This is a genomic window from Thermoanaerobaculum aquaticum (assembly GCF_000687145.1).
In the GTDB taxonomy this organism is placed as follows: Bacteria; Acidobacteriota; Thermoanaerobaculia; order Thermoanaerobaculales; family Thermoanaerobaculaceae; genus Thermoanaerobaculum; species Thermoanaerobaculum aquaticum.
This window is the reverse complement of the sequence record NZ_JMFG01000002.1, coordinates 1-57,137: the sequence shown is the minus strand read 5'-3', so window position 1 is coordinate 57,137 and position 57,137 is coordinate 1. Positions and strand designations below refer to the sequence as shown.

51 protein-coding genes and 1 other RNA gene (1 of these 52 running past the window's edge) are annotated in these 57,137 nt (G+C 63.9%); 31 read left to right on the top strand and 21 right to left on the bottom strand.

The features are described from left to right. The 4 genes in view from yidC to rpmH are tightly spaced (at most 3 nt apart) and all read right to left on the bottom strand, a layout consistent with a single transcriptional unit that may run on beyond the window. Positions 1-62 carry the 5' end (the start) of a membrane protein insertase YidC gene (gene yidC / locus EG19_RS00475; RefSeq protein ID WP_038046237.1) on the bottom strand. 1,459 nt of this gene lie to the left of the window's left edge, so only the first 62 of its 1,521 coding nucleotides appear in the window; the start codon lies at positions 60-62; its stop codon lies beyond the left edge, outside the window. A gap of 3 nt (positions 63-65) precedes the next feature. Further along, entirely contained in the window at positions 66-326 is a 261-nt protein-coding gene (yidD, locus tag EG19_RS00470) for a membrane protein insertion efficiency factor YidD (protein ID WP_038046236.1), read from the bottom strand. Continuing rightward, a complete protein-coding gene (rnpA, locus tag EG19_RS13950) occupies positions 284-634 on the bottom strand; it encodes a ribonuclease P protein component (RefSeq protein WP_081799794.1) in 351 nt (116 codons plus the stop codon). Before rnpA ends, yidD begins: the two co-directional genes overlap by 43 nt. A 3-nt stretch (positions 635-637) precedes the next feature. Continuing rightward, complete coding sequence (gene rpmH / locus EG19_RS13005; protein ID WP_081799793.1) at positions 638-772, bottom strand: 50S ribosomal protein L34; 135 nt, start codon at positions 770-772, stop codon at positions 638-640. Positions 773-889: 117 nt separating this feature from the next. Between rpmH and dnaA the strand changes: the two genes are divergently transcribed. The 9 genes from dnaA (at position 890) to EG19_RS00420 (ending at position 12,410) form a co-directional block, all read left to right on the top strand. Beyond that, a complete protein-coding gene (gene dnaA / locus EG19_RS00460) occupies positions 890-2,173 on the top strand; it encodes a chromosomal replication initiator protein DnaA (protein ID WP_038046234.1) in 1,284 nt (427 codons plus the stop codon). A gap of 188 nt (positions 2,174-2,361) precedes the next feature. Next, positions 2,362-3,480 (top strand): DNA polymerase III subunit beta, encoded by a 1,119-nt coding sequence (dnaN, locus tag EG19_RS00455; protein ID WP_038046232.1) that lies wholly within the window; start codon positions 2,362-2,364, stop codon positions 3,478-3,480. After that, entirely contained in the window at positions 3,438-4,589 is a 1,152-nt protein-coding gene (gene recF / locus EG19_RS00450) for a DNA replication/repair protein RecF (RefSeq protein ID WP_081799791.1), read from the top strand. Before dnaN ends, recF begins: the two co-directional genes overlap by 43 nt. Beyond that, on the top strand, positions 4,586-6,982 hold the full coding sequence (gyrB, locus tag EG19_RS00445) for a DNA topoisomerase (ATP-hydrolyzing) subunit B (RefSeq protein WP_038046226.1): 2,397 nt from the start codon (positions 4,586-4,588) through the stop codon (positions 6,980-6,982). Before recF ends, gyrB begins: the two co-directional genes overlap by 4 nt. A gap of 18 nt (positions 6,983-7,000) precedes the next feature. Next, complete coding sequence (gyrA, locus tag EG19_RS00440) at positions 7,001-9,478, top strand: DNA gyrase subunit A (protein ID WP_038046225.1); 2,478 nt, start codon at positions 7,001-7,003, stop codon at positions 9,476-9,478. Beyond that, entirely contained in the window at positions 9,462-10,112 is a 651-nt protein-coding gene (gene fsa / locus EG19_RS00435) for a fructose-6-phosphate aldolase (RefSeq protein ID WP_038046223.1), read from the top strand. Before gyrA ends, fsa begins: the two co-directional genes overlap by 17 nt. A gap of 73 nt (positions 10,113-10,185) precedes the next feature. Beyond that, a complete protein-coding gene (pdxS, locus tag EG19_RS00430) occupies positions 10,186-11,073 on the top strand; it encodes a pyridoxal 5'-phosphate synthase lyase subunit PdxS (RefSeq protein WP_038046222.1) in 888 nt (295 codons plus the stop codon). Further along, positions 11,074-11,655, top strand: a complete 582-nt coding sequence (gene pdxT / locus EG19_RS00425; protein WP_038046220.1) for a pyridoxal 5'-phosphate synthase glutaminase subunit PdxT — start codon at positions 11,074-11,076, stop codon at positions 11,653-11,655. It begins immediately after the preceding gene. Then, positions 11,652-12,410 carry an enoyl-CoA hydratase/isomerase family protein gene (locus tag EG19_RS00420; protein ID WP_038046218.1) on the top strand — a complete coding sequence of 253 codons (759 nt, stop codon included), beginning with the start codon at positions 11,652-11,654 and terminating at the stop codon, positions 12,408-12,410. Before pdxT ends, EG19_RS00420 begins: the two co-directional genes overlap by 4 nt. Here the strand turns inward: EG19_RS00420 and EG19_RS00415 are convergent. Further along, entirely contained in the window at positions 12,407-13,174 is a 768-nt protein-coding gene (locus EG19_RS00415) for a 3',5'-cyclic-nucleotide phosphodiesterase (RefSeq protein ID WP_038046215.1), read from the bottom strand. The genes EG19_RS00420 and EG19_RS00415 overlap by 4 nt on opposite strands. A 39-nt stretch (positions 13,175-13,213) precedes the next feature. Here EG19_RS00415 and EG19_RS00410 point away from each other — a divergent pair, with 39 nt between their 5' ends. The 10 genes from EG19_RS00410 to EG19_RS00370 all read left to right on the top strand — a co-directional run bounded on the left by EG19_RS00410 (position 13,214) and on the right by EG19_RS00370 (position 26,335). Beyond that, a complete protein-coding gene (locus tag EG19_RS00410; RefSeq protein WP_053334697.1) occupies positions 13,214-13,870 on the top strand; it encodes a lipoate--protein ligase family protein in 657 nt (218 codons plus the stop codon). A 14-nt stretch (positions 13,871-13,884) separates the two neighbouring features. After that, positions 13,885-15,258 carry an N-acetylmuramoyl-L-alanine amidase gene (locus EG19_RS13300; protein WP_152543826.1) on the top strand — a complete coding sequence of 458 codons (1,374 nt, stop codon included), beginning with the start codon at positions 13,885-13,887 and terminating at the stop codon, positions 15,256-15,258. Further along, entirely contained in the window at positions 15,255-15,779 is a 525-nt protein-coding gene (locus tag EG19_RS00400) for a GerMN domain-containing protein (protein WP_081799788.1), read from the top strand. The genes EG19_RS13300 and EG19_RS00400 overlap by 4 nt, the downstream gene beginning before the upstream one ends. Further along, positions 15,776-16,624, top strand: a complete 849-nt coding sequence (gene murI / locus EG19_RS00395) for a glutamate racemase (protein WP_053334696.1) — start codon at positions 15,776-15,778, stop codon at positions 16,622-16,624. The genes EG19_RS00400 and murI overlap by 4 nt, the downstream gene beginning before the upstream one ends. Next, the gene (rph, locus tag EG19_RS00390) at positions 16,614-17,366 is read left to right on the top strand and encodes a ribonuclease PH (protein WP_038046468.1); all 753 of its coding nucleotides are present in this window, start codon (positions 16,614-16,616) and stop codon (positions 17,364-17,366) included. The genes murI and rph overlap by 11 nt, the downstream gene beginning before the upstream one ends. A 72-nt stretch (positions 17,367-17,438) precedes the next feature. Then, positions 17,439-18,458 (top strand): patatin-like phospholipase family protein, encoded by a 1,020-nt coding sequence (locus tag EG19_RS00385; protein WP_038046211.1) that lies wholly within the window; start codon positions 17,439-17,441, stop codon positions 18,456-18,458. A 489-nt stretch (positions 18,459-18,947) separates the two neighbouring features. Further along, positions 18,948-22,094: a site-specific DNA-methyltransferase gene (locus EG19_RS12120; protein WP_081799787.1), complete on the top strand. Its 3,147-nt coding sequence runs from the start codon at positions 18,948-18,950 to the stop codon at positions 22,092-22,094. Beyond that, positions 22,081-22,959: a nucleotidyltransferase domain-containing protein gene (locus EG19_RS00375; protein WP_038046209.1), complete on the top strand. Its 879-nt coding sequence runs from the start codon at positions 22,081-22,083 to the stop codon at positions 22,957-22,959. Before EG19_RS12120 ends, EG19_RS00375 begins: the two co-directional genes overlap by 14 nt. Positions 22,960-22,965: 6 nt before the next feature. Continuing rightward, positions 22,966-23,562, top strand: a complete 597-nt coding sequence (locus EG19_RS14365; protein ID WP_081799786.1) for a Cap15 family cyclic dinucleotide receptor domain-containing protein — start codon at positions 22,966-22,968, stop codon at positions 23,560-23,562. Further along, complete coding sequence (locus tag EG19_RS00370; protein WP_038046207.1) at positions 23,552-26,335, top strand: BPTD_3080 family restriction endonuclease; 2,784 nt, start codon at positions 23,552-23,554, stop codon at positions 26,333-26,335. The genes EG19_RS14365 and EG19_RS00370 overlap by 11 nt, the downstream gene beginning before the upstream one ends. Positions 26,336-26,367: 32 nt before the next feature. Here the strand turns inward: EG19_RS00370 and EG19_RS00365 are convergent, their stop codons facing one another. The 3 genes from EG19_RS00365 to EG19_RS00355 all read right to left on the bottom strand — a co-directional run bounded on the left by EG19_RS00365 (position 26,368) and on the right by EG19_RS00355 (position 30,129). Further along, on the bottom strand, positions 26,368-27,615 hold the full coding sequence (locus EG19_RS00365) for an ATP-binding protein (RefSeq protein WP_038046204.1): 1,248 nt from the start codon (positions 27,613-27,615) through the stop codon (positions 26,368-26,370). A gap of 76 nt (positions 27,616-27,691) precedes the next feature. Then, positions 27,692-28,918, bottom strand: a complete 1,227-nt coding sequence (locus EG19_RS00360) for an aminotransferase class I/II-fold pyridoxal phosphate-dependent enzyme (protein WP_038046201.1) — start codon at positions 28,916-28,918, stop codon at positions 27,692-27,694. 203 nt (positions 28,919-29,121) lie between these two features. Next, the gene (locus EG19_RS00355) at positions 29,122-30,129 is read right to left on the bottom strand and encodes a hypothetical protein (RefSeq protein ID WP_038046199.1); all 1,008 of its coding nucleotides are present in this window, start codon (positions 30,127-30,129) and stop codon (positions 29,122-29,124) included. A gap of 84 nt (positions 30,130-30,213) precedes the next feature. Between EG19_RS00355 and polA the strand changes: the two genes are divergently transcribed. After that, positions 30,214-32,730, top strand: a complete 2,517-nt coding sequence (polA, locus tag EG19_RS00350; RefSeq protein ID WP_038046464.1) for a DNA polymerase I — start codon at positions 30,214-30,216, stop codon at positions 32,728-32,730. A gap of 9 nt (positions 32,731-32,739) precedes the next feature. After that, on the top strand, positions 32,740-33,579 hold the full coding sequence (locus EG19_RS00345; protein WP_038046197.1) for a hypothetical protein: 840 nt from the start codon (positions 32,740-32,742) through the stop codon (positions 33,577-33,579). On the opposite strand, the gene EG19_RS00340 is transcribed toward EG19_RS00345, so the two are convergent. Both EG19_RS00340 and selB read right to left on the bottom strand, forming a co-directional pair. Then, positions 33,548-34,909, bottom strand: coding sequence for an alginate export family protein (locus EG19_RS00340; protein ID WP_081799785.1), 1,362 nt, complete (start codon positions 34,907-34,909; stop codon positions 33,548-33,550). The genes EG19_RS00345 and EG19_RS00340 overlap by 32 nt on opposite strands. Positions 34,910-35,206: 297 nt before the next feature. Beyond that, on the bottom strand, positions 35,207-37,132 hold the full coding sequence (gene selB, locus EG19_RS00335) for a selenocysteine-specific translation elongation factor (RefSeq protein WP_053334692.1): 1,926 nt from the start codon (positions 37,130-37,132) through the stop codon (positions 35,207-35,209). Between the two features lie 102 nt (positions 37,133-37,234). Here selB and EG19_RS00330 point away from each other — a divergent pair, with 102 nt between their 5' ends. Further along, positions 37,235-37,783, top strand: a complete 549-nt coding sequence (locus EG19_RS00330; RefSeq protein ID WP_161685238.1) for a class IV adenylate cyclase — start codon at positions 37,235-37,237, stop codon at positions 37,781-37,783. Then, entirely contained in the window at positions 37,780-38,748 is a 969-nt protein-coding gene (locus EG19_RS12115) for a sugar phosphate nucleotidyltransferase (protein WP_053334690.1), read from the top strand. Before EG19_RS00330 ends, EG19_RS12115 begins: the two co-directional genes overlap by 4 nt. Here EG19_RS12115 and EG19_RS00320 read toward each other — a convergent pair. After that, entirely contained in the window at positions 38,702-39,289 is a 588-nt protein-coding gene (locus tag EG19_RS00320; protein WP_038046193.1) for a pilus assembly FimT family protein, read from the bottom strand. The genes EG19_RS12115 and EG19_RS00320 overlap by 47 nt on opposite strands. A 75-nt stretch (positions 39,290-39,364) precedes the next feature. After that, positions 39,365-39,709 carry a ComEA family DNA-binding protein gene (locus EG19_RS00315; RefSeq protein WP_053334689.1) on the bottom strand — a complete coding sequence of 115 codons (345 nt, stop codon included), beginning with the start codon at positions 39,707-39,709 and terminating at the stop codon, positions 39,365-39,367. A 256-nt stretch (positions 39,710-39,965) separates the two neighbouring features. On the opposite strand from EG19_RS00315, the gene EG19_RS13530 reads away from it, so the two are divergent. The 7 genes from EG19_RS13530 (at position 39,966) to panD (ending at position 44,752) form a co-directional block, all read left to right on the top strand. Further along, positions 39,966-40,460, top strand: a complete 495-nt coding sequence (locus EG19_RS13530) for a GNAT family N-acetyltransferase (protein ID WP_235208675.1) — start codon at positions 39,966-39,968, stop codon at positions 40,458-40,460. Beyond that, complete coding sequence (locus tag EG19_RS12105) at positions 40,457-41,071, top strand: UbiX family flavin prenyltransferase (RefSeq protein WP_053334687.1); 615 nt, start codon at positions 40,457-40,459, stop codon at positions 41,069-41,071. The genes EG19_RS13530 and EG19_RS12105 overlap by 4 nt, the downstream gene beginning before the upstream one ends. Next, the gene (locus EG19_RS00300; protein ID WP_038046190.1) at positions 41,068-41,931 is read left to right on the top strand and encodes a UbiA-like polyprenyltransferase; all 864 of its coding nucleotides are present in this window, start codon (positions 41,068-41,070) and stop codon (positions 41,929-41,931) included. The genes EG19_RS12105 and EG19_RS00300 overlap by 4 nt, the downstream gene beginning before the upstream one ends. Continuing rightward, positions 41,928-42,581: a deoxynucleoside kinase gene (locus EG19_RS00295; RefSeq protein WP_038046188.1), complete on the top strand. Its 654-nt coding sequence runs from the start codon at positions 41,928-41,930 to the stop codon at positions 42,579-42,581. Before EG19_RS00300 ends, EG19_RS00295 begins: the two co-directional genes overlap by 4 nt. A 101-nt stretch (positions 42,582-42,682) precedes the next feature. After that, the gene (panB, locus tag EG19_RS00290; RefSeq protein ID WP_038046186.1) at positions 42,683-43,516 is read left to right on the top strand and encodes a 3-methyl-2-oxobutanoate hydroxymethyltransferase; all 834 of its coding nucleotides are present in this window, start codon (positions 42,683-42,685) and stop codon (positions 43,514-43,516) included. Position 43,517: 1 nt separating this feature from the next. Then, a complete protein-coding gene (gene panC, locus EG19_RS00285; RefSeq protein ID WP_038046184.1) occupies positions 43,518-44,369 on the top strand; it encodes a pantoate--beta-alanine ligase in 852 nt (283 codons plus the stop codon). Then, on the top strand, positions 44,366-44,752 hold the full coding sequence (panD, locus tag EG19_RS00280; protein WP_235208674.1) for an aspartate 1-decarboxylase: 387 nt from the start codon (positions 44,366-44,368) through the stop codon (positions 44,750-44,752). The genes panC and panD overlap by 4 nt, the downstream gene beginning before the upstream one ends. Here the strand turns inward: panD and EG19_RS00275 are convergent. The 9 genes from EG19_RS00275 to cutA all read right to left on the bottom strand — a co-directional run bounded on the left by EG19_RS00275 (position 44,749) and on the right by cutA (position 56,533). Then, positions 44,749-45,660: a carboxypeptidase-like regulatory domain-containing protein gene (locus EG19_RS00275; protein WP_038046182.1), complete on the bottom strand. Its 912-nt coding sequence runs from the start codon at positions 45,658-45,660 to the stop codon at positions 44,749-44,751. The genes panD and EG19_RS00275 overlap by 4 nt on opposite strands. A gap of 156 nt (positions 45,661-45,816) precedes the next feature. Further along, entirely contained in the window at positions 45,817-48,192 is a 2,376-nt protein-coding gene (locus tag EG19_RS00270) for a Lon protease family protein (protein WP_038046180.1), read from the bottom strand. Between the two features lie 8 nt (positions 48,193-48,200). Further along, positions 48,201-49,547, bottom strand: a complete 1,347-nt coding sequence (locus EG19_RS00265) for a potassium transporter TrkG (RefSeq protein ID WP_038046178.1) — start codon at positions 49,545-49,547, stop codon at positions 48,201-48,203. Continuing rightward, positions 49,528-52,026 carry an MMPL family transporter gene (locus EG19_RS00260; protein ID WP_038046176.1) on the bottom strand — a complete coding sequence of 833 codons (2,499 nt, stop codon included), beginning with the start codon at positions 52,024-52,026 and terminating at the stop codon, positions 49,528-49,530. The genes EG19_RS00265 and EG19_RS00260 overlap by 20 nt, the downstream gene beginning before the upstream one ends. Continuing rightward, on the bottom strand, positions 52,023-52,565 hold the full coding sequence (gene pgsA, locus EG19_RS00255; protein ID WP_038046174.1) for a CDP-diacylglycerol--glycerol-3-phosphate 3-phosphatidyltransferase: 543 nt from the start codon (positions 52,563-52,565) through the stop codon (positions 52,023-52,025). Before pgsA ends, EG19_RS00260 begins: the two co-directional genes overlap by 4 nt. A gap of 115 nt (positions 52,566-52,680) precedes the next feature. Next, complete coding sequence (locus EG19_RS00250) at positions 52,681-53,664, bottom strand: MBL fold metallo-hydrolase (RefSeq protein ID WP_038046173.1); 984 nt, start codon at positions 53,662-53,664, stop codon at positions 52,681-52,683. 12 nt (positions 53,665-53,676) lie between these two features. After that, on the bottom strand, positions 53,677-55,452 hold the full coding sequence (locus EG19_RS00245; protein WP_038046172.1) for an AMP-dependent synthetase/ligase: 1,776 nt from the start codon (positions 55,450-55,452) through the stop codon (positions 53,677-53,679). After that, positions 55,449-56,081, bottom strand: coding sequence for a TetR/AcrR family transcriptional regulator (locus tag EG19_RS00240; protein WP_053334684.1), 633 nt, complete (start codon positions 56,079-56,081; stop codon positions 55,449-55,451). The genes EG19_RS00245 and EG19_RS00240 overlap by 4 nt, the downstream gene beginning before the upstream one ends. A 77-nt stretch (positions 56,082-56,158) precedes the next feature. Continuing rightward, positions 56,159-56,533 (bottom strand): divalent-cation tolerance protein CutA, encoded by a 375-nt coding sequence (gene cutA / locus EG19_RS00235; protein ID WP_053334683.1) that lies wholly within the window; start codon positions 56,531-56,533, stop codon positions 56,159-56,161. Between the two features lie 76 nt (positions 56,534-56,609). Between cutA and ssrA the strand changes: the two genes are divergently transcribed. Then, positions 56,610-56,962: a transfer-messenger RNA gene (gene ssrA, locus EG19_RS12995) on the top strand. Positions 56,963-57,137 lie beyond the last annotated feature (175 nt).

Here is a 57,137-nt window from a genome sequence, read left to right as displayed (position 1 = left end):
GAGTACCAGACCACCACTGCCACCACCGACAAAAGCACCGCTAAAAGCGCTCGACGCTCCATCCCTTACCCCCTCTTTTCCGGGCGGCCGGGCACCGGATCAAAGCCCCCCGGGTGCCACGGGTGGCACCGCCCCAACCGCCGCAAGCCCAACCCCAAGCCCCGCCAAAAACCCCACACTGCCATGGCCTCCGCCATGTACTCCGAACAGGTAGGGGTGAAACGACAGGCGGGCGGCAGGAGCGGCGAAACCCACCGCTTGTACCAGCGCAGCGCCCCAATGCCTAGGCGCGCGGCCCAACCCGGGCGATCCCCTTCTCCAGGCACCGTACGAACTCCGCCACCACCTCTGGCCAGGGCGCCTCCGCCAGCTCCTTTTTCACGTTCACCACCACGTCCAGCGGCAGATCTCCCACCAGCCCCTCGCCCCATTTGGCCACTGCCCGCACCCGGCGCCGGCAGCGGTTGCGAACCACCGCTCCCCCCACCCGCCGGGTGGCGGTGATCCCCAGCCGGGGTCCGGTTTCGCCTTCGCGCCAGCGCACGAACACCACCATCAGCCGTCCGTGAACCTTAACGCCCTCGCGATAGGCTTGGGTGAAATCCCGCCGCCGCTTGATTCCGCGAAATGCCAAAGCCTACGGCGTCAACCGCGCCCGCCCCTTGCGCCTGCGGGCCGCCAAAACCCGCCGCCCCGCCTTGGTGCGCATGCGCGCCCGGAATCCGTGGGTCTTTTTCCGCCGCCGGTTGTTCGGCTGAAACGTCCTCTTCATGGCACACCTCACGCTGGGCTTTTCGCCCTGAGCTTGCGAAGTCTACACGCCCCTTCCAGGCTGGTCAACTGCTGTGTTAGACTACGTGACCCGGTATTTTTTGGGATGGAACACACCATGTCCGACACCAACGCCCTCTGGCAAGCTGCCCTCTCCTACCTCAAGGACAAGGTTCCACCCGAAGAGCTGGAGTCCTGGTTCCTCCCCCTCACGCCTCTCCAGAGCAACGGCCACGAACTCCGTCTGCAAGCCCCTTCTTCCGTGTACACCCGCTACCTGTCGGAGCAGTACCTTCCCCTCCTGGAAGACGCTGTGGCCATGGCTTGCGGAAACCCCCTGCGGGTGGTTATCTCCGCTTCCCCCACCAAGGAAGCTGAAACCCTCCCGGCTTTTACCTTCAACCCCCGGTACACCTTCGACACCTTTGTGGAGGGGCCCTCCAACGCCTTTGCCCGCGCCGCCGCTGTGGCCGTGGCCACCAACCCCGGCAGCGGCTACAACCCGCTCTTCATTTACGCCGGCTCGGGCCTGGGCAAAACCCACCTCCTTCACGCCATCGGCAACCACCTCCGGCAAAACCGCCCCACCCTGCGGGTTTCCTACGTTCCCACGGAAAAGTTCGTCAACGACCTCATCCACTCCATCCGCCTGCAAAAGATGAACGACTTCCGCCAAACCTACCGGCAGGTGGACGTGCTGCTCCTGGACGACTGCCACATCCTGGCGGGAAAGGAGCGCTGCCAGGAGGAGTTCTTCCACACCTTCAACACCCTCCACGAAGCGCAAAAGCAAATCGTGCTCACCTCCGATACCCCACCCCACAACATCTCCGGCCTGGAGGAGCGGCTGCGCACCCGCTTTGCCTGGGGTCTGGTTGCCGACATCCAGCCCCCTGACCTGGAAACCCGTATCGCCATCATCCGCGGCAAAGCCCACGTGGAAGGCTACGACCTCCCCAACGACGTGGTTTCCTTCATTGCCGCCCGCAGCCGCGACAACATCCGCGAGCTGGAGGGCTACCTCCACCGCCTCTTCGTGTTCATGACCCTCACCAACCGCCCCCCCACTTTGGAAACGGTGCGGGAAGCCCTTTACCCCGTCCTCCCCAGCGAGCGCACCTCCACCCCCCAGGAGATCATCCGCTTTGTGGCCCACCATTACGGCATTAAGGTGGCCGACCTCAAAGGCCGGGACAACCGGCGCAGCGTGGCGTTCCCCCGGCAGGTGGCGATGTACCTGCTCCGCGAGGTCCTCAACCTCTCCTACCCGGAAATTGGCCGCCTCTTCGGCAAGCACCACAGCACCGTGCTCTACTCCGTGGAGCAAATTGCCGCCCAACGCCGGAAAAACCCCAACCTGGACGCCACCCTCGCTTCCTTTGTGGAACAGTTTCGCAGCTAGAGCCTTTTCACGTTTCCCTTTTCCCCCAGCCCCCTTTTTTCCTCCACACCCTTTTTCACAGCCCAGCTCCCCGCTAACCCCATCCCGCTCCTGTCCTTTTGCTTTGCGGTACTTTTTTCCGCACCCTCGACGGCTTCTACGAAAACGTGTAAGCTTCCCCTTGGATCGTAGCCGTAGGAGGGCGAACGATGGATGTAACCCTCAACCGCGCGCAGCTTGCCCAGGAGCTCCAGCTCCTGCAGGGCGTCTTAGAACGGCGCACCACCATTCCCATCCTCACCCACGTTTTGCTCACCGCCACCGGGGATCGCCTGGAGGTGGTGGCCACCGACCTGGACCTCACGGTGTTCACCGCCACCCCGGCCAGCGTTCGCCAGGAGGGACGGGTCACCGTGCATGGCCGGGTGTTTTTTGACCTTTTGCGGCAGCTGCCCTCGGATACCCTCCAGCTCACCGTCCAGGAAACTCGCCTCTTGCTGCAAAGCGGCAGCTTCCGTTCGGAGCTGGCCATCCTGGACCCCTCCCAGTACCCCACCCTCCCGGAGCTGCCCCAGGGCCAAGGCTACGCCCTGCCGCTGTCGCTCCTTCACGCCCTCATTGACCGTGCGGCTTTTGCGGTTTCCGCCGAGGAAGGTCACTTCCAGTACAACGCTGCCCTCCTCAACTTGGCCCCTGATGCTGTGGAAATGGTGGGCACCGACGGCCACCGCTTGGCCTTCGTGCGCTTCGCCCACGCCGGCGGCACACCGCCCTTTACCCGCCAGTTGCTGCCCCGCAAGCTCCTGCAGCAGCTGCGCCGCCTGGAAGATGGGCCGGAAAGCCCGGTGTACCTCTCCCTGGGAGAGCGGCACCTGGCCTTCCGCCTGGGTGACCGGGTGCTCATGTCCCGCCTTTTGGAGTCCCGCTTTCCCCAGTACGAAAAGGTGCTCATCCGCACCCACCCCCTCCGCGCCCGCCTTTCCCGCGCGGATTTCATTGCTTCCCTACGGCGGGTGGCGCTTTTGAGCTCCGATCGCAACCACGGGGTGTACCTGGACTTTCAACGGGACGCCCTCACCGTGGCTTCCGCCGGCTTTGAGCTTGGCCAGGCGGCGGAGGAGCTGGCCTGCCAGTACGAAGGCGAGCCCTTGAAGGTCTTCGTGAACGCGTCCTACCTTTTGGATTTTCTGTCCTCCTGCGAGGAGCAGCAGGTGGAAATGCAGCTGGCCCGCGCCGATGCCCCCATCGTCCTGAGCCCGGTGGCGGAGGACGGTAGCCCGGCGGAGTGCCTTTACGTCCTCATGCCCATCAAGTTTGCCGGCGCTTGATTCTCGCCTCCCTCTGGTGTCGAAACTTCCGCAGCTTCCCCGAGCTCTCCTGGGCCCCTCCCCAGGGTTTGGTGGTGCTGGCCGGCCCCAACGGAGCGGGCAAAACCAACCTTCTGGAAGCGGTGGCGGTGCTGGGCAACCTCACCTCCTTTCGCCCCGGCTCCCCCACCAGCTGGGTGCGCCACGGTGAGGCGGGCTTTACCCTCAAAGGGCAGCTCCAGGAAGGCGAAACCTCACTGGTGCTGGAGCAGCATGCCCGCCTGGGGCGTACCCTGCACCGCACCCTGCTGCGCGGGGGCCGCCAGGTGCGGCCGGCGGAGTACCTTTCGCTCTTTCCCGTGGCCACCCTTTCTGCCAGCGACACCGAGTTAATTTTTTCCGGGCCCGAGCACCGCCGGCGTCTGCTGGACCGCCTGGCCTTCCAGCTCAAGCCCCAGGTGCTGGACCTGCTCTTGCGTTACCGCCGGGCCCTGCGCCAGCGCAACGCCGCCTTGGCCCAGCATCAGCTGGCAAGCCTCGACGCCTTCGACCGGGAGCTGGCCCGCCTGGGAGCGCAACTCGTCGAGCTTCGGGTGGCCACCCTGCAGCTTCTGGCGCAGGCTCTGGAGGAGGAGCTTTCCCAGCTGGGATGGCTTGGTGGCAAGCCCGTTTTGCGCTATCATGCGCCTGAAGGCCCGGCGGCCCACGCCGGAGGCGGCGAGCAGTTCCTGCTTTTGCAACTGCGCCGCTTTCGCGGCCAGGAGCTGGCTCGGGGCCATACGCTGGTGGGTCCGCACCGCCACGACGTTTGCATCACCATTTCGGGACGGCCAGCCCGGGAGGTCTTATCGGCGGGCCAAGCCAAGCTCTTGGCCACGAGCCTGCGGTTGGCTTCGGTGGCGGTCACCGCCAGGAAGAGAAAGGTGGCACCCCTGGTGATTTTTGATGACGTGGACGCCGAGCTGGACCGGGAGGCCTTAAGCCGGCTGCTCTTGCGGCTTCCGGCGCTGAGCCCCCAGGTGGTGGTGTCCACCGCCCACCCCGAGGTGGTGCTCCCTTCCTGTCCCGAGGCCGCGGTGGTCCCCATGCGGGGAGGCACCTTGGCGGTTGACGAAAGGAGCCGTTGGTGAGCAACAACAGCTACACCGCTGAGAGCATCAAGGTCTTGCGCGGGCCCGAGGCCGTGCGCAAGCGACCGGGCATGTACATTGGCGATACCGATGACCTCTCCGGCCTCCACCACATGGTTTGGGAAGTGGTGGACAACGCCGTGGACGAGGCGCAAGCTGGCTTTGCCACCCGCATCGTGGTGCGCCTGCACACCGACAACTCGGTCACGGTGGAGGACAACGGTCGCGGCATTCCCGTGGACATCCACAAGGAAACCGGCCGGCCGGCCGCCGAGGTGATCATGTGCGAGCTGCACTCCGGCGGCAAGTTCGACAACAAGTCCTACAGGGTTTCCGGTGGCCTGCACGGGGTGGGTGTTTCGGTGGTGAACTTCCTCTCCGAGTGGCTGCGGCTGGAAATTCGCCGGGACGGGGCGGTTTGGGAGCAGGAGTACCGCCGGGGCGTGCCGGTGACCCCCCTGCAAAAGGTGGGCAAGTCGGCCAAAACCGGCACCACCGTTTCCTTCAAGCCGGACCCGGAGATCTTTTCCATCACCGAGTTTCATGCGGACCTCATGGTGCAGCGCCTGCGGGAGCTGGCCTTCCTCAACCCCGGTCTCGCCATCGTTTTCGTAGACGAGCGCACCGGCGCCGAGCACACCTTCCAGTTCAAAGGGGGGCTTTCGGCGTTCGTGGAGTTCTTAAACCGCGCCAAAAACGTCCTTCACCCCAAGCCCATCCTGCTTTCCGACGTCAACGCCGAAGGGGAAGAGGTGGCCATTGCCCTGCAGTGGCACGATGGCTATACCGAAAACGTGCTGGCCTTCACCAACACCGTGTACAACAGCGATGGGGGCGCCCACCTTTCGGGTTTCCGCGCCGCCTTAACCCGCACCATCAACGCCTACGCCCAGGCTAACAACCTCCTCAAGGGGCTCCCGGAGGGCTTGACCGGCGATGACGTGCGGGAGGGGCTCACCGCAGTGATCTCGGTGAAGATCAAGGACCCCAAGTTTTCATCGCAAACCAAGGACAAGCTGGTTTCTTCCCACGTCAAAGGGTGGGTGGAGTCGGTGGTGAACGCCCGGCTGGGTGAGTACTTCGAGGAAAACCCCAGCGTGGCCCGCCGCATTGTGGCCAAGTGCGTGGATGCCGCCCGCGCCCGGGAAGCGGCCAGGAAAGCCCGGGAGCTCACCCGTCGCAAAACCGCGCTGGAAAACAGCTCCCTTCCCGGCAAGCTGGCCGACTGCCAGGAAAAAGACCCGGCCCACGCCGAGCTTTTCCTGGTGGAGGGCGACTCCGCCGGTGGCTCCGCCAAGCAAGGCCGGGACCGGCGCTTCCAGGCCATCCTGCCGCTGCGGGGCAAGATCCTCAACGTGGAAAAGGCCCGCTTCGACAAGATGCTGGCCAACGAGGAAATCCGCACCATCATCCAGTGCCTGGGCACCGGCATTGGCAAGGAGGACTTTGACCTTGCCAAGCTGCGCTACCACAAGATCATCATCATGACCGATGCCGATGTGGACGGCGCCCACATCCGCACCCTCCTTTTGACCTTCTTTTTCCGCCATTTCCGGCCGCTCATTGAACGGGGCTTCCTCTACATTGCCCAGCCCCCGCTTTACAAGGTTTCGGTGAAAAAGGAGGAACGCTACCTCAAGGACGACGCCGAGCTTTCGGCCTTTCTCCTGGAGCGCCTTTCCACCTCCGCTCGCCTCACCTTGGCCAGCACCGGGCAGGTGCTGGAGGGGAAGGCGCTCAAGGACACCATCCGCAAGCTGGAGGCCTACCTGCAAAACCTGGAGCGCCTGGAAACCCGCGGCTTCCCCCGGGACCTGGTGCTGCTGTTCCTGCGCTTGGGCCTCCGCCACCGCCAGCAGCTGGCCGAGCAAGCAACCCTGGCCAGGCTGCAGGAGGAGCTGGCCGCCCTGGGGTTTGACGAGGTGGAGGTGGAGGAGGACGAGGAGCACCAGGTGCCGCTGCTGCGGGTGATGGTGCGGAAAAACGGCCTTACCCGTCAGGTGGAGCTGGGCTTTCCTTTGCTCCGCACCTACGAGTACGGCCAGCTGGCCAACCTCTTCCAGGAGCTTGCCGCTTTTGACTTGCCGCCCTTTTACCTGGAGCTGGACGGCCATAAGGAAACCCTGGAGTCGGTGGCCTCGCTGGTGGAGCGGGTGTACCAAGCCGCCCGGCAGGGGGTGACCATTCAGCGCTACAAGGGCTTGGGCGAGATGAACCCCGAGCAGCTGTGGGCCACCACCATGAACCCGGAAACCCGCAGGCTGCTGCAGGTGCGGGTGGAGGATGCGGCGGAAGCCGAGGAGCTGTTTACCGTGCTCATGGGGGACGCGGTGGAGCCCCGGCGGGACTTCATCGCCGCCAACGCCCTGGACGTGGTGAACCTGGATGTGTAAGCGAGGACCTAGGCCTTTATGAGCGACTCCCTCTTTTTCCGGGAAGAAAAGATCCCGGTGTCCATCGAGCAGGAGCTCAAGCGCTCCTATTTGGATTACGCCATGAGCGTGATCGTGGGGCGGGCCCTCCCCGACGTGCGGGACGGCTTGAAGCCCGTGCACCGCCGCATCCTTTACGGCATGTGGGAGCAGGGCAACACCGCCGGCAAGCCCTACAAGAAATCCGCCCGCATCGTGGGCGACGTCATGGGTAAGTACCACCCCCACGGCGACGCCGCCATTTACGACGCCCTGGTGCGCATGGCCCAGCCTTTTTCCATGCGCCACGTGCTGGTGGATGGACAGGGCAACTTCGGTTCCGTGGACGGCGACAACCCCGCGGCCATGCGCTACACCGAGGTGCGTCTTTCGCGCCTGGCCGAGGAAATGCTGGGCGAGGACCTGGAAAAGGAAACGGTGGACTGGCAGCCCAACTACGACGGTTCCCTCCAGGAACCCACGGTGCTGCCGGCCCGCTTCCCCAACCTGCTGGTGAACGGTTCCTCGGGCATTGCCGTGGGCATGGCCACCAACATCCCCCCCCACAACCTGGGGGAGGTCATTGACGCCTGCGTGGCGTTGGCCAAAAACCCCGAAGCCACCGTGGATGACCTGCTGCGTTACCTCCCCGGCCCCGATTTCCCCACTGCCGCCATCATCCGCGGCACCGATGGCATCCGCAAGGCGTACGCCACCGGCCAGGGGGCGGTGCAGGTGCAAGCGCGGGCGGTCATCGAGCACCACCCCAAGGGCGGCAAGACCGCCATCGTCATCACCGAGCTGCCGTTCCAGGTGAACAAGGCCAAGCTGGTGGAGCGCATTGCCGAGCTGGTGCAAAGCAAGGAAATTGACGGCATCAGCGACCTGCGGGACGAATCGGACCGCGACGGCATCCGGGTGGTGGTGGAGCTCAAGCGCGATGCGGTGCCGCAGGTGGTGTTGAACCAGCTGTACAAGCTCACCCCCATGCAGAGCTCCTTTGGCATCAACCTCCTGGCCATCGTGGAGGGGCAGCCCAAGGTCCTCACCCTCAAGCAGGCGCTGGAGCACTTCCTGGCCTTCCGCAAAGAGGTGGTGGTGCGCCGCACCCGCTTTGACCTGGCCAAGGCCAAGGAGCGGGCCCACATCTTGGAAGGCCTGGTGATTGCCCTGGATCACCTGGACGAGGTGATTGCCACCATCCGCAAGGCCCCGGATCCGCCCACCGCCAAGCTCCAGCTGTGCCAGCGCTTTGGCCTTTCCGAGCTGCAAGCCCAGGCCATCCTGGATTTGCGCCTGCAGCGGCTTACCGCCCTGGAGCGGGACAAGATCCTGGCCGAGTACCAGGAGGTTCTGGCGCTCATCGAGCGCCTCACCGCCATCCTGGGCTCGGAGCAACTGGTATTGGAAATCGTCATCGAGGAGCTTTTGGACATCAAGAAGCGCTTTGCCGAGCCCCGGCGCACGGAAATCCTCCCCGATGCCAGCGAGCTGCGGCTGGAAGACCTCATCGTGGAGGAAGACGTGGTGGTGACGGTGACCCGGGCCGGTTACATCAAGCGCTCGCCGGTTTCCGCCTACCGCGCCCAGCGGCGGGGCGGCCGCGGGCGACGGGGGGCCCTGGCCAAAGACGAGGACCCGGTGGAGCACCTGTTTGTGGCCTCCACCCACGACGTGCTGTTGGTCTTCACCTCCCGGGGCAAGGTGCACGCTCTCAAGGTGCACGAAATTCCCGATGCTTCCCCCGCTTCCCGGGGCAAAGCCATCGTCAACCTGCTGCCCATCCCCCAGGATGAGCGGGTGGCGGCGCTGGTGGCGGTGAAGTCCTTCACCGAGGACCGCTTCTTGCTCTTTGCCACCCGCGCCGGCAAGGTGAAGAAAACCGAGCTTTCCGCCTTTGCCAACATCCGCTCCGGCGGCATTGCCGCCATTGCCCTGGAGGAAGGGGACGACCTTCTGGCGGTGCGCCTCACCGATGGGCAAAGCCACGTGTTCTTGGGGACCCACCGCGGCATGGCCATTCGCTTCCACGAGCGGGAGGTGCGGCCCATGGGGCGGGTGGCTGCGGGCGTGCGGGGTATTGCCCTGCGGGATGGGGATTTCGTGGAGGAAATGGCCACCTTCCCCGAAAACGAAGGCGGGGACATCCTGGTGGTTTCCGAAAAAGGCTTTGGCAAGCGCACGCCGGTGGAGGAGTTCCGCCTGCAGGGGCGGGGTGGCACCGGCATCATCCTCATGCACCTCACCGAGCGCACGGGGGCGGTGGCTGGCATCCGCCACGTGCACGAGGACGACGATGTGCTGCTGGTCACCGCCCAGGGTATGCTCATCCGCACCCGCTCTGCGGAAATCCGGCGCACCGGCCGGGCGGCGCAAGGGGTGCGCCTGATTAACGTCAACGGTGACGATCGGGTGGTGGCAGTGGCCAAGCTGGCCGAGCGGGAGGAAAACGGAGGGGACGATGAAGCTGTTCATTGATACGGCCAACGTGAAGGAAATTGCCGAGGCGCTTTCCTGGGGCATCGTGGACGGCGTCACCACCAACCCCAGCCTGGTGGCCAAGGAGGGCCGCTCCTACCGGGAGATCCTGGAGGACATCTGCCGCCTCACCACCGGGCCGGTGTCCGCCGAGGTGATTGCCACCGACGCAGCCGGCATGGAGCGGGAAGGGCGGGAGCTCGCCGGCATTGCTGAAAACATCGTGGTGAAGCTGCCGCTCACCCCCGACGGCCTGAAGGTCTGCGCCCGCTTTGCCGAAGAGGGCATTGCCACCAACGTCACCCTCTGCTTTTCCCCCGCCCAGGCGCTGTTGGCGGCCAAAGCGGGAGCGACCTACGTAAGCCCGTTTGTGGGGCGGCTGGATGACGTGGGGCACGATGGTATGCAGGTGGTGCGGGACATTGTGGAGATTTACCAGAACTACGAGTTCCCCACGCAAGTGCTGGTGGCTTCGGTACGCCACGTGCAGCACGTGGTGGAAGCGGCGCTTTTGGGGGCCGATGTGGCTACGGTACCCTTCAAGGTGCTGCAGCAGCTCTACCACCACCCGCTCACCGATGCTGGCCTGGCCCGTTTCCTTTCCGATTACCATGGGGCGCAAAAGCTGCAATGAGCGCTTTGACAGCACCTTTGACCGCACGTAAAGTTGCCTTGCAAGGCGGCAAAGCTGCCGCAGGAGGTGGGTTATGAACTTCACCTCACCGGAGTTTCGGGTGAAGGTGGGCCTGGCGGAAATGCTCAAAGGCGGGGTGATCATGGACGTCACCGACGCCTCCCAGGCCCGGATTGCGGAAGACGCAGGGGCGGTGGCGGTGATGGCCCTGGAGCGGGTCCCCGCCGATATCCGCGCCGAGGGCGGCGTGGCGCGCATGGCTTCCATTGAGAAGATCGAGGAGATCATGCAAGCGGTGTCCATCCCGGTGATGGCCAAGTGCCGCATTGGCCACGCTGCCGAAGCCCGCATCCTGGAAGCCCTGCAGGTGGATTTCATTGACGAATCCGAGGTGTTGACCCCGGCGGACGAGGAAAACCACATTTGGAAGCACGACTTCAGGGTCCCCTTTGTGTGCGGGTGTCGCAACTTGGGGGAGGCGTTACGGCGCATTGCCGAAGGGGCCGCCATGATCCGCACCAAGGGGGAGGCGGGCTCCGGCAACATCGTGGAAGCGGTGCGCCACCTGCGGGCGGTGCAGCGGGAAATCCGCCGCCTGACCACCCTCACCCCGGAGGAGCTGGTGGCTGCCTCCAAGGAGCTGCAGGCGCCCCTGGAGCTGGTGCAGTGGGTGGCGCAAAACGGCAAGCTGCCGGTGCCCAACTTTGCCGCCGGCGGCGTGGCCACCCCCGCCGATGCGGCGCTGTGCATGATGCTGGGGGCGGAGTCGGTGTTCGTGGGTTCGGGGATCTTCAAGTCCGAAGACCCCGCCCGCCGGGCCGCTGCCATCGTCAAGGCCGTGGCCCAGTGGCAGGATCCGCAGGCGCTTTTGGAAGCCTCCCGCCATTTGGGGATGGGCATGCGGGGCCTGGACGTTTCTCGCCTCACCCCCGAGGAAATGCTTTCCCGTCGGGGGTGGTGAGTGGTTGGCATCCTCGCCCTCCAGGGGGACTTTGCCGCCCATCGCCAGGCTTTGGCGGAGCGCGGGGTTTCCACCCGGGAGGTACGAAAGCCCACCGATCTCCAAGGGCTTTCCGGCCTGGTTTTGCCCGGCGGGGAGTCCACCACCATGCTCAAGCTTATGGCCGAGTTTGGCCTTGAGACTCCCCTCAAACAGGCCATTGCCGGGGGGCTGCCGGTGCTGGCCACCTGCGCTGGGGTGATCCTCCTGGCCCGGGAGGTGCAAAACCCACCGCAACCGTCCCTGGGGTTGCTGGACGTGGCGGTGGTGCGCAACGCCTACGGCCGGCAGCTGGCCTCCACCGTTGCCGAGCTCACCGTTACAGCCCCCGAAGAGCTGCCCTCCCCAACCCTGGAGGGGGTCTTCATCCGCGCCCCCAAGCTGGTGCAAGTGGGGGAGGGGGTGAGGGTGCTGGCCAAACGCGGGGAGGACCCGGTGCTGGTGCGCCAGGGGGCTATCCTGGCGGCCACCTTCCATCCTGAGCTTTTGCCGAAAAACCCGGTTGTGGACCTCTTCCTGGAGCTTGCAAGGAGGCGCGGGTGAGCCAGTTGATCCATGTGGAGGACCAGGGTGGCGTCAGCGTTCTGACCATGGCCGCTGGCGCCAACGCTTTAGATGAAAACCTCATTGCCGCCATGCGCGCAGAGCTTGCGGCCCTCAAAGCGGCGGGGGCGCCGGCTTTGGTGCTGGCTTCCCAGCACCCCCGGGTTTTTTGCCCGGGGCTGGATTTGAAAAAGCTGGATGGAGCTGGCCGGGAGGTGCTGCGGTCGATGATGGAGGCGTTCCTTGCGCTGCTGCGGGAGCTGGTGAGCTACCCCGGGCCGGCCATTGCAGCGGTTTCCGGCCACGCCATTGCCGGTGGCTGCCTTCTGGCCATGGCCTGCGACCGCCGGGTCATGGCCCGCTCCGGTGCGCGCCTGGGGCTTTCCGAGGTGAACCTGGGCATCCCCGTACCGGCAGGGGCGGTGGCCATGCTTTTGGCCCTCTACCCCACCCGCTCGGTGGAGCAGCTGGTGCTGGAGGGGGACGGCTACGGCGGCGAGCGGGCGCTGGAGCTGGGGCTGGTGGAGCGGCTGGCAGAAGCCCCCGAGGTGCTTCCGGAAGCGGTGCGTTTGGCCCGCCACCTGGCGTCCCGTCCGCCTAGGGCCTTTCGCCTGGCCAAAAGCTACATGCGCGCCTCCCTGGCGGAAACCATGGCCCAGCGCGATGCCCAGGAGCTGGACGCCTTCCTGGACTGCTGGTTTGACCCGGATACCCAGGATCGGCTGGCGGTGCTGGTGGCGGAAATGTCCCGCTAAAAGCGGTAGGTCTTGCCCTGTTGCAGCTCTTCCACCGGGTGGGGGAAGGCGGTGGTGGCCAGCTCCCCCCGCAACTCCTCCAGGTGCCGGGGTTTCAGGTGGAAAAGGTACACCGGCACGTCCCTCTTGAGCTTGGCCAGCTCCTCGGCCAGGGTCGGGGGGGTCAGGTGAAGGGAAAGGTCGGCCACCCGTTGCAGGCGGGTGGGGAACGACACCTCCACGATCACCGCTTGCAGGTTGGGGCAGCGGTTGGCCCAGTCCCAGATTTCCTGCGTGGGACCGGTATCGGAGGTAAACAGAACCGCGCCACCGCCCCGTTCCTCCACCAAAAACCCGCAGGTGGGCACCGTGTGGTTCACGGGGATGGGGGTGAGCGTCAAGTGGTTCAGGGCAAAGGGCACCCGGGGCTTGATCTGCACCAGCTTTACCGCCGGCGAAAGCTGGGAGGGGATGCGGGTGAAGTCCGGCCACAGGTCGTTGTTGAAGAGGTGGCGCTTGACGGTTTCGTAAACCTCAGGGGTGAGCAGGATCTCCAGGGTTTTGCTGCCGTCGGCAAAGGCGTTTTCCACCAGAAAAGGGATGGAGGCCACGTGATCCAGGTGGGAGTGGGAAAGGGCAATGCGGGTGACCTTTTGCTGTTCCTCCAGGCTCAAGGCCTGGGTGAGGGAGCCGGCATCCAGGGCAAGCTCGCCGTCCACCAGAAAGGAGGTCATGCGGCAGGACGGGCTGGAGCCTCCGAAGCTCCCTAAGATCCGCCATTCCATGCGGGCATTATACGCTTCAAGCCTCTACACTTTTGGGCTATGGGCGAAGGGTGGGTGGTTTTGGGGAATCCTTCGGAGGAAATCGCCAGGCACGTGGCCTGGGACCTGCTGGCGCTGCCGGCGCCGCAGGTGCGGGCTTTGCCCGCAACGCAGGTGGCGGTGGTGCTTCCCCGCTCCCGGGAACCCCAGCGGGAGGTCTACCTCCAGGCCTGTGAGCGGGATCACGTGCCGGTGGTGCGGCGCCCCTCGGGCGGGGGAGCGGTGGTGCTTGGTCCCGGTGTGGTCACGGTTTCGGCCCTGGCACCCCTTTCCGGTCCCCGGAACACCGCACAGCTCTTCGTCCGCTTTTGCGGCCTTGTAAGCCGGGCCTTGCAGCGGCTGGGGGTGCCTCCCCTGGAGCTGCGCGGGGTTTCCGACCTTTGCCTGGGCGATCGCAAGCTGGTGGGCTCCTCCCCGCGCCTGCTCCTCAACAGCGTGCTGTTCCAAGCTTCGGTGCTGGTGGAGGCAGATCTTTCGCTTTTGGACCGCTACCTACCCTTTCCCTCCCGCGCCCCTGACTACCGCCAGGGCCGCCCCCACCGGGATTTCGTGACCACCCTGGCGCAGGTGGGCTTCCCCATCACGCCGGAAGCGGTGGCTACCGCCTTGGAGCACGAGTTCTGCGCCGCGCTTGCCAGCGACGGGGGAAGCGGGTAAGCTCACCACGGCCGATGAAGCGCTTACTGGTTTTGGGCTTAAGTTTGCTTTTGGGGAGCGGGATTGCGGCTTTCGCCGTGGAGGTGACCGCGGTTTCCGGCTCCAAGGTGGAGATCTTCAGCCGGGGCGATTTGGTGGACGTTCTTGCCCTGTTGCAGGTGGCCGGGGTGAAGGTGGGCTTTTCCGCCGCTTCCGGGAGCTACGTGGCCTCCACCGAAAGCCACGAGGTGCACTTTACCCCCGGTGGTTCCCTGGCGGTGGTGGATGGGGAGCTGGTGAGCCTCCCCGGACCCGTGCGCCAGCTGGAAAACCACGTGGTGGCCACGGTGGAAACCGCCGCCGCCATCCTCAAGCCCCTGGGCTTCCGTCTGGTGGGTAACGCCCGGGCATTGTCGCTCCTGGTGGCCGGACAGGTGCCGGTGCTGGAGGCCTCGGTGCTGGCCAGCGGCGAAGCGGCCACGCTTCTGCTTTCCGGGTTGCCGGAAAAACCGCGGGTGGTCCCGGAGGCTGACGGCTTTCGGGTGGTCTTTTCCCAGCCCGTGCAGCTTGCCTCGTCCCCATCGGGGGCGGGGGTTTTTTCCGGGGTGCAGGTGCAGGAAAAGGAGCTGCGCTTCTTTTTGGCTTCCCCCTGGCAGCTTGCCTCAAGCGAGCTTTTGGAAAACCCCCTGCGGCTTTCGGTGCGGGTGGTGCGCCAGGCGGCAACCCTGGCCAAGCCCCAGGCCCGCACCCAGCCCCTGGTGGTTTTGGACCCCGGGCACGGGGGTGAGGATGAGGGGGCCAAGGGCCAGGGGGGGCTTGTGGAGAAAAACCTCACCCTGGTCCTGAGCCGGCTGCTCGCCGCACAGCTGCAAAAGGCGGGTGTGGCGGTGCGCCTCACCCGGGAAGGGGACGAGGCCATGGCTTTGGCCGATCGGGTGGCCCTGGCCAACCGCCTGCAGGCCGACTGCTTCGTTTCCATTCATGCCAACGCCTCTCCGGCTCGCGGTGCCCGGGGGGCGGAAACCTACTTCATGAGCGCCGAAGCCACCGACGCCGAAGCGGCCCAGGCGGCGGCCCGGGAAAACGCTGCCGCCGGCGACGTGCAGCTCATCCTCTGGGAGCTGGCCCATGTGGCCAACATGGAAGCCTCTTCGCGGCTGGCTTTGGAGCTGCAAACCCGCCTCAACCAGCTTTCCGGCATTCGCGACCGCGGGGTCAAGCAAGCCCCCTTTGCGGTGCTCACCGGCACCACCATGCCGGCGGTTCTGGTGGAGGTGGGGTTTTTGTCCAACCCCGAGGAAGAGGTCCGGCTTTCCTCACCGGCGGAGCAGGAGCGGTTGGCGGCCACCCTGGCTGAGGGGATCCTGGCCTTCCTGCGCAGCCGGCCGGCGGCCACCCCCACCCCATGAAACGACTGGCGGCCCTGGCGTTGCTGGTAGGAATGGGGGCCTTCGCCTGCCGCCGCGCGGCTCCTCCCCCTCCAGAACCCGGCCCCGTCAAAACGCCTGCAAGCCAAACCACCTTTGTGGTTTTGGTCTTCCCCGGGGAGGACCTGCTGCTCCACCGGGAAACCCGGGAGCTCCCGGAACTCCCCACCGGCGTGGAAGCGCAGGCGCGGGTGATCCTCCAGGAGCTTTTGGCCGGACCCCGCACCGCGCTGGCGCCGGTGGCCTGGTGGCCGGCGGAGGTGCAGGAGGTCTTCCACGACGGCAAGGGCACGGTGTTCGTGAACCTCACCCCCCCACCGCCGGTGGCCACCGGCAGCGAAGCGGAGCTGGCCTTACAGGCCGCCATTGCCACCACCCTGGCTTTGAACATCAAAACCGTGCAGCGGGTGCAGTTGCTGTTTGGCGGGAAAGAGGTGGAAACCCTGGGGCATTTGGACTTTTCCCGCCCGCTGCCGCCCCGCTGGGATCTGGTGGCGCCATGACCCAGAAGCTTCCCATTGGGGTTTTTGACTCGGGGATTGGCGGGCTCACGGTGCTTTCCGAGCTCATCAGCCAGCTGCCCGGAGAAAGCTTCATTTACCTGGGCGACACCGCCCGTCTGCCTTACGGCACCAAATCCCCGGAAACCGTGACCCGCTACGCCCTCGGTGCGGCGCAGTTCCTCATGTCCCGAGGCATCAAGCTCTTGGTGGTGGCCTGCAACACCGCCTCGGCCACGGCGCTGCCGGCGCTGCGGCAAGCCCTGGCCATCCCGGTTTTGGGGGTGGTGGAGCCCGCCGCCCAGGCTGCAGCCCGTCTCGCGCGGCAGGTGGTGGGGATCATAGGCACCGAATCCACCGTGGCTTCCGGGGTTTACCAGAAGCTCCTTTCTGCCCTGCGGCCGGAGCTCAAGCTTTTGGCCCGGGCTTGCCCGCTCTTTGTCCCCCTGGCGGAAGAAGGCTGGTTTAACCACCCCATCACCCACCAGGTGGCCGAGGTTTACCTGCATCCGCTGCGGGAGGCGGGGGTGGACACGGTGGTTTTGGGGTGCACCCACTACCCGCTGCTGGCCCGCCCTATTGCCCAGGCGCTGGGGCCGGAGGTGGCGCTCATCAACGCCGGACGGGAGGTGGCCCGGCAGGCCGGTGAGCTGCTCCTGCGCGAGGGCTTGCTGGCCGGGCAAAGGCAGGGGGAGGTCACGCTTCTGGTCACCGACGCAGCCCCCCGGGTGCGGCGGCTGGCGGCGGCCATCATTCCCGCCGTGGCGGACCGCCTGGAGCTGGTGGATCTCACCGAAACGCACAAGGCAAGGAGGTCGCATGTGGGGAGCGCAAGTCTTGCGGGGTGACGGCCGCACCTTTGACCAGCCCCGCCCGCTGTCCTTGACGCTGGACTTTGTGAAGTACCCGGAAGGCTCGGTTTTGGTGCGCGCCGGGGACACCGTGGTGCTGTGTAACGTCACCGTGGAAGGACGGGTGCCGCCATTCTTGCGGGACACCGGCGAAGGGTGGCTTACCTCCGAGTACGCCATGCTCCCCCGGGCCACCGAAGAGCGCACCCCCAGAGACGTGGTGAAGGGCTCCCTTTCCGGCCGCTCGGCGGAAATTCAGCGGCTCATCGGCCGCTCCTTGCGGGCGGCGCTGGATTTGGGCCTTTTGGGGGAACGCACGCTGGTGGTGGACTGCGACGTGCTGCAGGCCGACGGCTCCACCCGCACCACCAGCATTACTGGCGCCTTTGTGGCGGTGGTTTTGGCCCTCTGCCGGCTGTGGGAGCAAAAGGCGTTACCCGGCTGGCCGGTGAAGGATCAGGTGGCGGCGGTTTCCTGCGGCCTGGTGCGCGGCCAGCCCATGCTGGACCTCACCTACGAAGAGGACTCCCAGGCCGATGTGGACCTGAACCTGGTGGGCACCGCCCGCGGTGGCATCGTGGAAATCCAGGGCACCGCCGAGCGGGAGCCCCTGCGCCGCAGCCAGCTGGACGCCCTCTTGGATTTGGCCGAGCAGGGCCTGCAAAAAGCCTTTGCCGCCCAGCGGGCGGTGCTCAACCCGCGCCTGGAAAAGCTCAAGCTCCCCCCTTTGGGCGCCTAGCCGTTCGCTCGAAAAGCCCCTTGCCTTGGGCACCGTCCCGTGGCATCGTGGTGCCAAAGCTGGAGGTGCACCATGAAGCGAGCCTTGGTTTTAGGGGGCGGCGGCGCCCGCGGGGCTTTTCAGGTGGGCATGCTGGAGGAGCTGGTCATCCGCAGGGGCCTGGACTTTCAGATCCTGCGGGGTGTTTCGGTGGGGGCGCTCAACGCCTCATTTTTGGCGCAGGCGGCCACCCAGGGGGACTCCCTGGCCAACCTCCAGGCCAAGGTGGCCGAGCTCAAAACGCTCTGGCTTTCCGCCATCGAGGGCAACCACTCGGTGTACGGCCACCGCGCTGGGGGCTTTGCGGCGCTGGCCGCCGGCGCCGATTCCCTGTACACCGTGGAGCCCTTGAAAAAGCTCGTCAAAACGCACCTGGACATCAAAGCCCTGCGAACCTCCGGCCGTGACTTTGCGGTGGGCACGGTTTCCCTGGTTTCCGGCCGCTACCAGGAGTGGACCCCGGCGGAAAAGGACTTCCTGCAAAAGCTCATCGCTTCTACCGCCATTCCTGTGGTTTTCCCCTACGTGGACACCGGGGACGACGTGCTGGTGGACGGCGGGGTGCGGGACATTACCCCTTTGGGCTCGGCTTTTGCCGCCGGTGCCGATGAAATTTACGTGCTGCTCACCTCCCGGGTCATCCCCGAAGCGGACGGCAGCCTCCCCCGGTCCACCGTCCCCGAGCACAGCTACCGCCAGTGGTCGGACAACTGGCTGGGCACCAGGGTGGGCGCCCTGGATGTGCTGAAGCGGGTGGTGGAAATCCTCACCGACGAAATTTACCTGGGCGACATCCGCGGCGCTTTGGAGTGGAACCGCATCGTAGCGGCGGCAGAAAAAGCGCTGGGTGGTCTGCGGGGCAGCCGCAAACAGGCCCTGGAGGAGGCGTTAGCGGCCATTGGCAAGCGCTCGGTGCCGGTGCATGTGCTGGCCCCCCGGGTCTGGTACGGCACCGACAACGCCTCCACCAACTTCGACCCCCAGCTCATCGCCCAGGCCGTCTCCCACGGCCGCGAAGTTGCCGCCAACCCTAACCTCTGGCTGGTGCGTTAGCTGTGGGCTTCAGCGCCCATCTGAAGCAGGGGTATCTTTGCAGCCTTCCCTCCGCGCCGCGGGCGGCTTAGCCCCCAAGTCCCAACGCTTGCCCAGCCGAAGCTCGATGTTCGCTTTCGTGGCGCCGCCGCTCGCGTGCCGGCTCACGAAGCAAAACGTAGGCTCTGGCCTTACGTCTTTCTGCTGAACCGCTGCGCGCAGGCGCTACGAGCTCCTGAACGCATTTCCTTTTCCCAGAAAACCGCGGCGCCCAACCCGGCTTTTCGTGGTTACAATGTGTTTCGTGCGTTCACAAAGCTTAAGTTCCGGCGGTCGGTTCCCGGGGTGCCAAAGGGGAAGGTGCGGCCGGCAAAAGAAACGCCTGTTCCTCCACGGGAACCGTTTGGGGCTGCAAGCGTTGCTGGAAGGCCAGCGGCAAGCGGCTCAAAACCTTTTGTTAGCGCCCTGTGGAAGGCGCCGCCCGTAGCTGAGCAAGGGGGAGGAGAGGGTATGGCACGAAAGAAGACGCCAAGTTCGCCCAGCAATTCCGTGGAGGATTTCCGCCACCAGGGGGCCCGCAGGAAGAACAACCCGCCAGCGGGTATGGCCCCAACCTTCGAGGTTCGCGAGAGGGAAACCACAAGGTACTCCTACGACCCTCACCTGGACCCACAGTTGGTGTGGGCTGGCAAAGCTGAACACACCTCCTTTGAGGTGGACGTGGTTTCCCTCCACATCCACGAACGCATTTCCACCAAGGCGATCCTTCGGGCGGTTCAAAGGCCGGAGCTCGTTCAGGCTGACCTCTTCGGTGAAACCCCGCTTAGTGCCGATCAGCAGGTGGAGTTTTACAAGCACGAGGTGGGCTGGGCCAACCGCCTCATCCTGGGCGACAGCCTCCTGGTCATGAACTCCCTTTTGGTTAAAGAGGGCATGGCCGGCAAGGTGCAGATGGTTTACATGGACCCCCCTTACGGGATCAAGTACGCCTCCAACTTTCAGCCCCGCATTGACCGTCGGGATGTCAAAGACGCCGACGAAGACCTCACCCACGAGCCGGAGCAAATCAAAGCCTACCGCGACACCTGGAAACTGGGCATTCACTCGTACCTCACCTACCTTCGCGACCGCTTGCTTTTAGCGCGCGAGCTGCTGGCCGAAAGCGGCTCTATTTTCGTGCAGATCAACGATGAAAACCTGCACTTGGTGCGCTGCCTTTTGGATGAAGTATTTGGCCGGGAGAACTTTGTCGCGGTGGTGGCGTTTGCGAAGACGGCTGGACAGACCGCACGGCTACTGCCCTCCGTAAGCGACTATCTTCTGTGGTACGCAAAAGATAGCAGCCTTGTGAAGTACCGCCGCATTTTTCTCCCGAAGAGCGCCCTCGGCGGGGGTGCTGAAGCATACCACTGGGTGGAACTTCCGGATGGAGTCAGGCGTCGTGGCGGCAGTTCCGAAAAGCACCTCGGACCTGCGGCGAGCGGGTGGAATGTTTTTCGCGCCGACAACCTGACCTCGCAAAGCGGCGGGCCCAGCACGAGGTTTCCTGTTGCGGTAGGAGAGCAAGTTTTCACGCCTGCGCCGGGTTATTGGAAAACGAATGCGGAGGGTTTGTTGAGGCTTGGCGCAGCAGAGCGCCTGGCACCAATCGGAAAGACTCTTTCCTACGTTCGCTATCTAGACGATTTTCCCGTTTTCTCGCTTGGGAACTCCTGGTGGGATACTGGAATTGCGGGGTTTGGTGAGCCCAAGATCTACGCTGTCCAAACCAACACCAAAGTCATCGAGCGCTGTATCCTAATGACCACCGACCCGGGCGATTTGGTGTTGGACCCCACCTGCGGCTCGGGCACCACCGCCTACTGCGCGGAAAAATGGGGGCGGCGCTGGATCACCTGCGATACCTCCCGGGTGGCCGTGGCCATCGCCCGTCAGCGGCTCATGACCGCAAAGTTCGACTACTACGAGCTGCTGGACCCTGAACGGGGGCCGGCGGGTGGTTTCAAGTACGAGACCGTGCCCCATATCACCTTAGAGAGCATCGCCAAGAACACCGAAATTGACGCCATTGCGGCCAAATACCAGCCGCAGATTGACCAGGCGCTGGCCGATCTCAACCGGGCGCTGGTAGGCGCCACCGGCCGGTCGCCCCTTCAGGAATGGGAGGTCCCCCGCGAGGTGCCGCATCCCCTTTGGCCGGAGGACGCCGCCTCCGCCTACGAATCGCTGTGGAATGCCAAGAAGAAGCTGCTTTTGCTTTCGGAAGAGGTTCGCGACGAGCTGCAAAGGGTGGCCCAAGCGCTGGGCACCACCTGGTCATCGCTATGCGACGTCCCCAACACCCCGCCCAAGGCAGGCTGGCCGCAGAGCGTGCGCCAGGCCTACCTCAAGCTGCAGGACCTGAAAAAACAGCTGCTGGAGGCTGAACCCCAGGTGCCGGAGTGGCTCCGCACCGTTTACACCCTCACCGGTCACCGGTGGGAAACGCTGTGCGAGGTGCCCGAGCCGGTGCCCGGTGAGGATTGGCCTCCGGAAGCAAGGGAAGCCTTACGCCGCTTTTGGGAGGCCAAGCGTGCCAAGCGCCGGGAAATTGACGAAAGTATCCAGCGCAACGCACCCCAAGAAACCCTTTACGACCGCCCCAAAGTGGTCCGGGGTCTTGTGCGCGTTTCCGGTCCCTTTACCGTGGAGGCCATCCCCGTTCCTGCGGTGGAAGACCCCACGCAAGCACCCATCCCGCAGTTTGAAGAGACCGCCGGGGCAGACCTGCGTGCCCTTCCCGATGAGGATTCGCACGCGCCGGTAGGTTCCGCCGTGGCTTGGCAGGAAGGTCGAGTTTCTGACCGCGCCGGCGATTACCTGACCACCATGCTCAACCTATTGAGCAAGCAAGGCGGCGTGCTTTTCCCGGGGGGCAAGAGGCTGGAGCTTGAAAACCTCCGCGCCCTTAACCTCGGCCTGCTCCACGCCGAGGGTGAAACCAAGCGGAACGGAACAACCCTGCGGGTGGCCATTTCCTTCGGGCCCCCCTACGGGCCGGTGATGGCGTTCCAAGTGCAAGAGGCCATTCCCACGGCCAAGATGAACGGCTACGCCATCCTTATCTTTGCGGGCTTCAGCTTTGACCCCGAGGCGCAGGCGCTGATCCAAAAGGCACCGGTGGCGGGTTTGGAAGTGCACTTCGCCAACATCGCGCCGGATGTGCTGGTTGGCGATTTGCTAAAGACCACCCGTGCGAGCCAAATTTTCACAGTCTTTGGCCAGCCCGATGTGGCGTGGAAACGGAATGACGACGGGACCTATGTCGTGGAACTGCGAGGCGTTGACATTTACAACCCGTTGACAGGGCAAACGGAGCACTCCCAAGGCAGCGAGGTGGCCGCTTGGTTTTTAGATACCGACTACGATGGCAAAACCTTCCACATCTGCCAGGCGTTCTTTCCCGGCGACCCCGATGCCTGGGACAAACTCCAGCGTGCCCTCAAAGCCCAAATTGACCGTGAGGTCTTCGAGCGTACGCGCGGCACGGTGTCGTTTCCTTTTGCACCCGCTGAGCACAAGCGCATCGCGGTGAAGGTGATTGATTTTCGAGGGAATGAGGTGGTGCGGGTGGTAACTTTGGGGTCTGAAGGAGGAATCAGCCATGCCGATTCCTGAATCGCAACTTGAAAGGTGGTCTCATCAAGGAGCAGTAACTACTGCAAGACAGACTCACGAGTCTATTCGTGAGGCGCTCTCTGCTTACCAGCTGTGGCCCCCAGGAATTGATTACGAAGTTTATCTCCAGGGGTCCTACAAGAACGCCACGAACATCCGCGGCGACAGCGATGTTGACGTTGTTGTGCAGCTAAAAAGCACATTTCTTAGCAACCTGAGCGAAAACCAGCAGCGGCTCTTTAGAATCACGCCCGCGACTTACGATTGGCAAACGTTCAAAAGCGATGTTCTGCATGCATTGCGGAACTATTTCAAAAGAGAAAAGGTAAGCGAAGGGCGTAAGTCAATAAAAGTGCAGACTTCCTATCTGCCCGCGGATGTTGTGGTTTGCTTGCAGTATCGAAAATATCCTCAGTACCCGAAGAATGCAGACGATTATCTGGAGGGTATCACCTTCTGCGTACTGGGTGAAGGTCGTTGGGTGATCAACTATCCTAAGCTGCATTACGATAACGGTGTCCAAAAGAATGCACCATCTCGCACCAATGGCTGGTACAAACCTACGGTTAGGCTTTTCAAAAACGCCCGCACCTATCTCGTTGAGAGGAAGGTTATCCCGTCTGACTTAGCGCCGTCCTATTTCCTGGAGTGTTTTCTCTACAATGTTCCTGACAGCAAGTACGGCTCAAGTTTTCGGGACACATTCTGTAACGTGGTTAAATGGCTTGTGACCGCAGACTTTGGCAGGTTCGTGTCTCAAAACGAGCAGCTTCCTCTTTTCGGCGATTCCCCCGAGCAGTGGTCAGAAGAAAAAGCATGTAGATTCGTAAAGGCGATGGTAGATCTTTGGAATAACTGGAGGTGACCAGATATGCACCAATACGCCACGGACTCGCAAGAAAGGCGGAATGTGATCATGGGAATAGCTCTCCTGAGCGTGGCTTTGGCCTTTGGGTTGCATCGGTTCGCAGAAGCGGTCAGCTACGAGATTCCGTGGTGGATAGACGCACCATCTATCTGGGGTATTTCTGGAACTCTGTATGCGTTCTTTGACAAATGGTTATGGCGGCATTGTCTCCTTCGGAAGGTTGGCGTTGTCAGGGTTCCTGATCTCGGCGGTAAATGGCGGGGAAGAGGTTTTACGTCTTTTGAAGAGGGTAAGCCCTACGAAGTGGAACTGGAAATAAGACAAACCTGGACCCGTTTAAGCGTCCATCTGGAAACAGCCCAGTCGATCTCGCGAAGCCTTACCGCCTCCTTGTCTGTGAACGAACCAGAGGGACCGGTCCTGACTTACGAATATCGGAACGAGCCGAAACCTAACGCGCCGCCAAGCATGCATTCGCACAGGGGCACTGCGGTACTTAGGCTAAGAAACAATGATTGTTTGGAGGGAGAATACTATAGTGGCCGAGATCGCCAAAACTACGGTAGCCTAAGGCTGAAAAGGGTTGGGCATGTTTGTTGACAACCCCATCATCAATTCGCCCTTTGAGGAGCCCACTCGCTTTTGGGAGTACAGAGAGGGCCAGCCGGTGCTGGCGGAAGGGCGACGACCGGCTGGTTTTTATCTCAAAGCTCGTACCCGCGGGCCGCAGGTGGCACTCCTGGAAGAGGAGTTCGTTCCCCTCGAGCAAGTCAACGCTATCCGCGAGAGGGTGAGAGCTTGGCGTGCCAGGGGCTACCCAGGGGTGACGCCCATAACCCGACAGCTCCTCAACCATTGGAATGACCCCGAGCGAGAGCGCAAGCTGTTTTTCTGCCAGCGGGAGGCGGCTGAAACACTCATCTGGCTGGTGGAGGCGCCCCCTGCCGAGAGGCAGGGCATCGAAATTCCCAAAGACAACACCTTGACCCGCTACGCCTGCAAGATGGCCACAGGTTCGGGCAAGACCGTAGTGATGGGGATGGTCATCGCCTGGCAGGTGCTCAATAAGCTGGCCAACCCCCAGGATCGCCGTTTTTCCGACGCCGTGCTTTTGGTATGCCCGAACCTGACAATCCGTGAGCGCTTGCAGGTGCTTTTGCCTTGGAAGCCCAAAAACTATTACGACAAGTTTGATCTTGTTCCCCGGGGCTTCATGGAGCGTCTACAGCAGGGGAAATTTGAGATCACCAACTGGCATCTCTTTCAGCCGAAAGACGACAGCCGGTCGCGGAGTGTGGTACAGCGAGGCGTGGAAAGGGGGGCGGCTTTTTGTCGCCGGGTGCTGAAAGAATTGGGATCGAAACAAAACATCTTGGTCATCAATGACGAAGCCCATCATGCTTACCGCCCCGCTCCGCTTCCAGAGGAAATGCGAGCTGGGCTTTCGGCGGAGGAAATTGCTCAACGTGAGGAAGCAACGGTTTGGGTGAGCGGCCTCGATACAATTCACCAGGAGCGCGGCATCAACTTCTGTGCCGATTTTTCTGCCACGCCTTTTTACATCAAGGGCAGTGGTTACGACGAGGGGGCTCCTTTCCCCTGGGTGGTTTCGGATTTTGGGCTGGTGGATGCTATCGAGTCGGGAATCGTAAAGATCCCGCGGGTGCCGGTGGACGATGACAGCGGCGCTCTCATCCCTAAGTACTTCCGCCTTTGGGAGTACATCAACCAGCAGCTTCCTGCCTCCGAACGGCAAACAGCGCGCCGTCGCGCCAAACCCGAATCGGTGTTGCGGGAGGCGGAGGGAGCGTTGGCCACCCTGGCGTCCGAGTGGAAGCGGACCTTCGAGGAGTTCCAAAAGGCCAACTCGCCGGTGCCCCCGGTGCTCATCGTGGTTTGCGACAACACCGATTTGGCCAAGTTGGTTCATGAGCACATTGCTCGCGGCAATGTGCTGTCTGAGCTTGCGAACCGGAGCGGGCAGGAGGTTACTTTTCGCATTGACACTAAGCTGTTGGCAGAGGCCGAAAGCGCCCAGGAGGGTGAAACGCGACAGGAGGCAGCCGAATGGCTGCGGAGAACAGTGGATACGGTGGGCAAAACTGAGTGGGACGGCGAAGGCGACCCTCCGGGCAAGAACATCCGCTGCGTGGTCTCGGTGGGGATGTTGAGCGAAGGCTGGGATGCCCAAAACGTCACGCAAATTCTTGGCTTGCGCGCCTTCGGCTCGCAGCTCTTGTGTGAGCAGGTGGTTGGCCGAGGGCTACGGCGGATGAACTACGACGACTTTTCGGAGCCCGAATACGTGGATGTTTACGGTGTGCCTTTTGAAGTGATTCCCATTAAGAAAAAACCGATTGGGCGGTCGGGTGGCGAGAAGGTCTCCACTCTCGTGCGCGCCCTGCCCGAAAGGAAACACTTGGAAATTACCTTTCCGCGGGTTGAGGGCTACATCTTTGACGTGCGCCAGCGAATTCGGCTGAACTTGGAGAAAATGCCCTATTTGACAATTGATCCAACCCATGAGCCCACCGAGGTGGTAGCCAAGCCTGCCGTAGGGTATCGCGTAGGGAGGCCCGACCGCCTAGGGCCGGGTGCAGAAGTGCTGCACGACCGCAACCCGTTTCACCGCGAAAAGCGACTGCAAGCGGTGGTTTATGAAATTGCTGCCGAGGTGACCGGCCGGCTGAAGGACAAGCGGCAGGACTGGGTTGCTCGCCATCTTTTATTTCCACAGGTCCTGGCGATGGTTTGGGAATACCTCGAGGAAAGAGTTGTGGTGGTGGATCGGGAAACCCCTCTGGAAGAAATTGCCCTCCTGAGATACAAAGAGCGTATCATTGAGCGCTTAAGCCAAGCCATTGAACCGGATGTGGCCAGTGGTGAACAGCCAATTTTACCGGTTATCGAGCGGTTTCGACCGCTCGGCTCCACGTCCGAGGTGCTGTTTCGAACCGTGCGCCCGACAGTGGGGACCACCAAAAGCCACATTAGCCACGTGGTGCTTGATGCTCCCTCGTGGGAGCACAGCGTGGCCCATCACCTGGAGAGCGCCCCCGAAGTCGTGGCTTACGCGCGCAATGACCATTTGGACTTCACCATTCCATACGAATGGGAAGGGGTGCGGCACGAGTACCGTCCCGACTATATTGTGCGCTGGCAGGGTCCAGACAGAGCGCTTATCAACGTCATTCTTGAGGTGAAAGGGTTTGAATCCGAGCGGGACCGCCAAAAGGCTGTGGCTGCCGAGCGATGGGTTCGCGCGGTGAACTATCACGGTGAGTTTGGCCGCTGGGTCTATTGCGTGTGCCGGCACCCGCACCGCGTGCGGGAGCAAATCACAGAAGCAATCAGGGCCGCCGGGTTTCGCTGAAGCGGGGGGCTGCGCCTGACCCCTGGGCTGCCCTACGCAGCCAGCACCCGCCACCAGGGGGTGGCCAGGACGTGACGGGTAAGGGGGAACGTTTCGGAGCCGGCGTAAAGCAGCAAGCCCCGGGGTGCGTGGTCCGAATATTCCTGGCAGAAGGCCTCCAGGGCCCTGGCATTTTTGGGAATCAGTTTTTCCGAGGTTTTCACTTCAATGGGAAGAAGCTGGTGGCCGTGCTCCACTACAAAGTCCACTTCCAGTCCGTCAGCGGTGCGCCAGTAAAACAGGCCCGGGCGCTTGATCTGACAATCGCGCCAGGCCAGTAAATCCAGGAGGACGAGGTTTTCCAGGTGAACGCCGCGGGGCTCGGGCTCACCGCTCAGGTGCAGAGCCAGGCCGGTATCCCCCCAGTACAGCTTCGGCGCCTTGATCAGGCGCTTTGTACGGTTAACCGCATAGGCAGGCAGTCGAACGCAAAGGTAGCTGGCTTCCAGCACGTTGAGAAAGCGGTGGACCTGGGGCTGGGAAAGGCCGCAGTCCCGGCCCAGCTCCGTTTGGTTTAAAAGGCCCCCCAGGCGCCATGCACATGCCTGCATGAGGCGTTGAAAGTCGGCAAGATTTTCCACTGCCCGCAGGTCAGGGAGGTCCCGCTCCAGGTAGGTCTGGATGTACCCCGCAAACCAGAGTGCCTGCTGCGTCTCTTCCTGCAGGTGATACGCGGGAATTGGAAACCCTCCCAGACGAACCGCTACGCGAAAGTCTTTCCATTTGCCCGGGGATTGGGTCAAAACCTCCTCCCAGCGGTTGGGGGTTACCCTCAGGAGCTCGCTCCACAGCCCGGTGCGGCCCCGGCCTGCAAGCTCCGCCTGGGTTAAAGGCCAGAGCGTCACGTAAAAGGCCCGTCCCGCCAAAGTGTCGGCAATGCGCCGTAGCATCAGCAAATTGGCTGAGCCGGTGAGGACAAAACGCCCCTGTTGCCTGGGGCTACGGTCCACCGCCCGCTTGAGGGCCAGGAGCAGCCCGGGGGCGCGCTGCACCTCATCGAGAACCATACGGGGAGCACGCTCCACAAGGACCTCCGGGTCAGCCTGGGCCTGCAGACGCGTGCTCAGGTCGTCCAGGGTGAGGTAAGGGAGCTGAGCCAGGGTGGGATCGCTGCGGACAAGGGTGGTTTTGCCGGTTTGGCGGGCGCCGGTGATCACCACCACAGGCATGGTGGTTAGAGCCTGCTGCACCAGCGAGGCCGTAGCCCTGGGAAGCCAGGATGGGTGAACGGCGTATTCCACGAAGGTATGATTATCATACTTTCGCGGAATAGGCAAGGGCACAAACCTGGAGTTTCACAACCCCCATGGACTGTCTTCACGCCTGGAACGCCCTGAGCACCTCTAAAACGTAGTCAATATCCGCTTCGGTGTGGGCGGCGTTGATCTGGAAGCGGATGGTTTCTTCGCCGCGGGGGACCACCGGGTAGGTGAGGCCTACCACCAGCACGCCGTGCTCGAAGAAGTGCTGCACCAGGCGTTTGGCGCGCGCGGTGTCGCGCACCAAAAGCGGCACGATGGGGTGCGGTCCGGGGATCGTTTCCCAGCCCAGCTTTTCCACTCCTTCCCGGAACTGTTGGGTGCGGGCCTGCAGTGTACGTAGGCGCTCCACCCCTTCCGGGGAGTCGGCAATGTTCACCGCTTCCAGGGCGGCGGCGCAGTCGCCCACGCCTAACGGGTTGGTGTAAATGTAGGTGTCGGCCTTCTGGCGGATGGCCTCAATGACCTCCGGTGAAGACGCCACAAAGCCGCCGTTGACGCCAAAGGCCTTGCCAAAGGTACCGATGAGAATGTCGCAGCTGGCCTCAGTGTGCTCCTCGGTGCCGCGGCCGGTACGCCCGTAGGCGCCCACGCCGTGGGAGTCGTCCATCACCGTCACCAAACCCTTGGGGAAGCGCTCCCGGTAGGGCTCCAGCAGGCGGTTGACTTCAGCCAGAGGCGTAAAGTCCCCGCGCATGGAAAAGATGCCGTCAAAGATCACCACCACCCGCTCCATGCCCGGGGGCACGGCATCCAGGCACTTTTTGAGCTCCTCCAGGTTGTTGTGCTTGTAGATGGCGCGGTTTTCCCTGGGGACACCGGCAATGCGCATGGCGCGGATGATGGAGTTGTGGTTGAGCTCGTCGCCAATCCAGTAGGTTTGCGCCGATGCCAGAGCCAGCCCCTGCCCCAGGTTGGCGGTGTACGCGGAGTTGAAGATCTTGGCGGCGGGCTTGCCCACGTACTGCGCGATGCGCCGTTCCAGCTCTACGTGGTACGAAAACGTGCCGTCAATGAAGCGCACCGCCCCGGGACCGGCGCCCAGCTCCCGGGTGGCGCGGTCGGCGGCCTCCAAAAGCCGGGGATCGTGGGAAAGGGAAAGGTAGGAGTTGGAGTTCATGCGCAGGAAAAGCTTGTCCGAACCGGCCAGCCGGTAGCGCGGCCCCAGCCCGTCCCTGGGGGGCACGTAGCCCACCACCACCCGTTCCGGCGCCTTGGCCCGACCTTCCTTTTCCAAGGCTTTGACTTCTTCCATGAGCGAGGCGGAAAGACGCGCCAGTGACATGCCACCCTCCTTGCGGCGGTAGCGTAACACGACCACGGGTCCGGGAGACCGCTACCGATTGCACCTGGAGTTGCAAGAAAGTGCCACTATTTGGAAGCCTCGAGTTTTTGACGGCTCGCCAAAAGATGAAGGGGGCTTTTGGGATCGCGCGGGATTCCTAGGAGGCCGAAGAAGATTCGTCCCGCTGGCTCGGAAGATACCGCCTAGTAAACGTGGCTGACCGTGAAAGGCAAGGAAAAGCTGGTGTTCCAGCCAGGGGTACTCACGGTCACATTGAGGGTGTAGGCGCCCTGCGGGAGGGGGGTGTCACCCAGAAGCAAAGGCTGCTGGAAAGGGATGAGGCGGTAGCGGGCCCAGGCCAGGGGCGCCATGATGAGGCAGCCGGGGTCGCGGATGGCAAAGCTTTTGAGGGTCTGGCGGCTTTCGTCCTCGATTTCTCCGGTCACCTCCAGGCACAGGGGAACCCCTGCCTCGCCGTCGGGTGTGGGGTCGAAAAGCCACAGGGCCAGCGTGCCTTCCAGGGAGGGAAGCTGTTGGGGGTCCACCGGCGGCATGAGGTTTAAGACGTATTGCCTCCGGGAGAGGGCCAGGGCACCGCCGTAGCGGGGCAGCCCGTCAAGCTCGTCGCGGCGCATTTCTTTGAGCTGCCACAGAACCCTCCCCGCGAAGCTGGCCTCTTCCCTCTGCACCAGGCCCACCCCCGGGGCAAACCATTCCGCCACAATGCCCGCATCCCGACAGGGGGTCTCCCAGCGCACGAGAACCACGTTTTCAAAGCGCCCCGCAGGCACGATCACGGTTTCTTGGCGGTTTGCTAGGGTGAGGCGGGCACCATCGGTGCAGGGAAGCGGGCGTTCCTGGGGTTGGGGTGCCAGACGCAGCGTCCAGCTGGTTCCTTCAGGAGCCCCCAGCCGGTACCAGAGGAAGGCCTCGCCGGTGGGGCCGATTTCTTCCACCGTGCCGCCCGCGCTGCGCACCAGACGGGCGGGGCCTGGAAAGTAGCCGTCCAGCAGTGCTGCAGCGGCAGCCGTTGACACCGGCACCACCCCCGGCTTAGCGCTCACCACCCTTTCCCCGCCGGGAACCCCGCTCACCTGGTACACCCAGGTGGTCCCTGGCTGGAGGGGGAAGTAGCTCACCGGGCGAAGCGTCGGGCGAAGCTGGGCCTGCTGGACGGCAAAAAGCAGCGAAAGCAGCAAACCTCCAACCATGGCAGGATCTCCGCCATCAATATGGGCGTGCTTCCCGGTGCCGGCAAGCTACCTGTGGGAAAGCAGCCGTGGTATTTTGAGACCATGGCCAAGCTGCTTCTGGTGGATGGGCACTCCAACCTTTACCGGGCGTTCTTTGCCTTGAAAACCCGCCTTTCCGCCCCCGACGGCACACCCACCGGCGCGGTGTACGGCTTTTTGCGCATGTTTCACAAGATGCTGCGGGAGCTGGCCCCCACCCACGTGGCGGTGGCCTTCGACGTTTCCCGGGAAACCTTCCGCACCCGCATGTTGGAGTCCTACAAGGGCACCCGCCAACCCATGCCTGAAGACCTGCGGGTGCAGGTGCCGCTGGTGCAAAAGGCCCTGGAGCTTTTGGGGGTGACGCTGCTTTTAACCCCCGATGTGGAAGCCGACGACATGATTGCCAGCTTGGCGGAAAAGGCCGCGGCCGAGGGCTTCGAGGTGGTGATTGCCACCGTGGATAAGGACCTCATGCAGCTGGTGCGGGACCCCCACATCAAGCTGTGGCACACGCGCCTGGAAAGGCTTCTGGACGAGCAAGGCGTGGCCGAGGTTTTCGGTGTGCCGCCGGGGCAGGTGGTGGAGGTTTTAGCGCTGGAGGGGGACGCTTCGGACAACATCCCCGGCTGCCCGGGGGTGGGGGAAAAAACCGCCCGGGAGCTCATCCGCCGCTTCGGCTCGGTGGCCGCGTTGTACCAGCACCTTTCGGAAGTCACACCGCCCAAGGCGCAAAAGGCGCTGGCGGAAAACCGGGAGCTGGTGGAGCTTTCCCGCACCCTGGTGGAGCTCAAACGGGACGTGGCCTTGCCCTTTGCGCTGGAGCAGCTGGCCCGCCGCCCCCCATTGCCGGAGCTGGCCGAGTTTTACCGCTCCCTGGGGTTTGCCAGCTTGCTTTCGGAGCTGGGCCCTGCCCCTTCCCCCCCGCCCGTTTCTCCCGCGGAGCTTCCCGCTTTGCCGTGGGGGGAGCTGCTCCCGAGCCTGGAAAAAGCCGACCTTTTGGCCTGCCGCTTGGTGGACGGGCAGTTGGCCATTGCTTGCGCTCAGGGTTTTGCTTCGGCTTCTGCGGAAAAGGCCCTGGCCGCCCTGGGTCCCCGCTTTTTTGCCGCCTGGTGCTACGACGCCAAGGCGCTGCTTTCGGGCTTGCGGGACGCCGGGGTGGCCGTGGAAAGGTCCTGTCAGGACGCCATGCTGGCTGCCTACGTGCTGGCCCCCGGGGAGACGGTGGAGCTTTCGGCGCTCTGCACCCGCTACCGGGTGCCGGCCCCTCCTCTTGCCACCCCGGAGGGGGAGCTTTCGGCGCTTTTGGCTTTAGCCCCCAAGCTCCGCCAGGCGCTGGAAGCGGAGGGGGTGGTGGAGGTTTACGAGAAGCTGGAGCTGCCTCTGATACCGGTGCTGGAGGACATGGAGCGGGTGGGGGTGAAGCTGGATGTGCGCTTCCTTGCCGAACTTTCCACCAAAGTGGCGGCGCTCCTGGAAGCCCGGGAGCGGGAGATCTTCGCGGAAGCCGGCGGCAGCTTCAACATCAACTCCCCGAAGCAACTGGCGGAGGTGCTCTTTTCCTGGAAGGGGATGCCGGTGCTGCGGCGCACCAGCAAAACCCGCGCCCCCTCCACCGATGCCGACGTGCTGCAGGAGCTGGCGCTGCAGGGCTTCCGTTTGCCGGCCTTGATCCTGGAGTACCGGGAGCTTTCTAAGCTCAAGTCCACCTACCTGGACGCCCTGCCCAAGCAGCTGGGGCCCGACGGCCGCATCCACACCCGCTTCAACCAGGCGGTCACCGCCACCGGCAGGCTTTCCTCTTCCGACCCCAACTTGCAAAACATCCCCATCCGCTCGGAGCTGGGCCGGGAGGTGCGGCGGGCCTTCGTCGCGGATGCCGGCAAGCTCCTGGTGGTGGCCGATTACTCGCAAATTGAGCTGCGGGTTCTGGCCCACCTTTCCCGGGATCCGGCGCTGGTTTCCGCCTTTGAGCGGGGGGAGGACATTCACGCCGCCACCGCTGCGCTGGTCTTTGGGGTGGCTTCCGAGCTGGTAACCCCGGACATGCGGCGGGCCGCCAAGACCATCAACTTCGGCTTGATTTACGGCATGGGCGCCTACGCCTTAAGCCGCGAGCTGGGGGTCAGCCAAAGGGAAGCGCAGGCGTTTATTGACGCGTACTTTGCCCGCCTTCCTAGGGTGCGGGAGTACCTGGAGGGTGTCAAAGAGGAAGCCCGCCGCACCGGCAAGGTGCGCACGCTGTTTGGTCGGGTGCGGCACATTGCCGGGCTGGATTCGGAAAACGCCAACGTCCGGGGCAACGCCGAGCGCATGGCCATTAACGCCCCGGTGCAGGGCACCGCGGCTGACCTCATGAAGCTGGCGATGATCCGCACCTACGAAAGCCTGAAAGCCCAGGGTTTCCCCGCCCGGTTGCTGTTGCAGGTTCACGACGAGCTGGTGTTGGAAGCGCAAGCCGAAGCGGCCCAGGACGTGGCCTCGCTGGTGAAGGCCACCATGGAAGGGGTGGCGAGCCTCGCCGTACCCCTGAAGGCGGACGTGGGGGTGGGACCTTCCTGGGCAGAAGCAAAGGGGTAAGATAGCGCCATGCATACGGCGATCCTGTTGGTGCTCTTGACGGTACAGGAAGCTAACCCCAAAGCGGAAAAGCCCTGGGAGCGCAAGGTGCAACTGCCGGTGCCGGTGCCCATGGAGCTGCCGGCGGTGCCTCCCACCAACCCGTTCTTTTCGCCGGTGGACCAGCAACCCTCCCCCCGGCAAACCCCCATGCGCGAGGACTTCCCGGTGACCGTCTCCGCCAGCTTCGCGGTGTACGTGGACAAAAGTGGCACCTGCCGGCGGGCGCACCCCATCGCCAACCCCTTCCCCGGGGTTTTAGAGCCGGTGCGACAGGCGCTTTTGGAAACCGAGTTCACGCCGGCCAAGGCCTTCGGGCAACCGGCTGCTGTGTGGGTGGATGTGAGCGCGGATTTGCGGGGGGAGGTCAAGGAAGGGCGGATGGCTCAGCTGGTGGTGACGCTCCCCGATCCTGGGGAAACCCCGGAGCTGGAAGCCGTGCCTCTCCCCCCCGGCGATTCCCGGGACGCTCAGCTCCCCTCCACGGCCCTGGAGCAACTTTCGGCAATGCCCGTCCCCAAGCGCTTTTCCGCCAAGGTTCCGGGGCAGGAGTTCCGCCAGCCGGTGAAGCTCCTGGCGGAGGTGGGAACCGACGGCAAGGTCAAGCGGGTGGTGTTCCTGGCCTGCCCTGAGGGGTTGCGCTCGTGGGTTTTGGCTTCCTCCGCCAGCTGGCTTTTTACCCCAGCGCAAGCCAAGGGCGCCCCCACCAGCGCCTGGGTGGTGCTTTCGGGGGTTTTGGAGGTCAAGGCGGGAACGCTGCGGGCGGAAGGCTTGCGGGTCAGTCGGACGAGCTCCTACCCTGCCAAATGAGGCGCTGGGGGCTCACCACCAACTGCGCAAACAGGTAACGGCGCTGCGCCCGCGCCAGGTATCGGGCGAGCCGGGGGGTGGGGGAGAAGCCGTTAACTCCCACGACCAGGGACACTTCTTGAGAGACGTGCAAACTCAGGCTCAGGTCGGCCTCAAGCCCCAACGTATGGGCCCACCCTGGAGGGACGCTGTCGGCGCGGAAGAGGTGGGCGTGGGCGGTGAAGCTCAGTTGGGAGGTGGCGGTGGTAAAGCCCGCGGTCAGGACCGTAAGCCCGCTGGTTCGCACGCTTTGCCCGTCCTCTTGTTTCCAGGAGATGCCCGAAAGGTCCCCCACCAGGTTGCTATCCCCTACCAGTGGGGTATCGGTGTTGGGGTGGTGAAACTCGGTAAACGGCCCGGTTTGCGGCTGCCCGTCGCCGGAAGCCCAGGCCAGCGAGAAAAACAGCGAGCGCTCGGCGCCGCCCCCACTCCAGCTCCAGGTAACGTCGGCGTGGCCGCCGTAGGCGCGAATGGGGCGCCGGATGCCGCCGCCAACCACCTTGTGTCCAGTTTGCCAAACGGGCTCAATTTCCAGGCTGCGGCCTGGTCCCCAGGGGATTTTTGCCCACAAACCCCAGGAATCGGTTTGTTCATGGGCGCCGCCCCGGTGCCTCAGGCCCTCACCGCCGGTGTCCCGCACAAAGAAAGCCTCCACCGCCCCGCCTTCGCCCACCGGTGCTTCCCCCCATAAGCCCCACAGCGTTCCCGCCATCCCCCCCGACCACCGGCGCACGTACCTGCCTGCGAACAGGGTGAGGCCCAGGCCCTGGCTTCCCCGCAAGCTGGCCCTTACCGCGTCAAAGCTGGAGCCGTCGAAAAAGCTGTCAGCGCCGAGCAAGAACGCACTACCAAAGGCAAGCTCCTGACGGCCAACGGCCAGAGAGAACATGTGATCCGGTTGCCACTGGGCGAACATCTCGTAGAGCCCGACCCTCGGTTCTTGCACGTGATCGTGGGCCTGGTAGCCCTGGACCGTGAGGCGCACCTGCAATTCTGGTGTTAGCTCCAAGGCCACGGAGGGGCGGACCCGAAAGGTAAACCCCGGTTCCTGGGGTCCACCCTCGGCGCTCCTGTTTTCCGCTCTCACCAGCAGCTCGGTGCCTAAGGAAAAGCCCAGCGTTTGGCCTCCTTCCTCCTTGCGATCGTCATCAGCCCAAACGCAGTGGGTTGGGGCGACCAGCAGGGCGAGCAAGAGAGCAGAAACCAGGGAAAAGGGGGCGGTGGCTGGGCACCGCGAACGGCGTCCAATCCTGTGGCGGCGGCGAACTTGTCTATGTGAGTTCTTGCTCATGACGATTTAAAAAAACGAAGTTCCTTCGAGGCTGCATTTGCTGCCTTCGGTTGGTTTTTCCCTTTTGGGCGACGCTTGTGTGGGCTCGGCCAAAGCTGGCGGTGGCGCCGGGCTTTTCGTTTTTGGGAAAGCCCGCCACTGGCGCAACCCCTGGCGATCCTGCCAGCCGCCACCGTGCACATTCGCAAGCTCCCAAAGTCTCCACACCTTGAATTTAGACTGAGTTTCTACGATTGTCAAGCATACTTAACAGTCAGCTCCGGACAGCGTAGTGGCTCAGTTCCCACGGCGCGGGAGCTACCGCTCCTTGGGAGGCTGGTGGCCGGCAGTTGGGCCCCCACCCGAACCCGCAAGGCCGTCCCGGAGGATCCGCCGGGAATCCCCCTCCCGGCGGGTGACGCGCTGGGAGTCCAGCCACTCCAGGATGGGGATGGCCAGCTTGCGGGTGAGCCCAAAACGGTCCTTGAATTGCCCCACATCAAAGCGCTCCACACCCCAACTGCGAAGGGAGGCCACGATGCCGTCCAAAGCCTGCCGATGGAGGATCCATTTGCCCCCCACCCGGACCAGCCGCCCCTGGTCCACCAGCAGCTTCACCAACCCCTCCACCGCCTTGGGCGGGGCGGCAAGCTGGGCTGCCGCTTCTTTCGGCGAGGGCGCGGCAAACCCGGCCTGGCGGTAAAGCTCCTCCAGCTTCACGGCCAACGGGCTTGTGAGCGGTTGGAGCTCGGCGGCAAAAAGGCGCCCCCCCTGCTCCCGGGCGAAGCCCTGGGCTACGAGCGTTTCCAGGTAAAAGGCGCGCAGCGCCTTGCCCTCGCCCAGGCCCAGAGCCTGGAGGAGCTCGCTGGCCGGCAAACCCAGCTCCCCCTTTTGCTTGAGGATGCTTTTGGCTTCCGCCAGAACCTCCGCCACCGCCCGTATAGAGACCACCAGCACGTCCTTGCCGGGGAGGAGAACCACGTGCCCTTGGGCTTCCAGCTGGCCTAAGGGTCCCTGCATCCCCTCCGGAAAAAAGCCCATGTGGGCGGCGAGTTGCGAGAGGCTTACACCGGTTCTCCCGGCGCGCTCCACCAGCGCCAGCACCAAAGCGGCCCGCTGGGCAGGCGGAGGTAGCTCCGCCAGGATGGGGAGCCCCCGGCGGGAAAGCCGGGGAAGGGTGGTGTCCAGCACCACCCCGCCGCCCACCGTGGTGGCTGGCGTCATGCGCCGCAGGATCACCCGATCGCCCGGGAAAGCCAGGATGGGGCTAGCCAGCCGCAGGAGGGCGCGGACAGGTTTGCCGGAGCCTCCCGAGCTTAAGCGCTCCACCGTGGCCACCGTGCGGGTGGCCAGGAGGTGAAGCCAGAGCTTTTGCCCCTCGGCTAGAGCCGGCGCCTCGGGAAGCAGCGTGAGCTCCGCCGCCACGCGAGCCGTGGGTTCCCAAAGGCCTGAGCTCACCACCTGCGCCCCCCGGGGGATCTCCTCGGCCTTCACCCCGACCAAGGCCAGGGCCACCCGCTCTCCGGCGCTGGCCTTTTCCCGTTCTTGACCGTGCACCTGCAGGCTGCGCACCCGCAAGGTGCGACCGGGGGGAAACACCCAAACCTCTTCGCCCACCTTGACCTGCCCCCAGCGGGCGGTACCGGTGACCACGGTGCCTGCTCCCGGCAGGCTAAAAACCCGATCGGCGGCCAGGCGGAAAGGCCGGTGGGGTTCGGATTCCCGCTGCACGCTGCGGGCCTCCCGGAGGATGGCCTCTTTGAGCTCCTGAACGCCTTCCCCGGTGGTGCTGGAGCAAGGGACGATGGGCGCTGCGGCCAGCGGCCCGTGGCGCAGGAACGCGGCCAGTTCCGCTCTTCGTGCTTCCAGCTCCGAAGGGGTGACGAGATCGGCTTTGGTGAGGGCCACCACGCCGCCCTGGATACCCAGGAGCTGGAGGACGGCCAGGTGCTCCCGGGTTTGGGGCATGATCCCCTCGTTGGCGGCCACCACCAAAAGCGCCCGGTCCACCCCCCCTGCCCCGGCCACCATGGTGTGCACCAGCCGCTCGTGCCCCGGCACGTCCACAAAGGAAACCTCCACCTGGCCTTCGGGGTCCAAGAGAGGGGCAAACCCCAGGACCAGCGTGATGCCCCGCTCCTGCTCCTCTTTGAGGCGATCACACCACACCCCCGTGAGGGCATGGACCAGGGAGGTCTTGCCATGGTCAATGTGCCCGGCAGTGGCAAAAACCACGGCCTTCATGGGGCGCATGCTAGCGGCGGGGATGTGGGCCTGCAAGCGGCGAGTCCGCCTTCACCGGTGCCGGCAAAGGTTCTGAAATTCCAAAGCCCGTATACTGCTGCCGTGGCGGCGGAGCAGGAGTTCAAGTTTGCGGTGACGAGCCTCCCAGCGGTACGCGAAGCCCTCCGGGGCTTGGGGGCGTCGTTGAAGGTTGAGGCCACCCTTGAGCGCAACTGGGTTTTGGACGATGCCCAGGACAGCCTGCGGCTAAAGGGGTGCCTTTTGCGCGTGCGCCAGTGGGGGGAAAGCCACCTCCTCACGTACAAGGGTCCTGCTCGCTTTTCCGCGGGGCTGAAGGTTCGGGAAGAGCTGGAGGTGGGCCTTTCGGCCAGCGAGAAGGCGCTGGCCATTCTTGCCGCCCTAGGCTTTTCCCCGGTTTTTTACTACGAAAAGCAGCGGGAAACCTGGAGCCTGGGCCGGGTTGAAGTGGCTCTGGACCACACCCCCATGGGTGATTTTGTGGAGCTGGAGGGGGAGGGGCCCGAACTGCGGCAGGTGGCTGCGGCTTTGGGCTTTGCCCCAGAAGCAGCTTTGCGGGGGACGTACCTGGAGCTGTGGAGAAGCTATCGAGAGCATCACCCGGAAGCCCCCGAACACATGGTGTTCTCATGATCGGCATGCTGCTGGCGGCAGGGCTCGGGGAGCGCATGGAGCCCCTGTCCTCGCTGATCCCCAAGCCGGCCCTGCCGGTGTTGGGCGAACCGCTTTTGGCCACAAGCTTGCGAACCTTGCATGCCGCGGGCTGCAGGCGGGTGGTGGTGAACCTCCACCGCCACCCGGAGCAGGTGGTGGTGGCGGTGCAGCAGGTAGCCTGCGGGCTTTCCGTGGTCTTTTCTTTGGAACCGGAGCTTTTGGGGCCGGCGGGTGGGCTTTCGGCAGCCCGACCGGCCTTTGGGGAAGGGCCGGTGCTGGTGGCCAACGCCGACTGCTGGAGCCGCCTGGACCTGCAACCTCTTTTGGCCTCTGGCCAACCGGACCGTGCGGTCCTGGCGCTGCTGCCCCACCCCAATCGGGAGCAGTGGGGAGCGGTGCATCTGGACGCCGAAGGGCGCGTGGTGGCTTTTTCCCGGGCGGGGGAAAACCTCCAAGAGCCCGGCTACCTTTATACCGGTTTTCAGCTTTTGGGCCGGGAAACCCTGCGCTTCTTGCCTCCGCCCCCGGCCCAAATGTCCGCCTTTTGGCAGCCGCTGATGGCCGGAGGCCGGCTCTTTGGGGTGGTGGTGGCCGGGGAGTTCCGGGAAGCTGGGGACCCGGCCGCTTACTGGCAGTTGGTGATGGAGGCTTTAGCGGGGACCAGCTTCGTGCACGCTTTGGCTTCGGTTTCGCCTTCAGCTCACGTGGAGCCCACGATGGTGGCGGCGGGGGCAAGGGTTTGCGACCACGCCCGGCTCTCCCGCTGCGTGTTGCTTCCGGGAGCGGACGTGGGTTCCGGGGCTGATCTTTCCCACAGTGTGGTGGCGGGCCCGGTGCCGGCCGGTGCTTTTCTGGAACGGGCCTTGGTCATCCCTGAGGCGGTTTATCCGCTGCAGGCTAAAAGCGCACCGGCTCCCAAAGCCCACGCTGGGCGTTCCAGGTAAAAAGCCGGGTCGTGCCCAGAGGGGTGACCCGCAAAGCCAGCACCTCGCTACCGGAGGACAAAAACACCGAGCCGGCGGTAGCCCCTGCGGTGGGGCTAAAGCTCAGGATGCCAGCACGCCCCACCTGCAAGCCGTCCTCCGCGACCGACCCTCGTCCCCCTGGCTGCGGGACCCGCCACCCGGAGGGCAAGCCCAACCGCACCTGGGAACCAAACTCCCGGAAGTACACGGGGTTTCCCACCACCCGGTCGCGGCCGGTGAGGTAGTCCTTGCGGGAAACGCCGTTGCCGTTGCGGTCCACCACCAGCACGTAAAAGCTCCCCCGGGGATCCACGTCGAACACCAGCCCCACCTTGGCCAGGTGTTGGACCGCAAGGGTCTGGCATCGCTGGGCATCGGTGAGCAAGCGAAACCCCGCGTGCCTCAGCGCCCCCCGGCGGTACATTCGGGAAAGGTCAGTGGAAGCCACCCCCAAAACCAGCGCCATGATCCCCAAAACCACCAGCAGCTCCACCAGCGAAAAACCGCTCTTTTTGTTCATGGTTCCTCCCGGGAAAGAGTGGGGGCGGTCAAACCGCCCCCGTCCCGTCCACGCCACGTCTTTTTTGGTTTTTTGTTAGTTTCCTCCAGTGGCCTTTTGACCCTGGGCGCGCTTGCGCGCCGAGGCCACCTTTTGCTTCAACGTTGTAGGTCCACTGGTTGTCACGTAGGGTTTCATGAGGTCAAAGGTCTTTTCCCCGATGCCCTTAACCCGCATGAGCTCCTCGGGGCTCTTGAACGGCCCGTTTTTCTCCCGGAACTCCAGGATGCGCTGGGCGAGCGCCGGACCCACCCGCGGCAGGAGCTTGAGTTCCTGAACGGAGGCGGTGTTGATGTTAACCACCCCGCCCTTTTCGCTATCGGCCAGCACCGGAGCTGCCAGGCCGGCCAGCAATGCCAACGTCACCAACGTTCTCCTCATGGTTTTCCTCCTTTCTCTTACTTGTGCCCTTTCCTCTCATTTGTGCCCTTTTTGTTTGCTTGCCCTTGGTTTGTGGTTTTGCTTTTTTCGTCAAGGTCCTCGGCTCTTCATCGCTCACCTCCCGCGCAAACCCAATGAAAGGACCGTGCCAACCCGCGGCGTTTTTGCTAACTTCTGGCCCTCAAACGAGTTGGCAAAAAGCGCTTGGTTTGGTGTAACGGCTTTGGTGTTAAGCTTTTTTGCGGGAGGAGGGGAAGTGGCCCGGGCGGTGCAGGCCAAAGGGTGTCAAGGTTTTTTAACAGGTGCAAGGGAAAATTACACCATGGCTTTGGCCAACGTGCTGGACGTCCCTGCCCTTTACGCTCTGGACCGCCTTTGCTTTGCCCAGCGGGCCTGGAGCTGGGAAGCATGGTTTGAAGTGGCCTGTTGGCCGGAGTGGACGTGCTTGGTGCAGCGGCAGGGGAAAAGGATCATCGGGGCCATGGTGCTTTTGCTTTGGCCGCCGGTGGCGCAGATTTCCTCCATTGCCGTGCACCCCGCCCACCGGGGGCGGGGCCTGGGGAGCCGCATGCTGGCGGAGGCCATTGGTCGCGCCCGGCGGGCGAGGTGTCGCTGGGTGGCTCTGGAGGTGGACCGCGAAAGCCCCGCCGTGCGTCTCTATCGGCGCTTTGGCTTTGGGGTGGTGCGCCGGTTTACCGAGGACGGGATCCCGCGCCTGGAGATGGTGCGGCGCCTGGGGGGCAGGCGGTGAGGACCGAGCTGGCTTTGGTGATTACCGGGGCTTGCGGCATGCGGCTTCCGGTGCGGTTTTCTGAACTCGCCTTGCAGCACCCCCAGGTGGATCACCTGCACATCGTGTTTTCCGACGGGTCGCGGATGGTTTTGGCCCAGGAGCTGGGTAAGGAGTGCGCCGAACCCCACGGGTTCGTGCGCCGGCTTTCGGTGGCGGAGGAGGCCAAAGCCAAGGCCTCGGTGTGGCGGGAGGCGGAAATAGCGGCCCCCATTGCTTCCGGCTCGTACCTCCTGCGGGGGGTGGTGATCCTCCCCTGTTCCGCAGCCACCGCGTGCTCCCTGGCTTCCGGGGTTTCCCGGGGGTTGGGTCAGCGGGTGGGGGATGTGGCTTTAAAGCAGCGCTGGCCGTTGATCCTGGGTTTCCGGGAAACACCGCTTTCCCGCATTCACCTGCAAGCCCTTTTGACCCTGACCGAGGCGGGAGCGGTGGTGATGCCCCCCATCCCCGCCTTTTACGTAACCGGTGAAAGCCTGGAGAACTTCGTGGAGCACTACTGCATGCGGGTTTTTGACCTTCTGGGGCTTCCTCTGGAGGCTCCGCACCTCCGCTGGCAGGGGTTTCCGCGGTGAGCTTCCGCACTTTTGTGGCCAACCTTTCCGAGCTGGTGGTGTTCCCCCATACGGTTTTTGCCTTGCCCTTTGCTTTTATTGGTGTCCTGGAGGCGGCTTCCGGTTGGCCCTCCGGGCGGGTGGTTTTCTGGGTGCTGGTGGCCATGGTGGGGGCCCGCACCGCCGCCATGGCCTTTAACCGCCTGGCCGACCTTCCCTTCGACGCCGCCAACCCCCGCACTGCTGGACGGCCGCTGCCTTCGGGGCGTTTGCGACCGGTGCACGCCTGGGCTCTGGTGTTGGCCGGCGCCGGGGCGCTGGTGGCAGCTGCCTGGCAGCTCAACCCCTTGTGCTTGGCGCTTTCCCCTTTGGCCCTGGCCTGGGTGCTGGGCTACTCCTACACCAAGCGCTTTACCGCCCTTTCCCACCTGTGGCTGGGGTTGGGCCTGGCCATGGCGCCGGTGGGTGGGTGGCTGGCGGTGTCCGGGACATTTGCCCTGCCACCTGTGGTTTTGGCGGCGGCGGTGGCGTTTTGGGTGGCGGGGTTCGATGTGCTTTACAGCCTTCAGGACGTGGAGTTCGACCGGCGCGTGGGGCTTTACTCCCTCCCTGCCCGCTGGGGGGTGGCCAAGGCGCTTTGGGCTTCGCGGGTTTTCCACGGCCTCGCAGCGGTGGGTTTTGCAGCTTTTGCCGTGCTGGTGCACGCCCGCCTTTGGGGAAGCCTGGCGGTGGCGTTGGCGTGGAGCTTGCTTTTGGTGCAGCACCTGTTGGTGGGCAACGGGCGCCTGGAGAGAATCAACGCTGCCTTTTTTACCGCTAACGGCATACTTTCCCTTTCCATGCTGGCGCTGTTTTCCCTTGATATCATCAGCGGGAAATGAGCGAGACCCCGTTCCCCTTTCGCCATGTTGCCGTGGAAGGCCCCATTGGTGTAGGTAAAACCTCGTTGGTGGAGCGCCTGGCCGCCCGTTTTTCCGGTGTGAAGGTGCTGGAGGACGTGACCAACCCGTTTTTGGAGCCCTTTTACCGCGGGGTGCCGGGGGCAGCGTTTCAAGCCCAGGTGTTTTTCTTGCTTTCCCGCTATCAGCAGCAGGTGGAGCTGCAGCAACCGGAGCTGTTCACGCAGCTGGTGGTGGCCGACTACACCATGGCCAAGGACCGCATCTTTGCCCGCCTCAACCTCTCGGATGCCGAGTTTGCCCTTTACGACCGGCTCTACAGCCTTTTGGTTCCGGGTTTGCCTAAGCCCGATCTGGTGGTTTACCTGGAAGCCTCGGTGGAGGTTTGCCTGGAGCGCATCCGCAAGCGGGGAAGGCCGTTTGAGCGTACAATAGATGCGGCGTACTTGCGGCGCCTCAAAGAAGCGTACGCCGAGTTCTTCTTCCACTACAACGAGACGCCGCTTTTGGTGGTGAACACCGATGATTTGGACTTTGTGCACCGGGAGCAGGACTTTGACGCCCTGGTGGCAAAGATGGTGCGTGTCCGGCGGGGCACGCATGTTTTCATACCGCTCGGATCCGGGACATGACCGAGACGGGGAGCAACCGCTGCCTTTGACTTTTCGGGCGGCGTGGATCCGGCAACGGACCGCGACCTGCCTCACCGGATCCGTCGGTCCGGGAGGGACCGATGGAAGAGAAAATCACAGCCTCGGCCATTGCCAACCGTAAGGGCAAAGACAAAATCGTGATGGTCACCGCCACCGACGAACCCACCGGTCGTTTGGTGGACCAGGCCGGTGTGGACGTGGTGTTGGTGGGGGATTCCCTGGCCATGGCGGTGCTGGGGCGACCCAACACCCTCTCGGTGACCATAGAGGAAATGCTCCACCACATTCGGGCGGTGGCCCAGGGGGTGCGGCGGGCGCTGGTGGTGGGGGACATGCCCTTTGGCTCCTTCCAGGTTTCGGTGGCGGAAGCCGTGCGCAACGCCTGCCGGCTGGTGGGAGAGGGGGGTGCGGAAGCGGTGAAGCTGGAGGGCCCCAGGGTGGCGGAAATCAAAGCCATCGTGGCCGCCGGCGTTCCGGTGATGGGCCATTTGGGCTTAACCCCCCAGTCCCTGCACCTTTTAGGCGGTTACCGGGTGCAGGGCAAGAGCCTGGAGCAAGCCCGGCACCTTTTGGCTCAAGCCCAGGAGCTGGAGGAAGCCGGGGTCTTTGCCCTGGTTTTGGAGGGCATTCCCCCCAGCTTGGCCAAGGCCATCACCGCCAGGGTGGGCATCCCCACCATTGGCATTGGCGCCGGACCCCACTGCGACGGGCAGGTGCTGGTGCTGGCCGACCTCTTGGGTCTTTCCCCGGGTCTGGTGCCGCGCTTTGTGCGCCGCTACGCCCAGCTGGATGTGGCCATTCGCCAAGCGGTCGCCGCCTTTGCCGGGGATGTGCGCAGCGGTAGCTATCCGGCGCCCCAGGAGTGCTACCCGGACCCGCCGGAGCTTTCCGCTTGGGTGGAAGGGGAGGTGTGAGATGCTGGTGGTGACCACCATTGCTGGAGTGCGGGCTCGGCGCCAGGAGCTCTGGCGCCAGGGCAAAACCGTGGCCTTTGTCCCCACCATGGGGGCGCTGCACGAGGGGCACCTTTCGTTGGTGCGGCGGGGGCGGGAGCTGGCGGACGAGGTGTGGGCCTCGGTGTTCGTCAACCCCACCCAGTTTGGCCCCGGTGAGGATTTCGAGCGCTACCCCCGGAACCTGGAGCGGGATGTGGAGCTCCTCACCCGAGAGGGGGCCGTGTTGGTTTTTGCCCCCCCGGTGAAGGAGATGTACCCCCGGCCGCCCGAGGTGCAAGTGGCCTTGCCCCACCTTGCCTCGCACCTCTGCGGGGCCCACCGCCCGGGTCACTTTTCCGGAGTGGCGCTGGTGGTGGCTAAGCTCTTCAACATCGTGCAGCCGGAGGTGGCGCTCTTTGGGGCCAAGGACTTTCAGCAAGCGGTGATCATCCGCCGCCTGGTGGAGGACCTGAACTTCCCGGTGCGCATTGAGGTGGTGCCCACCGTGCGGGAGGCCGACGGCCTGGCCATGTCCTCCCGTAATACCTACCTCGGCGAAGGTGAAAGGCAAGAGGCTCTGGCCCTTTGGCACGCCCTCACGGCGGCCAAGGCGGCGGTGGAAGGCGGCGAGCGGCGCGGTCCGCAGCTGGAAAAGCTCATGCTTGCCACGCTAAAGCAGCACCCCGGGGTGCGTCCCCAGTACGTGGCGGCGGTGGACCCGGAAACGCTTGCGCCGGTGGAGCACATCAAAAGCCGCGTGCTTTTGGCTGTGGCCGCCTTCGTGGGAAGCACGCGGCTCATTGACAACCTCTTGGTGGAGGTGGCCCAATGATGCTACGGCCCTTTTTGCGAGCCAAGATCCACCGGGCCCAGGTGACCCGCTCCGAGCTGCACTACGTGGGCTCCATTACCGTGGACGCTGAGCTTCTGGCAGCTGCGGACATGCTGCCCCTGGAAGAGGTGGAGGTTTACAACATTACCCGCGGCACGCGCTTTTCCACCTACTGCATCCCCGGCAAGCCAGGCAGCGGCGAAATCGGCATCAACGGCGCAGCTGCGCATCTTGCCCATGTGGGGGACTTGGTGATCATTTGCGCCTACTGCTTCTTGGACCGCGAGGAGCTCCCCCACCACCGCGCCCGGGTGGTGCTGGTGGACGAGGGCAACCGCGTGGGTCAGGTGCTGCTCAAGACCCCCTTTGACGAACCGGCTTAGAGGTACTTGAGCATTTCCTTAGCGAGGCCGGCGTCCTTGTAATCGGGAGCCACCTCCAAAAGGTGCGTTAAAAGCTCCTTGGCCTTGGCGTTGTTGCCCGCCCGTACGTACAGCATGGCCAACTCGTAAAGCGCCGGCGGGTAGTCGGGGTTGACGCTCAAAGCTTGCTCCAAGAGCGGCTTGGCCTTGTCGTCTTCGCCCTTGTTGATGAACTCCGCCGCTTCCGAAAACAGCACCGCCGGGTCAGTGGGGTTGGCCTTCTTGTAGGCCGCCATGTACTGCTCGTAAAGCGCCTTGTCGCCCTTGGCCAGCGCGGCGTTGGCGGCTAGGGCCAAGCACGGGGCAAAGTTGGCTTTGGCCGCCAAGCATTTCTCCGCGGCAGAAAGCGCATCGGCGGGCTTGCCGGCCTCCAAATCGGCATCCCCCAACGCCAACCAGGCCAGGTACAAATCGGGCTTTTTAGCCACGGCTTCGGCAAATTTGGCGCGGGCTTCGGGCTTTTTTCCCGCCTCCCAGAGGTCGCGGCCTTCCCGCAGCTCGCGCAGCCCCGGTTCCTCGGCTTCCACTGCCGCCTCTTGCATGCTCTTAAGCGTGAAGTTGAGCTCCAGGGTTTGACCACCGATGAGCGGCTTGTTGAGCTGCTCGATGGCCTGATACCCCGGCGCTTCCACGTGGAAGAGGTACTCCTTGGTGGCGTCCACGATCACCAGCGAGTACTTCCCCTTGCTGTCGGTGGTGAGCTCCTTACGGAAGCTGCCCATGGCCGGACAGGTGATGATGATCTTGGCGCCAGCAATGGGGTTCCCCTTCACGTCGGTCACGACCCCTTTGACGTGCCCTTGCGCTTGCGCGAACAAGGACACAGGCCAAGCCAGTACAAACGCCGCAAGGAAAAGGCGCTTTCCCATTGCTACCTCCCAGGGGGCATCCCCCCGTCACAGTGTATGCCGGAGAACGCCCGGGGGCAAGGTTGGGAAGGCGGGAAACGGTTTTTTAAGAACGCCTCGCCTGGTTTGGGGTTGTTTCCTGGCAAACATTCATCGGCCCAGCTGGGGCGATGGCGGCTAATGGCGGAAGCGGCGAAGGGTTTCGGCCATTTCTTCCAGGCGCGTCTGGCAAAGGCCGAACACCGTGCCTTCCGGGTAGCGGCCGGCTTCGTCCCGCTTTCCCGCGGGCACGCCGGTGAGCAGCTCCAAACCTTCGCTGACGTGGGAAACCGCGTACACGTGGAAACGACCGGCGCGCACGGCATCCACCACCTCGGGGGAGAGGTGGAGATCGGGGACGTTGGCCTGGGGGATGATGACCCCCTGGCTTCCCGAAAGCCCCCGGACTTTGCAGAGAGAAAAAAAGCCCTCGATCTTTTGGTTCACCCCGCCGATGGCTTGCACGTTGCCGTGCTGGTCCACGGAACCGGTGACTGCCAGGTCCTGGCGCAAAGGCAGGCCGGAAAGGGCGGAGAGGATGGCGTACACCTCAGCGGAGGAGGCGCTGTCCCCTTCCACGCCGCCGTAGGATTGCTCGAAGGCAATGGAAGCCTGCATGGAAAGCGGCACGGAAAGCGCAAAGGTGCCGCGCAAAAAGCCCGTGAGGATCAGCACGCCTTTGTCGTGGGTGCGGCCGGAAAGCCGCGCCTCCCGCTCGATGTTCACCACCCCTTCAGTACCCAGCGAAACCCTGGCTGTCACCCGGCCCGGCAAACCAAAGGCAAAGTAGCCCAGGTCGTACACCGCCAAACCGTTCACCTGCCCCACTGCCTGCCCTTCGGTTTGCACCACCAGCAGGTGATCCACCATGAACTGCAATAGCTTTTCTTCGGGCAGGGAAAAACGGGCGCGCCGGGCAGCGACAGCGGCGGCAATGTGGGGCGCGCTCACCACGCTGGCGCCTTCTTTCTTGGCCATGAAGCCGGCTTCCCGCAACACGTCGGCCACGTCGGAAAAGCGGGCGGTAAGCCTTCGGCGGGGTCCCCCCAGGCGGACCCCTTCCTCCACCAACGCCTTCATGCCCTCCCGGTCCAAGGGGGGAAGCTTTTCTTCCTCCACGATTTTGGCCATGACGCTCAGGAAGTCGTGCACTTCTTTCTTGCCCAGGGGGATGTCGCGGTCGAAGTCGGCTAAAACCTTGAAGATCTTGCCAAACTCCTCATCCACCTCGTAAAGGGCATCGAAGAGCGCGCGATCCCCCAGCATCACCACCTTCACCCGCAGGTCAATGGGTTCCGGTTGCAGGGTTTGCCCGGAAAGCGCAAAGAGCGTTTCCCGGGGGCGGATGACCACCTGCTGGTGCCGTAAGGCCCGCTTCAAAACCGGCCAGGCCCCCGGCTCGGAAAGCACATCCAAGGCGTTGAGCACCAAAAACCCGCCGTTGGCGCGGGCCAAAGATCCGGCGCGGATGCGGGTGTGATCGGAGGTGGCGTGGGCGCCGTCCATGAGGCGAGCCTCCACCGTACCCAGGAGGTTGGGCACCGAAGGGTCGGTTTCCACCACCACCGGACGGCCCTGGGTCTGGCTGTTATCCACCACCAAATTGACCGCGTAGCGAACCAGCGTTTCTTCGGAAGGCTCTGCTTCCAGGAAGGCCTGCAGGTTGGCCAGCAGGTCCTCACCGGCTTGCTGCAGGTAGGGCTCCACCCGCGGGTCACCCACGGCCTTGGCAATGGCCGCCAAGCCCTGCTGCAGGCGCGGCTGGACGATGGCTCGGCGCAGCTCCACCGCCTTTTCCTGGATCTCGGCACCAATGGCCACCACCTGGTTCACCACCTGCTGCAGCTCGGCGGTAAGCCTCTGGTGCGTCTCGCTCAGGCGCTGGAGCTGGTCCTCGGGGAACTTCCCTTCCCCGGCGAGACGCAAGAGCTTTTCCATGGAAACCGGCCGGCCCTCCACCACCGCCAGGATTTCCGGATGGGTGACGGTGCCCGCCTGCACCTGCACCAGCGTAAAGCCCGCCTTTTGCACTTCCGCTTCAAACTCCCGCAGGAGCTGGGCCTGCTTTTGCTGGAGGTCCTCGATGCGCTCCTCCAGGAGCTTCTGCACTTCGGGGCTGGTGAGAAGGGCAGGAAGCCACCTTCCCAGCTCGCGGACCAGCGCGGCCATGCGCTCCCGCAGCACGCTGCCGGCCCCCGCCCGCAAGCGCAAAAGCTGCGGGCGCTCGGGAGCTTGAAAGTTAAAAACGTAAGCGAGGTCATCGGGCGGCGGGCCCCCCCGGGAGAGCTTCCGGAGGTGGAGCTCCACCGCGGTCATCTTGCCGGTGCCCACCAAACCGGTGACGAACACGTTAAAGCCCGGGGAGTCAATGCCCAGACCAAACTCCAGCGCGCTCACCCCCCGTTCTTGCCCGACGATGCCCGTGGCTTTGGGGATGTCGTAGGAGGAATCCCCGGGGATCCACCCGTCAGGGCAGAAGAAGCGCAAATGCTCGGGATCAAGCTCCTGGGCCATGCTTAAATTTATCCTACCATCACCGACTCCTCGGCTAACTCGGGTTCCGGCTGGGGTGTGCGACCCAGGAGGGCCACCGAAAGCGTGAGCGGGCCCACCCGGCCCACGTACATCATGGCAATCAAAACCAGCCAGCTCCCGGGTTTCAGCGAGGGGGTTATACCGGTGGAAAGGCCCACGGTGCCAAAGGCCGAAACCACATCAAAGGCTTCCCGCAGGAACGTGGACTGCGAGGCCAGGCCCCCGCTGCTCCCGTGCTCCATCAAGCTCACCGCCATGAAGCCGGTCACCACCGCGGCGGCGGCGAGCAGCGTGAGGGTCACCGCCCCGCCCAGGGTGTCGGCGGAAAAGCGCCGGCCCATGGCGGTGACCTTGCGGTGGGAGCGCACCCGTGCGGCAATGAGCGCCAAAAGCACCGCTGCCGTGGTGGTTTTAATGCCGCCGCCGGTGGATCCCGGGCTGGCGCCAATGAACATGAGGCCCATGGTGAAGATCAGGGTAGCGGGTGTGAGGCTCCCGTAGTCCACGTTGGCAAAGCCGGCGGTGCGGGGGGTAATCCCCGAAAGCCAGCAGGCCCACAGCTTCTCGTTCCACGGCAGAGGGGCCAGGGCGTTTTTCCATTCCAAAAGCGCAAAGCCCAGCCATCCTAAAAGCAGCAAAACGCCGGTGGCGGCCAACACCAAACGGCTGTGCAGGGAAATGGGGCGGCGCTTGTCCGAACGCCACCGTTCAAAAACCTCGGCCACCGGGAAAAAGCCCACCCCGCCGAAGATGATCAGCAACCCTACCGTGAGGTTCACCAGCGCGTTACCCCGCCAGGGGATCAGGGAATCGGGGTGCAAGCCGAAGCCGGCGTTGCAAAAGGCGCTCACCGCGTGAAAAAAGCCCCAGGCCAAAGCGGTAGCTCCTTTTTCCGGCCAGAAGGCGGCGGCCAAAAGCAGGCCGCCCACGGTTTCCACCACCACCGTGGCCCCCATGACCGTGCGCAAAAGCGGCCAAAAGTCCTCCCAGGGCTCGGAGGAAAAGGAGCTCATCACCATTTGGCGGCCAAAAAGCGAAAGCCTGCCCCCCAAGAGCAAGGCAAAGAAAAGCCCGAAGGTCATGACCCCCAGGCCGCCGATTTGAATTAAAAGCAGGATCACCACCTGGCCTGCCACCGTAAAGTCGCCGGGGGGCCGAACCGAAAGGCCGGTGACGCAGGTGGCGGAAGTGGCGGTGAACAGGGCCTCCACGAAGCTGAGCTTTTTGCCAGGCACGGCCGCCCAGCTTTGGGAAAGCAAAACGCTCCCCAGCAAAATCGTCACGGCAAAAGACGCCGCCATCACCTGGGCGGGGTTAGCTCTTTTCAGTTTCATGGCCACTCCGCAAAACCGGAAGGAGCAAGATCGCGGCAAGGCATGTCAGGGAAACCCCCAGCACCGTCATCCACCCCACGCTGCGCAAGCCCGGGTAGTGGCTGGTGATGAGCGAACCGAAGCCCACGATGGTGGTGAGGGCCGCCAAAAGCACAGCGCGGGTGGTGCCCGCCGCGCCCGCCGGGTCTTCCCGCAAGCGGTGCACCAGGTGGATCCCGTAGTCCGAGCCAATGCCCAGCACCATGGTGGTCACAAACACGTTCAGCGGGTTGAGGGAAAGCCCCAGGATGGCGGCAAGCCCAAAGGCCGCTGAAAGCCCCGCGCCCACCGGCAGCAGGCAGAGCCACACATCACCCCACCTCTTGAGCTGCGCAAACAAAAGCACTAAAACCGCCAAAAGGCCGAGAGCTGTAGCCCACAGGGCGTCTTGCCGCACCACCTGCCGCAGGTGCTGGGCCAACACGTTTACCCCTACCAACGAAGCCCCCGGCGTGGCCTTCACCAGCTCGCTAAGCTCCGGTGGGGCTTCCCTCCGCCACATCCCCGGAGGGGCATAAATGGTGATGGCGGTGCTGACGAAGCCATCCCCGTGGAAAAGCTGCCGCTGGATGAGGGCTTCCAGGGGTGTCCCCCGCCACATCTCGTAGCTCACCGGCGCTTGTGGCGAAAGCATCTGGCGGGTGAGCTCCAAACCCGGGGCAAAGGCTTCGGCCACCAAGCCTTCCCCATCCAAAGCCTCTCGGAGGCTACTGACCACCTTTTCCGGATCCCAACCCTGCTGGGCCAGCCAGGCTAAAGTTTCCCTTTGGGAGGAAAGGGGTGGCACCCAGGTGGCCACCGATTCCACCCGGGCAATTACCCCCCGTTTTTCCAGGCCTTTTAGCTTTTGCACGAAATCCTGGGTTTTCTGCAGGAGCGAAAGCTCGTCTTTGGCCTCCAGCCGTACCACCATGGCGTTAAACCCCTGGCCAAAGGCCGCCGCCACCTCTTCCTGCACCGCCACGCCGCGGTTGGAAGGGGAGCGCATGTGACGCACGTCATCGTCAAAAGAAAGCCCCAGGGCTCCAAAAGCCGAAACCAGAACTACTACCACCGTGCCCCCCAGAATCCAGGAACGATGGCTTTTAGCCCAGGCCAAAAGCCTTTCCACCGGAAGCCAGGGCACCGGCGGCGAAACCGGCTGGGGGCGACGGCGCAAGCTGGTCAAGGCGGGGACCAGGAAAAGTGCGGAAAACGCCAAAAAAAGAATGCCCGTGCCGGTGAGCAGCCCCAGCTCCTTGAGGCCGACAAAGCGGGTCACCAAAAACGCGTAAAACGTGGCCCAGGTGGTGAGGGCGCCCAGGAAGATGGCCGGTCCCGCTTCCATGGCGCAGGCGTCCCATGCGTCGGGCAAATCCAGGCCCTGGGAGCGAGCCTCGCAGTAGCGGGAGTAAAGCACGATGGAAAAGTCAATGCCCAAGCCAATCAAAAGCGCCGAAAAGCCGGCAGCAGCGGAGGAGAGCACGGGGCGGGCCAGGCCGGCAAAGGCAAAGGTCAGGGCCAAACCCGCCAAAAGCGGCGCGGAAATGACGGTAACCGCCTGCCAGCGGCGAAAGGCCAAAAACAAAAGCAAGCTCACGCCCAAAAAGGAGGTCAGGGAGTTGAAGATGGCGTCGCTGCGGATGAGGGAGGCATCCTCCAGGGCGATGCGGTGCCCACCCCCGAACTCCACCGTCGGAACCTGTCCTTCCTCCACCTCCCACTCCTGGGCCACCTGACTTCGCGCCGCCGCCACCCTCTTGTCCAGGTCTGCAAACAGCTTTTCATCGAAAGCGATGTCCTGGGCCGGTGCAGTCGGGTGGGCGAGGATCACCAAAAGCGAGTGGTCGCTGGCCAGGAAGTACCCAGAGGCAGTATCCACGCTCAGAGACTGGGGGGAGCTCCCCAAATGCCGCAAGAGCAGCGGAAGAACCCCCAAAAGATCGCGGGTTAAAAGCTCCTTCGTGACCATCGCCTGGGGGGTGTCCAGCGCCTGCCGGATTTCCCTGGCCCGCTGGGCCAAACCGTGAGGGGAAAGACGGGCCGAAAGCTCGGCTTTGCCCTCCTCGTCCAAGAACAAAAGCGCATGAGCTAAAACCGCATCCGCCAGCCGCAACGGGTCCTGCAGCCGGGCCTCCACCCGGGAAAGGTAGGGGCTCTTTTGCAGCTCCTCCTCCAGGACGTCGGCTAAAGCAAAGGCCATTTCCAGGTTTTCCCCTTGGGGGATGCGCACCACCACCAGCAAAGTGTCGGCGGCGCCAAATTCCTCCAGGACCTTCCGGAACTCGGCCACCAGCGGGTCTTTTTTCGGCAGCATGTTGAGCACGTCGCTGTCGAAATGGATGCGGGTGCCAAGGAGGACTCCCGCGACCACCAGACCGAAGGCCACCGCCAAAACGGTCTTGGGGGCGCGCAAGCCAGCTCGCGCGCAAAAAACCGCCAAGGCCGAGGATGCCTTCACCGCTCGTTCCCCACCACCTTGGGCCAAAAGGAGCCAAAATAGCTCACCAGCGAAGCCACGGTCATGAAGAGCGCCACCCACAGGGCCACCCGGGAAAGGTGGGACCAGCGCCCCAGCTGGTGGCTGACGATGGACAGCGAAACCGCCACGATTTGCGAAAGCGTCTTGAGCTTGCCCCACCAGTTGGCGGGGATCACCACCCCCTGATCCTGGGCCACGTGCCGCAACCCGGAAACCGCAAACTCCCGCCCCACGATCACCACCACCATCCACGCCGGGGCCAGATTCAGCTCCACCAGGGAAATGAACGCCGCGGACATGAGCAGCTTGTCGGCCACGGGGTCGAGGAAAATGCCGGTTTTGGTGACGGCGCCCAGCTTGCGGGCCAGGATGCCGTCAAAGAGGTCGGTGAGCGCTGCCAGGAGGAAGATGCCTAGCCCCCAAAATTCGGAACCCTCGAAGCGCGTGAGCAGCACCACCACCAGAAGCGGCACCAAAGCGATGCGAAAAAAGGTCAGCGCGTTGGGCAAGTTCCACATGGCCTGCCGATTGTAGCGGAAAAAACTTTGGCCTCGCCGGCCAGAAAGTGCCAACGTTCTCATGGTGAGGCGGCGCCTGTGGCAGGGTGAAGGAGAGCCTGCCAAACGGGGCGGCTTACGGCGTGTAAAAGGTTTCCACCCCGTTGCGGCTTGCCCGCACCACCAACCCCTGGCGTTCCAGCTCCAAGAGGTGGCCGTAGAGGTCGGAGTAAGCCAGGAACAAGCTGAGGCCGCGGGCCTTGGGGTACATGGCGGTGAGGATGGTGGCCAGGGTTTGCGGCTGGGCTGAAAGGTGCCGGAGGATCGTTTGCGACCTTTGCTCCTGTTTGGCCAGGGTTTCCCGGGCCAGCGCTGCCACCTCCAGGATGGCGGGCCCGTGGGCCGGAAGCAGAGCCCGGGGGGGTGAGCTGGCAAGCTTCTGCAGCGTGCTGCGGTACACCGAAAGCGCCGGGAACGGGTGGGAGGGGTTTTGGGGGTCGGGCTCCAGCACCGCGTTGGGGACGATGCCGGACAAAAGCACATCGCCGGAGAGCCAAACCCCTTCCTCGGGGAGCTCAAAGGCCACGTGCCCCGGCGAGTGCCCGGGGACGTGGTGCACCCGCAGGGGGCCGTGCTGGGAGGGGATTTCCTGGCCATCCGCCAGCGGCGAAAAGCGGTTCAGCGGCTTGCTGGTGCGATCCAGAGCCCAGAGCCCCACCATCATCAGCATGCGGTTGGGGAAACTCACCCCCAACCGGTACAGCACGCGGTTCAAGTTGGCGAAGTGCCGGCGCAGCCCCAGGTTGTTGCGATCCGCGGGGTGAGCCAAAACCTCAGCGCCGAAGGCTTGCAGCCTGCGCGCCAAACCCATGTGGTCGTGGTGCCCGTGGGTAATCAGCACCCGCCGCACGTCCTGGGGGGCCAGGCCGTACGCAGCAAGCCCCGCCTTCAACGCCCGCCACGCCGCCCCGGTGGCGGGGCCGGTGTCCACCAAGGTGAGGGGGTCTCCGGGCAGGAGGTAAACCCACACCGGCCCCACCGGGTAAGGGGTGGGCAGCAGGATGGGGTAAACGGGACGCGCCAGCTGGCCTGCAAACGCAGGCACCTCTTCAAGCTTCACCGGCGATGGCCCCTACCGCTCGCTCCCGCCGTCACCCTCGCTGTACATGGCGTCCACCAGGTGCCCGTAGCGCTGGAGGATCACCCGGCGCTTGACCTTGAGGGTGGGGGTGAGCTCGCCACCGTCCATGGTGAATGGCTCGGGCAAAAGGCGGAACTTCTTGATGGTTTCAAAGCGCGCCAAACCGCTGTTCACCTGGTCCACGATGCCCTGGTAAAGCTCCAGCACGGCGGGGTGGTTGATGAGCGCCTCGCGGTTGTCGGTGGGGATGCCCTTGGCCTGGGCCCAGTGGGTGAGCTCCTCGAAGTTGGGAACGATCAGCGCCACCACGTAAGGCTTGCGATCGCCAAAAAGCACCGCGTTTTCCACGAACTTGGAGGTCTTGAGCTGGTTTTCAATGGGCTGCGGAGCAATGTTCTTGCCGCCGGCGGTCACCAGGATGTCCTTCTTTCGGTCGGTGATCCGCAGGTAGCCTTCCTCATCCAGCTCGCCGATGTCGCCGGTGTGGAACCACCCTTCGGGGTCAATGGCTTCCCGGGTGGCTTCCGGTTTGTTCCAGTATCCCTTCATGACGTGCCGGCCGCGGGTGAGGATTTCCCCGTCGGCGGCAATCTTCACCTCCACGCCAGGAATGGGTGGCCCCACGGTGCCGAGCTTTGCCTTCTTGGTGGTGTTCACCGTAATCACCGGCGATGTTTCGGTAAGCCCGTAGCCTTCCAGGACGAAAATGCCCACAGCGTGGAGGAACTCGCCAACGTAAACGGGAAGCGGAGCGCCACCGGAAATGGAAAACCGCAACCTGCCGCCGAAGGCGTTGCGGATCTTCTTGTACACCAGGGCATCGAACAGGCGGTACTTCAAGCCCTTCTTCCCCGTGCGGAAGGCCCGCAGAGCCTCCTCCACGGCAGCCTGGAAGATCTTTTGCTTCAAGGGTGAGCCATGAGCCCCTTCGGCCATGATGCGGTCGTACACCTTTTCGTAAAAGCGCGGCACGGCGGTAAACAGGTGCGGACGGATACGGCGCAGGGCCTCACCGGCTTCCAGGATGCCGCAGTAAGCGATGGTGGCGCCTTTGTAGAAGAGGATATAGTCCACCAGGCGCTCCAGGACGTGGGACAGGGGGAGAAAGCTCAAGGCCACCTCGGAATGCGGCGGCCAGTCCTGCACGGAAGCGGAGGAAACCGCGTTAAACACGAAGTTGTCGTGGGTGAGCATGGCGCCCTTGGGTTCGCCGGTGGTTCCCGAGGTGTAAATGATCGTGGCCAAATCTTGCGGGCTCACCCGCGGCACCATGGACTCCAGGATTTCCGGCGCTTTTTCCTCGCTGACCGGCGCGCAAACGTCGGACCAGGACCGCACCCCTTGGGGAGGTTGCCCTTCCATGAGCACCACGTGGGCCAAGTCAGGGCAGCTGCCTTTGGCCTCCAGAACCTTGGCCAAAAGCTCGGGGTTTTCGGCGATACAAACCTTGGCCCCGGAGTCCTTCATGATGTGGGCGATTTGCGGTGCCAGGAGCGTGGTGTAAATGGGCACGTTGACCGCCCCCAGGTGGTGGAGGGCGAAGTCCACCACGTGCCATTCGGGGCGGTTGCCGGAAATGAGGGCCACGCGATCCCCCTTCTTCACGCCTAGCTTCTCCAAGCCCAGCGCCAAGCTTGCCACCAAGCGGCTGACCTCCCGGGCGGGGAGCCGCCGGTCGGCCCCTCCGCGGGCATCAATCAACGCCGGCTCGGGCGTAGCCTGTCGCCAATTCCTAAAAACCTCCGATAACGTGGTTGGTGCACTCATGGTTCCCCCCTTTTCCCATGGGCCTCGTTGCTTTCGCTGCCGCAAAGGCCGTAGAAGAGCACCTCCAACAACGGCGCCAGCTGTTCCTTGAGACCTGACGGCTTCTGCGACAGCACCCAGGCGGTCACCAGCTCGTCCACGGCCCCAAAGATCACCCGGGCTGCCACCTTGGGATCCAGCTCACGGCGGAAGATGCCTTGGGAAACGCCGCTGGCCACGATTTCCTGCAGCAGCTGCAGGTACTGCGACACCTGTCCCTTGGCGATTCGCCGTAAAAACTTGCGGGAGTGGCGAAGCTCAATTTGAAAGACGGTGGCAAGAGCGCGGTTGGCCTCCAGGCTCACCAGGTGGCGCTCCAAAACCGCGTGCAGCCTGTGCCTGGGGTCGGCCAGCCGAGCGCAGTCGCGACGGGCCCGCTCCACAAAGGCCTGGGCGTGCTCTTCCAGCACCGCCGTGAGCAGGTCTTCCTTGCTATCGAAGTAAAGGTAGAGGGTGCCGTCGGCCACCTGCGCGGCGGCAGCCACATCCCGCATGCGGGCGCCGAAATAGCCCTTTTCCGCAAACACCCGCACCGCCGCCGCCAGGATCGTCTTTCGCTTGGCTTCTTTCCCCAGTTCGCCCCTGGCCACGGCTCCCCCTGACTGAACCTTCATTCAGTCTCGAAGATGGGCTTAACTTTGTCAAGGGGTCAAGCTCGCGGCCGCCTTCAGTCGTACTGCGGGAGCTCTTCCAGCGCGTCGGGGGTTTGGAAGGCGCCGGTGGCCATCTCCACCACCCAACGGTGAAAGTTTTCCTCTGCACCGGTGACCGAAAACTCGAGGATTTCCGGCAGCTCATAGGAATGCAGCTCGCGGATGGCCTCGGCCACTTGCTGGAAAAGCGCGGAGCGGGTTTTGATGAGCAAAAGGTACTCGCTATCCGAGCACACCTTGCCCTTCCACCGGTAAATGGAGCGCAAACACGGCACGATGTTCACGCAGGTGGCCAACCCCCTATGGACGAGCTCTTCCGAAATTTCCACCGCTTGCGTTTCGGTCCCCACCGAGGTTACGATGAGGCTGATCGGCTCCAGTTCCGCCATAGGTCAACCTTAAAACTTTGGCGGGGGCTCGTCAAGGAGCCGACGGGGACCTATATTGGTTATAGACCGCGAACACGGGGGCGTACCGGGTTCGACGGGGGACAACTGGGCTGGCGGCAGCGTGTCGTGGTCCGTCGCCACGTAAAACAGGCGGAAACACACAGCTGCCAACGCTGAACTCGCTCTGGCTGCTTAATTGACAGCCACGCCGACACCAAGGGGTCGCGGCCCGAGACCCGGTGAAGGCGAAGCAATCGGGCTAGGGTTTCCGGGGTGCTTGGGACCGGAAGCCGACACCAACGCAAGCTGGCTCCGCCGGTAGGGCGCTTGCTCCCGGCCAGCGGGGCGAGAGAACAAAGCAAGCTGCACACGGAGACACCGCCGGCACAGGTCCTTCGGACGGGGGTTCGATTCCCCCCGCCTCCACCATTCTTTTTTCCCCCAGGCAAAATGTTGCTAGGCTTTTCCGGCGGGAGGGTAACTATGAGCCGGACGCAGGTGGTGGTGTTGGGGGCGGGGAGATGACCGTAGGGCTCTTCACCTCGTTTTTGTTTGCCCTCTACGGGATGTACAACCCCATCAAGCGGCTGAACAAGCTCAACCT

Coding starts and splice junctions, on each gene's coding strand:
- rpmH (WP_081799793.1), bottom strand. CDS start 772: ATGAAGAGGACGTTTCAGCCGAACAACCGGCGGCGGAAAAAGACCCAC.
- dnaA (WP_038046234.1), top strand. CDS start 890: ATGTCCGACACCAACGCCCTCTGGCAAGCTGCCCTCTCCTACCTCAAG.
- dnaN (WP_038046232.1), top strand. CDS start 2,362: ATGGATGTAACCCTCAACCGCGCGCAGCTTGCCCAGGAGCTCCAGCTC.
- gyrA (WP_038046225.1), top strand. CDS start 7,001: ATGAGCGACTCCCTCTTTTTCCGGGAAGAAAAGATCCCGGTGTCCATC.
- fsa (WP_038046223.1), top strand. CDS start 9,462: ATGAAGCTGTTCATTGATACGGCCAACGTGAAGGAAATTGCCGAGGCG.
- pdxS (WP_038046222.1), top strand. CDS start 10,186: ATGAACTTCACCTCACCGGAGTTTCGGGTGAAGGTGGGCCTGGCGGAA.
- EG19_RS00415 (WP_038046215.1), bottom strand. CDS start 13,174: ATGGAATGGCGGATCTTAGGGAGCTTCGGAGGCTCCAGCCCGTCCTGC.
- EG19_RS00410 (WP_053334697.1), top strand. CDS start 13,214: ATGGGCGAAGGGTGGGTGGTTTTGGGGAATCCTTCGGAGGAAATCGCC.
- EG19_RS13300 (WP_152543826.1), top strand. CDS start 13,885: ATGAAGCGCTTACTGGTTTTGGGCTTAAGTTTGCTTTTGGGGAGCGGG.
- EG19_RS00400 (WP_081799788.1), top strand. CDS start 15,255: ATGAAACGACTGGCGGCCCTGGCGTTGCTGGTAGGAATGGGGGCCTTC.
- murI (WP_053334696.1), top strand. CDS start 15,776: ATGACCCAGAAGCTTCCCATTGGGGTTTTTGACTCGGGGATTGGCGGG.
- EG19_RS00385 (WP_038046211.1), top strand. CDS start 17,439: ATGAAGCGAGCCTTGGTTTTAGGGGGCGGCGGCGCCCGCGGGGCTTTT.
- EG19_RS12120 (WP_081799787.1), top strand. CDS start 18,948: ATGGCACGAAAGAAGACGCCAAGTTCGCCCAGCAATTCCGTGGAGGAT.
- EG19_RS00375 (WP_038046209.1), top strand. CDS start 22,081: ATGCCGATTCCTGAATCGCAACTTGAAAGGTGGTCTCATCAAGGAGCA.
- EG19_RS14365 (WP_081799786.1), top strand. CDS start 22,966: ATGCACCAATACGCCACGGACTCGCAAGAAAGGCGGAATGTGATCATG.
- EG19_RS00370 (WP_038046207.1), top strand. CDS start 23,552: ATGTTTGTTGACAACCCCATCATCAATTCGCCCTTTGAGGAGCCCACT.
- EG19_RS00360 (WP_038046201.1), bottom strand. CDS start 28,918: ATGTCACTGGCGCGTCTTTCCGCCTCGCTCATGGAAGAAGTCAAAGCC.
- EG19_RS00355 (WP_038046199.1), bottom strand. CDS start 30,129: ATGGTTGGAGGTTTGCTGCTTTCGCTGCTTTTTGCCGTCCAGCAGGCC.
- polA (WP_038046464.1), top strand. CDS start 30,214: ATGGCCAAGCTGCTTCTGGTGGATGGGCACTCCAACCTTTACCGGGCG.
- EG19_RS00345 (WP_038046197.1), top strand. CDS start 32,740: ATGCATACGGCGATCCTGTTGGTGCTCTTGACGGTACAGGAAGCTAAC.
- EG19_RS00340 (WP_081799785.1), bottom strand. CDS start 34,909: ATGAGCAAGAACTCACATAGACAAGTTCGCCGCCGCCACAGGATTGGA.
- selB (WP_053334692.1), bottom strand. CDS start 37,132: ATGAAGGCCGTGGTTTTTGCCACTGCCGGGCACATTGACCATGGCAAG.
- EG19_RS12115 (WP_053334690.1), top strand. CDS start 37,780: ATGATCGGCATGCTGCTGGCGGCAGGGCTCGGGGAGCGCATGGAGCCC.
- EG19_RS00320 (WP_038046193.1), bottom strand. CDS start 39,289: ATGAACAAAAAGAGCGGTTTTTCGCTGGTGGAGCTGCTGGTGGTTTTG.
- EG19_RS00315 (WP_053334689.1), bottom strand. CDS start 39,709: ATGAGGAGAACGTTGGTGACGTTGGCATTGCTGGCCGGCCTGGCAGCT.
- EG19_RS00295 (WP_038046188.1), top strand. CDS start 41,928: ATGAGCGAGACCCCGTTCCCCTTTCGCCATGTTGCCGTGGAAGGCCCC.
- panB (WP_038046186.1), top strand. CDS start 42,683: ATGGAAGAGAAAATCACAGCCTCGGCCATTGCCAACCGTAAGGGCAAA.
- panC (WP_038046184.1), top strand. CDS start 43,518: ATGCTGGTGGTGACCACCATTGCTGGAGTGCGGGCTCGGCGCCAGGAG.
- panD (WP_235208674.1), top strand. CDS start 44,366: ATGATGCTACGGCCCTTTTTGCGAGCCAAGATCCACCGGGCCCAGGTG.
- EG19_RS00275 (WP_038046182.1), bottom strand. CDS start 45,660: ATGGGAAAGCGCCTTTTCCTTGCGGCGTTTGTACTGGCTTGGCCTGTG.
- EG19_RS00270 (WP_038046180.1), bottom strand. CDS start 48,192: ATGGCCCAGGAGCTTGATCCCGAGCATTTGCGCTTCTTCTGCCCTGAC.
- EG19_RS00265 (WP_038046178.1), bottom strand. CDS start 49,547: ATGAAACTGAAAAGAGCTAACCCCGCCCAGGTGATGGCGGCGTCTTTT.
- pgsA (WP_038046174.1), bottom strand. CDS start 52,565: ATGTGGAACTTGCCCAACGCGCTGACCTTTTTTCGCATCGCTTTGGTG.
- EG19_RS00245 (WP_038046172.1), bottom strand. CDS start 55,452: ATGAGTGCACCAACCACGTTATCGGAGGTTTTTAGGAATTGGCGACAG.
- cutA (WP_053334683.1), bottom strand. CDS start 56,533: ATGGCGGAACTGGAGCCGATCAGCCTCATCGTAACCTCGGTGGGGACC.